Origin of the sequence: Micromonospora sp. NPDC003816 (assembly GCF_042874705.1) — a bacterium.
In the GTDB taxonomy this organism is placed as follows: domain Bacteria; phylum Actinomycetota; class Actinomycetes; order Mycobacteriales; family Micromonosporaceae; genus Micromonospora.
Window position 1 is genome coordinate 1 of sequence record NZ_JBIANP010000003.1, and the last position, 56100, is coordinate 56100.

Annotated in this window: 54 protein-coding genes (1 of these 54 only partly in view); 30 read left to right on the forward strand and 24 right to left on the reverse strand. The window is 72.5% G+C overall.

What is annotated here, in order from left to right; all coding sequences use genetic code 11:
• Window positions 1-547 precede the first annotated feature (547 nt).
• Both ACFYTT_RS10870 and ACFYTT_RS10875 read left to right on the forward strand, forming a co-directional pair.
• Window positions 548-1882, forward strand: coding sequence for an AAA domain-containing protein (locus ACFYTT_RS10870; protein ID WP_131054712.1), 1335 nt, complete (start codon window positions 548-550; stop codon window positions 1880-1882).
• Between the two features lie 175 nt (window positions 1883-2057).
• Window positions 2058-5309: an ATP-binding protein gene (locus ACFYTT_RS10875; RefSeq protein WP_387258693.1), complete on the forward strand. Its 3252-nt coding sequence runs from the start codon at window positions 2058-2060 to the stop codon at window positions 5307-5309.
• A 67-nt stretch (window positions 5310-5376) separates the two neighbouring features.
• On the opposite strand, the gene ACFYTT_RS10880 is transcribed toward ACFYTT_RS10875, so the two are convergent.
• The 5 genes from ACFYTT_RS10880 to ACFYTT_RS10900 form a co-directional block, all read right to left on the reverse strand.
• Window positions 5377-6234 (reverse strand): ABC transporter permease, encoded by an 858-nt coding sequence (locus tag ACFYTT_RS10880; RefSeq protein ID WP_176092824.1) that lies wholly within the window; start codon window positions 6232-6234, stop codon window positions 5377-5379.
• Window positions 6231-7247, reverse strand: coding sequence for an ATP-binding cassette domain-containing protein (locus tag ACFYTT_RS10885; RefSeq protein ID WP_176092825.1), 1017 nt, complete (start codon window positions 7245-7247; stop codon window positions 6231-6233). Before ACFYTT_RS10885 ends, ACFYTT_RS10880 begins: the two co-directional genes overlap by 4 nt.
• A 160-nt stretch (window positions 7248-7407) precedes the next feature.
• Entirely contained in the window at window positions 7408-8259 is an 852-nt protein-coding gene (locus ACFYTT_RS10890) for an aldo/keto reductase (protein ID WP_131054708.1), read from the reverse strand.
• A 52-nt stretch (window positions 8260-8311) separates the two neighbouring features.
• The gene (locus ACFYTT_RS10895; protein ID WP_387258695.1) at window positions 8312-8548 is read right to left on the reverse strand and encodes a Rho termination factor N-terminal domain-containing protein; all 237 of its coding nucleotides are present in this window, start codon (window positions 8546-8548) and stop codon (window positions 8312-8314) included.
• The gene (locus ACFYTT_RS10900; protein ID WP_387258697.1) at window positions 8545-9504 is read right to left on the reverse strand and encodes a ParA family protein; all 960 of its coding nucleotides are present in this window, start codon (window positions 9502-9504) and stop codon (window positions 8545-8547) included. Before ACFYTT_RS10900 ends, ACFYTT_RS10895 begins: the two co-directional genes overlap by 4 nt.
• 72 nt (window positions 9505-9576) lie before the next feature.
• Between ACFYTT_RS10900 and ACFYTT_RS10905 the strand changes: the two genes are divergently transcribed.
• The 8 genes from ACFYTT_RS10905 to ACFYTT_RS10940 all read left to right on the forward strand — a co-directional run bounded on the left by ACFYTT_RS10905 (window position 9577) and on the right by ACFYTT_RS10940 (window position 17412).
• A complete protein-coding gene (locus ACFYTT_RS10905) occupies window positions 9577-10089 on the forward strand; it encodes a helix-turn-helix domain-containing protein (RefSeq protein ID WP_357218566.1) in 513 nt (170 codons plus the stop codon).
• An 86-nt stretch (window positions 10090-10175) separates the two neighbouring features.
• Window positions 10176-11648 (forward strand): serine hydrolase, encoded by a 1473-nt coding sequence (locus ACFYTT_RS10910; RefSeq protein ID WP_176092830.1) that lies wholly within the window; start codon window positions 10176-10178, stop codon window positions 11646-11648.
• A 107-nt stretch (window positions 11649-11755) separates the two neighbouring features.
• Window positions 11756-13384, forward strand: a complete 1629-nt coding sequence (locus tag ACFYTT_RS10915) for an AAA family ATPase (RefSeq protein WP_131054251.1) — start codon at window positions 11756-11758, stop codon at window positions 13382-13384.
• Between the two features lie 28 nt (window positions 13385-13412).
• Window positions 13413-13868 carry a hypothetical protein gene (locus ACFYTT_RS10920; protein ID WP_131054252.1) on the forward strand — a complete coding sequence of 152 codons (456 nt, stop codon included), beginning with the start codon at window positions 13413-13415 and terminating at the stop codon, window positions 13866-13868.
• Complete coding sequence (locus tag ACFYTT_RS10925; RefSeq protein ID WP_357218573.1) at window positions 13865-14080, forward strand: DUF2997 domain-containing protein; 216 nt, start codon at window positions 13865-13867, stop codon at window positions 14078-14080. Before ACFYTT_RS10920 ends, ACFYTT_RS10925 begins: the two co-directional genes overlap by 4 nt.
• Window positions 14064-14978 (forward strand): helix-hairpin-helix domain-containing protein, encoded by a 915-nt coding sequence (locus tag ACFYTT_RS10930; protein ID WP_176092832.1) that lies wholly within the window; start codon window positions 14064-14066, stop codon window positions 14976-14978. The genes ACFYTT_RS10925 and ACFYTT_RS10930 overlap by 17 nt, the downstream gene beginning before the upstream one ends.
• Window positions 14971-15657, forward strand: a complete 687-nt coding sequence (locus ACFYTT_RS10935; RefSeq protein ID WP_176092833.1) for a 4Fe-4S single cluster domain-containing protein — start codon at window positions 14971-14973, stop codon at window positions 15655-15657. The genes ACFYTT_RS10930 and ACFYTT_RS10935 overlap by 8 nt, the downstream gene beginning before the upstream one ends.
• Before the next feature lie 123 nt (window positions 15658-15780).
• Window positions 15781-17412 carry a M28 family metallopeptidase gene (locus ACFYTT_RS10940; protein ID WP_387258702.1) on the forward strand — a complete coding sequence of 544 codons (1632 nt, stop codon included), beginning with the start codon at window positions 15781-15783 and terminating at the stop codon, window positions 17410-17412.
• Window positions 17413-17456: 44 nt separating this feature from the next.
• Here the strand turns inward: ACFYTT_RS10940 and ACFYTT_RS10945 are convergent, their stop codons facing one another.
• The 3 genes from ACFYTT_RS10945 to ACFYTT_RS10955 are packed head-to-tail and all read right to left on the reverse strand — an operon-like array spanning window position 17457 to window position 19872.
• Window positions 17457-18158: a hypothetical protein gene (locus ACFYTT_RS10945; RefSeq protein WP_387258703.1), complete on the reverse strand. Its 702-nt coding sequence runs from the start codon at window positions 18156-18158 to the stop codon at window positions 17457-17459.
• Window positions 18155-18946, reverse strand: a complete 792-nt coding sequence (locus ACFYTT_RS10950; protein WP_131054257.1) for an ABC transporter permease — start codon at window positions 18944-18946, stop codon at window positions 18155-18157. Before ACFYTT_RS10950 ends, ACFYTT_RS10945 begins: the two co-directional genes overlap by 4 nt.
• Window positions 18943-19872 carry an ATP-binding cassette domain-containing protein gene (locus ACFYTT_RS10955; RefSeq protein WP_357218579.1) on the reverse strand — a complete coding sequence of 310 codons (930 nt, stop codon included), beginning with the start codon at window positions 19870-19872 and terminating at the stop codon, window positions 18943-18945. The genes ACFYTT_RS10950 and ACFYTT_RS10955 overlap by 4 nt, the downstream gene beginning before the upstream one ends.
• 133 nt (window positions 19873-20005) lie before the next feature.
• Here ACFYTT_RS10955 and ACFYTT_RS10960 point away from each other — a divergent pair, with 133 nt between their 5' ends.
• The 3 genes from ACFYTT_RS10960 (at window position 20006) to ACFYTT_RS10970 (ending at window position 22604) form a co-directional block, all read left to right on the forward strand.
• The gene (locus ACFYTT_RS10960) at window positions 20006-21244 is read left to right on the forward strand and encodes a sensor histidine kinase (RefSeq protein WP_131057202.1); all 1239 of its coding nucleotides are present in this window, start codon (window positions 20006-20008) and stop codon (window positions 21242-21244) included.
• Window positions 21220-21936, forward strand: coding sequence for a response regulator transcription factor (locus ACFYTT_RS10965; RefSeq protein WP_131057200.1), 717 nt, complete (start codon window positions 21220-21222; stop codon window positions 21934-21936). The genes ACFYTT_RS10960 and ACFYTT_RS10965 overlap by 25 nt, the downstream gene beginning before the upstream one ends.
• 338 nt (window positions 21937-22274) lie before the next feature.
• Complete coding sequence (locus tag ACFYTT_RS10970) at window positions 22275-22604, forward strand: hypothetical protein (RefSeq protein WP_254876737.1); 330 nt, start codon at window positions 22275-22277, stop codon at window positions 22602-22604.
• Window positions 22605-22680: 76 nt separating this feature from the next.
• Here ACFYTT_RS10970 and ACFYTT_RS10975 read toward each other — a convergent pair whose 3' ends face one another.
• A complete protein-coding gene (locus ACFYTT_RS10975; RefSeq protein ID WP_131055283.1) occupies window positions 22681-23469 on the reverse strand; it encodes a M15 family metallopeptidase in 789 nt (262 codons plus the stop codon).
• A gap of 303 nt (window positions 23470-23772) precedes the next feature.
• Here ACFYTT_RS10975 and ACFYTT_RS10980 point away from each other — a divergent pair, with 303 nt between their 5' ends.
• Entirely contained in the window at window positions 23773-24402 is a 630-nt protein-coding gene (locus tag ACFYTT_RS10980) for a DUF6642 family protein (protein WP_131055281.1), read from the forward strand.
• A 19-nt stretch (window positions 24403-24421) separates the two neighbouring features.
• Window positions 24422-24886, forward strand: coding sequence for a PPOX class F420-dependent oxidoreductase (locus tag ACFYTT_RS10985; protein WP_131055279.1), 465 nt, complete (start codon window positions 24422-24424; stop codon window positions 24884-24886).
• Window positions 24887-24938: 52 nt separating this feature from the next.
• Here ACFYTT_RS10985 and ACFYTT_RS10990 read toward each other — a convergent pair whose 3' ends face one another.
• From ACFYTT_RS10990 to ACFYTT_RS11000, 3 genes are all read right to left on the reverse strand, one after another.
• Entirely contained in the window at window positions 24939-26300 is a 1362-nt protein-coding gene (locus tag ACFYTT_RS10990; protein ID WP_131055277.1) for a M28 family peptidase, read from the reverse strand.
• A gap of 180 nt (window positions 26301-26480) precedes the next feature.
• Window positions 26481-27122, reverse strand: a complete 642-nt coding sequence (locus ACFYTT_RS10995; RefSeq protein WP_131055275.1) for an NAD(P)-dependent oxidoreductase — start codon at window positions 27120-27122, stop codon at window positions 26481-26483.
• A gap of 76 nt (window positions 27123-27198) precedes the next feature.
• Window positions 27199-28431, reverse strand: coding sequence for a serine hydrolase domain-containing protein (locus ACFYTT_RS11000; protein WP_387258705.1), 1233 nt, complete (start codon window positions 28429-28431; stop codon window positions 27199-27201).
• Between the two features lie 73 nt (window positions 28432-28504).
• On the opposite strand from ACFYTT_RS11000, the gene ACFYTT_RS11005 reads away from it, so the two are divergent.
• The 5 genes from ACFYTT_RS11005 (at window position 28505) to ACFYTT_RS11025 (ending at window position 31738) form a co-directional block, all read left to right on the forward strand.
• Window positions 28505-29101 carry a pentapeptide repeat-containing protein gene (locus ACFYTT_RS11005; protein WP_387258707.1) on the forward strand — a complete coding sequence of 199 codons (597 nt, stop codon included), beginning with the start codon at window positions 28505-28507 and terminating at the stop codon, window positions 29099-29101.
• 131 nt (window positions 29102-29232) lie between these two features.
• Window positions 29233-30195: a hypothetical protein gene (locus tag ACFYTT_RS11010; protein ID WP_387258709.1), complete on the forward strand. Its 963-nt coding sequence runs from the start codon at window positions 29233-29235 to the stop codon at window positions 30193-30195.
• A gap of 62 nt (window positions 30196-30257) precedes the next feature.
• Window positions 30258-30695 carry a nitroreductase family deazaflavin-dependent oxidoreductase gene (locus ACFYTT_RS11015; protein WP_131057061.1) on the forward strand — a complete coding sequence of 146 codons (438 nt, stop codon included), beginning with the start codon at window positions 30258-30260 and terminating at the stop codon, window positions 30693-30695.
• 104 nt (window positions 30696-30799) lie between these two features.
• On the forward strand, window positions 30800-31129 hold the full coding sequence (locus ACFYTT_RS11020) for a hypothetical protein (RefSeq protein WP_131057063.1): 330 nt from the start codon (window positions 30800-30802) through the stop codon (window positions 31127-31129).
• Window positions 31130-31456: 327 nt separating this feature from the next.
• A complete protein-coding gene (locus ACFYTT_RS11025; protein ID WP_131057065.1) occupies window positions 31457-31738 on the forward strand; it encodes an adhesin in 282 nt (93 codons plus the stop codon).
• Between the two features lie 8 nt (window positions 31739-31746).
• Here ACFYTT_RS11025 and ACFYTT_RS11030 read toward each other — a convergent pair whose 3' ends face one another.
• The 4 genes from ACFYTT_RS11030 to ACFYTT_RS11045 all read right to left on the reverse strand — a co-directional run bounded on the left by ACFYTT_RS11030 (window position 31747) and on the right by ACFYTT_RS11045 (window position 35602).
• Window positions 31747-32820: a beta family protein gene (locus ACFYTT_RS11030; RefSeq protein ID WP_176092841.1), complete on the reverse strand. Its 1074-nt coding sequence runs from the start codon at window positions 32818-32820 to the stop codon at window positions 31747-31749.
• Window positions 32821-32990: 170 nt separating this feature from the next.
• Window positions 32991-33533 (reverse strand): PepSY domain-containing protein, encoded by a 543-nt coding sequence (locus ACFYTT_RS11035; RefSeq protein ID WP_387258712.1) that lies wholly within the window; start codon window positions 33531-33533, stop codon window positions 32991-32993.
• 90 nt (window positions 33534-33623) lie between these two features.
• Window positions 33624-34910, reverse strand: coding sequence for a HAMP domain-containing sensor histidine kinase (locus tag ACFYTT_RS11040; protein ID WP_176092843.1), 1287 nt, complete (start codon window positions 34908-34910; stop codon window positions 33624-33626).
• Entirely contained in the window at window positions 34907-35602 is a 696-nt protein-coding gene (locus tag ACFYTT_RS11045) for a response regulator transcription factor (protein WP_176092844.1), read from the reverse strand. The genes ACFYTT_RS11040 and ACFYTT_RS11045 overlap by 4 nt, the downstream gene beginning before the upstream one ends.
• A gap of 103 nt (window positions 35603-35705) precedes the next feature.
• On the opposite strand from ACFYTT_RS11045, the gene ACFYTT_RS11050 reads away from it, so the two are divergent.
• The 4 genes from ACFYTT_RS11050 (at window position 35706) to ACFYTT_RS11065 (ending at window position 39370) form a co-directional block, all read left to right on the forward strand.
• Window positions 35706-36206 carry a septum formation initiator gene (locus ACFYTT_RS11050; RefSeq protein WP_387258715.1) on the forward strand — a complete coding sequence of 167 codons (501 nt, stop codon included), beginning with the start codon at window positions 35706-35708 and terminating at the stop codon, window positions 36204-36206.
• Between the two features lie 211 nt (window positions 36207-36417).
• On the forward strand, window positions 36418-36825 hold the full coding sequence (locus ACFYTT_RS11055; RefSeq protein ID WP_254876738.1) for a hypothetical protein: 408 nt from the start codon (window positions 36418-36420) through the stop codon (window positions 36823-36825).
• Window positions 36826-37113: 288 nt separating this feature from the next.
• Complete coding sequence (locus ACFYTT_RS11060) at window positions 37114-37506, forward strand: cupin domain-containing protein (RefSeq protein WP_387258717.1); 393 nt, start codon at window positions 37114-37116, stop codon at window positions 37504-37506.
• Window positions 37507-37573: 67 nt separating this feature from the next.
• On the forward strand, window positions 37574-39370 hold the full coding sequence (locus ACFYTT_RS11065; RefSeq protein WP_176092846.1) for a glycoside hydrolase family 15 protein: 1797 nt from the start codon (window positions 37574-37576) through the stop codon (window positions 39368-39370).
• Window positions 39371-39388: 18 nt separating this feature from the next.
• Here the strand turns inward: ACFYTT_RS11065 and ACFYTT_RS11070 are convergent, their stop codons facing one another.
• The gene (locus ACFYTT_RS11070; RefSeq protein ID WP_357212797.1) at window positions 39389-40582 is read right to left on the reverse strand and encodes a threonine synthase; all 1194 of its coding nucleotides are present in this window, start codon (window positions 40580-40582) and stop codon (window positions 39389-39391) included.
• A 10-nt stretch (window positions 40583-40592) separates the two neighbouring features.
• Window positions 40593-41636, reverse strand: a complete 1044-nt coding sequence (locus ACFYTT_RS11075) for a DNA polymerase ligase N-terminal domain-containing protein (protein WP_387258720.1) — start codon at window positions 41634-41636, stop codon at window positions 40593-40595.
• A gap of 78 nt (window positions 41637-41714) precedes the next feature.
• Here ACFYTT_RS11075 and ACFYTT_RS11080 point away from each other — a divergent pair, with 78 nt between their 5' ends.
• Entirely contained in the window at window positions 41715-42500 is a 786-nt protein-coding gene (locus ACFYTT_RS11080) for an aldo/keto reductase (protein WP_131052073.1), read from the forward strand.
• Window positions 42501-42561: 61 nt separating this feature from the next.
• Here the strand turns inward: ACFYTT_RS11080 and ACFYTT_RS11085 are convergent, their stop codons facing one another.
• Both ACFYTT_RS11085 and ACFYTT_RS11090 read right to left on the reverse strand, forming a co-directional pair.
• Complete coding sequence (locus tag ACFYTT_RS11085; protein WP_387258722.1) at window positions 42562-43083, reverse strand: GNAT family N-acetyltransferase; 522 nt, start codon at window positions 43081-43083, stop codon at window positions 42562-42564.
• Between the two features lie 86 nt (window positions 43084-43169).
• Window positions 43170-44291 carry a cellulose binding domain-containing protein gene (locus ACFYTT_RS11090; protein WP_387258724.1) on the reverse strand — a complete coding sequence of 374 codons (1122 nt, stop codon included), beginning with the start codon at window positions 44289-44291 and terminating at the stop codon, window positions 43170-43172.
• 361 nt (window positions 44292-44652) lie between these two features.
• Between ACFYTT_RS11090 and ACFYTT_RS11095 the strand changes: the two genes are divergently transcribed.
• Both ACFYTT_RS11095 and ctaD read left to right on the forward strand, forming a co-directional pair.
• Complete coding sequence (locus ACFYTT_RS11095) at window positions 44653-45759, forward strand: FAD-dependent monooxygenase (protein ID WP_131052076.1); 1107 nt, start codon at window positions 44653-44655, stop codon at window positions 45757-45759.
• Between the two features lie 116 nt (window positions 45760-45875).
• Window positions 45876-47633, forward strand: a complete 1758-nt coding sequence (ctaD, locus tag ACFYTT_RS11100) for a cytochrome c oxidase subunit I (protein ID WP_131052077.1) — start codon at window positions 45876-45878, stop codon at window positions 47631-47633.
• Between the two features lie 272 nt (window positions 47634-47905).
• Here ctaD and ACFYTT_RS11105 read toward each other — a convergent pair whose 3' ends face one another.
• From ACFYTT_RS11105 to ACFYTT_RS11120, 4 genes are all read right to left on the reverse strand, one after another.
• Window positions 47906-49189, reverse strand: a complete 1284-nt coding sequence (locus ACFYTT_RS11105; protein ID WP_131052088.1) for an MFS transporter — start codon at window positions 49187-49189, stop codon at window positions 47906-47908.
• Window positions 49190-49260: 71 nt separating this feature from the next.
• Window positions 49261-49842 (reverse strand): isochorismatase family protein, encoded by a 582-nt coding sequence (locus tag ACFYTT_RS11110; RefSeq protein WP_131052078.1) that lies wholly within the window; start codon window positions 49840-49842, stop codon window positions 49261-49263.
• A 33-nt stretch (window positions 49843-49875) separates the two neighbouring features.
• Complete coding sequence (locus ACFYTT_RS11115; RefSeq protein ID WP_176092850.1) at window positions 49876-51162, reverse strand: nicotinate phosphoribosyltransferase; 1287 nt, start codon at window positions 51160-51162, stop codon at window positions 49876-49878.
• Window positions 51163-51178: 16 nt separating this feature from the next.
• Window positions 51179-53860, reverse strand: a complete 2682-nt coding sequence (locus tag ACFYTT_RS11120; protein ID WP_131052080.1) for a LuxR family transcriptional regulator — start codon at window positions 53858-53860, stop codon at window positions 51179-51181.
• Between the two features lie 287 nt (window positions 53861-54147).
• Between ACFYTT_RS11120 and ACFYTT_RS11125 the strand changes: the two genes are divergently transcribed.
• From ACFYTT_RS11125 to ACFYTT_RS11135, 3 genes are all read left to right on the forward strand, one after another.
• Window positions 54148-55548, forward strand: a complete 1401-nt coding sequence (locus tag ACFYTT_RS11125) for a hypothetical protein (RefSeq protein WP_387258726.1) — start codon at window positions 54148-54150, stop codon at window positions 55546-55548.
• 157 nt (window positions 55549-55705) lie between these two features.
• Window positions 55706-55996, forward strand: coding sequence for an ATP-dependent Clp protease adapter ClpS (gene clpS / locus ACFYTT_RS11130; protein WP_131052082.1), 291 nt, complete (start codon window positions 55706-55708; stop codon window positions 55994-55996).
• Window positions 55997-55998: 2 nt separating this feature from the next.
• A protein-coding gene (locus ACFYTT_RS11135) for a DUF2017 domain-containing protein (protein WP_176095674.1) crosses the window boundary here: on the forward strand, window positions 55999-56100 show its beginning. The gene runs 399 nt beyond the window's last position; 102 of the gene's 501 nt are visible here — the first part of the coding sequence; it begins with the start codon at window positions 55999-56001; the stop codon falls past the right edge of the window.

Sequence of the window (56100 nt, forward strand, 5' to 3'; positions counted from 1 at the left end):
CGTCCGCGCCGCGCTCCGCGTCCGCGCCGCGCTCCGCGTCCGCGCCGCGCTCCGCGTCCGCGCCGCGCTCCGCGTCCGCGCCGCGCTCCGCGTCCGCGCCGCGCTCCGCGTCCGCGCCGCGCTCCGCGTCCGCGCCGCGCTCCGCGTCCGCGCCGCGCTCCGCGTCCGCGCCGCGCTCCGCGTCCCGTGCAAGATCGCGCTCGATCCAGGATCGAGTGGTCTCGTCGCGCTCGCGAAGCCACTCGATCCTGGATCGAGCACGATCTTGGCTGGTCAGCGCGTCGGATGCGGCAGGTCGGGGCGCCCTTACGACGACGCCGACCTGCCCGGCCAGCGGTGGGCGGCGGATCGGCCCGATGAGGGTCGGTGCGCACCGTGGTCGGGTGCGGCGCGCGCGGCGGCGGTCGGGTCTGGCGCGGTGAGAGCGGTGCGTGCGGCGGTGGGGTGCGGCGCGGCGAGTGTGAGTGCGTGCGGCGGTCGGGTGCGGCGTACCGGGTGGTGGTGCGTACGGCGGTAGGGTCGCGGGACGCCGAATGGGGGTGGGGAGATGCTGCCGCAGCTGACGGTGCCGCCGGGTACGGAGGCGGAGCGGGTGATCACGACGGTGCTGTCCGACCTGCGGTCCGGCGAGCACCGGGGCGTGGTGGTCGACTCTCCACCCGGGGCGGGCAAGTCCACGCTGGTGGTGCGGGCCGCCGTCGAGCTGGCCGGCACCGGTGAGCCGTTGATGATCATCGCGCAGACCAACGAGCAGGTCGACGACCTGATCGACCGGCTCGCCCGGAAGGCACCCGAGCTGCGGATCGGTCGGCTCTCCGCCGGGGACTACCGGCCGTCGGAACGGGTGGGCTCGCACGACCAGGTCCGGGTCGCCGCGAAGGTCACCGACCTCGCCGCCTCGGCCGTGGTCATCGGTACGGCCGCCAAGTGGGCCACGGTCGCCGAGGGCTCGTGGCCCTGGGCGATCGTGGACGAGGCGTACCAGATGCGCTCGGACGCGTTGCTGCGCGTGGCCGGCAGGTTCGAACGGGCGCTGTTCGTCGGCGATCCCGGTCAGCTCGACCCGTTCTCCACGGTGGAGACCGGCCGGTGGGCGGGTTTGACCTGGGATCCGATGCAGTCGGCGGTGGCTGTGCTGCTGCGGCACAACCCGCAGTTGCCGGTGCACCGGCTGCCGGTGTCGTGGCGGCTGCCCGCCTCGGCCGCCCCGGTCGTGTCGCGGGCGTTCTACCCCTTCACCGAGTTCCGTGCCGGCACGGTCTCCACCCAGCGGGCGCTGCACTTCACCGAGACGGGGCCGGGGGACGCCCTCGACCGGGCGGTGGAACTGGCCGCCACCGACGGATGGGCGCTCTACGAACTGCCGGCCCGGCACACCCTGCGGACCGACGCCGAAGCCGCCGCCGCGTGCGCCGCGCTCGCCATCCGGGTGCTGCGGCGTGGGGCGGTCGCGATCTGCGAGCAGTCGCCCGGCGGCGCGCCGGTGACGGCGGAGCGGATCGCCGTCGGTGCCGCGCACCGTGACCAGGTCGCGGTGATCCGGTCGCTGCTCGGCGAGGAGGGAGCGGGCATCACGGTGGACACCGCCAACCGGCTCCAGGGGCGTGAGTACGACATGACGATCGTGCTGCACCCGCTCTCCGGCCGCCGTGACGCGACCGCCTTCCACCTGGAGTCGGGGCGGCTCTGCGTGCTGGCGTCGCGGCACCGGCAGGCCTGCGTGGTGGTGGCCCGTGCGGGTATCGGCGAGCTGCTGGACGCCCATCCGTCGACCGAGGCCCCGCAGTTGGACGTGCCGGTGAAGTTCCCCGACGGCTGGGAGGCCAACCAGGCTGTCCTCGCCCACCTGGCGGCGCTCGGCCCGGTCGGCCCGGACAGGTGACCCGGCGCGCCCCGGCCCGGTGGCCGCTCGCGCACGCCGTCACCGACGCCCCGTGCACCGACGGTCTGCGCACCGACGCCTCGTGCACCGAGGGCCGGCGCACCGACGTGGGTCAGCCCAGCGTCGTCGCCGATCGGTGCGGGTCTGTCGGTGGTGTCGGATACCGTCGGGTGCCATGAGGGCGCGGCCCAGCGGCGTGATGATCGGACGGGACCATCCCGCCGGTCTGTTGCGCGCCGAGGTCGACCGGGCCGCTGCCAGTCACGGCGGGCTGGTCCTGGTCACCGGCGAGCCGGGGATCGGCAAGACCACCCTGGTGACGTCCGCCGCCGACGAGGCACGCCGGCAGGGTGCGCTGGTGCTCGGTGCGGCCTGCTGGGATTCCGCCAGCGCGCCCGGTTACTGGCCCTGGGTGCAGGTGCTGCGCGGTCTGCGCCGCTCGCCGGAGGACTGGGCGGTGGCCCGCGAGTCGGCCGAGCCGGCGTTGCGGCTGCTGCTCGGTGAGGTGGATCCGACGTCGAGGTCGCACGGTCCGTCGTTGATGACCCCGGTCACGGCCAGTGGCGACGGGCTGCTGCCGACGACGGTCGGGCCCGGTGACGGTGACACGGCCGAGCGGGAGGCGTTCGCGCTCTACGACTCGGTCACCGCCGCCCTGGTCGCGGTCTCCCAGCGTCGGCCGGTGCTGGTGGTCCTGGACGACCTGCACTGGGCAGACGCGGCGTCGGTGCGGCTGCTGCGGTTCGCCGCCCAGCACACCTGGTTCGAGCGGTTGCTGCTGGTCGGCACGTACCGGGACGCGGAGGTGGAGGCGGAGGACCATCCGCTGCGACCGCTGCTGATGTCGCTGGTGGCCAAGAGCACCCCGATCACTCTCACCGGCCTGTCCCGGGACGAGGTCGGCGCGTTGATGACCCGCACCGCCGGCCGGGAACCGGATCCGCACTGCGTCGACGACGTGCACCGGCGCACCGGCGGCAATCCGTTCTTCGTGGAGCAGACCGCCCGGCTGTGGCACTCCGACGGGCAACTGGCCGGCATCCCGCCCGGCGTACGCGAGGTGGTGCGCCGACGGCTCGACCGGTTGCCCGCCGAGGTGGTCGACGTGCTGACCGTCGCCGCGGTCCTCGGGCGGGAGTTCCACGCGGCTGTCCTGGCGGCGAGTGCCGGTCGGCCACCGGCCCGGCTCGACGCCCTGCTGGACGTGGCGGTGGCCGCACGGCTGGTGCTCTCGGGCGGCGACGGCCGGTACACCTTCGCGCACGACCTGGTCCGCGAGACGTTGTACGACGGTCTCGCCGACGGTGAGCGTCGGCTGCGGCACGCCGCCGTCGTCCGCGCCGTCGACGAGCACGCCGCGCTCGCCGAGTGGCTGATCCCGGCCGACCTGGCCCGGCACGCGTGGCTCGCCGACGCGCACCTGGAGGCGTACCGTCGCGCGGAACTGCTGCTCGCCGCCGCGCGGGACGCCGCCTGCCGGTTGGCGTTGGAGGAGTCGGCCGTGCACCTGCGGCGGGCGGCGACGGTGGCGACGGACCCGTCCCAACGCATCAAGATCATGATCGAGTTGGCCGACCGCCTCTTCCACACCGGGGGCCGGGACGAGGCCGACCAGATCCTTGCCGACACCGCCGCCCTGGCGCTGACCACCGACGAGCCGGCCCTTCTGGCCCGGTTCGCCCTCAACGTGCACCGGCACTGCCAGACCAATCCCCGGATCGCCGTCGACGCCGAGGGCCTGGTCCGTGAGGCGTACCGCAGGCTCGTCGGCGAGCCCGCCGACGTGGCCCCGGTCCGCCGGTTGGAAGCCGACCTGATCACCGCCACCGAAGCCCTCGCCCGGCGGGTGCACGACGACGACGCGCTCGCCTTCAGCCTCTGGGCCCGCCACGACGCCACCTGGGGGCCGGGCACCGCCGCCGACCGGGTCGCGCTGACCGCCGAGATCCGGGAGGTGGCCCGGCGGGGTGGCGACCAGGAGACCGAGTTGTGGGCCACCTCGTTGCGGTGGGTGGCGTTGCTCGAACTCGGCGATCCCCGCTACCAGGACGAGCTGACCGCGTTCGTGACGACCGCCCGACAGACCGGCAGACCGCGCCACCAGATGGCGGCGGCCATCGACGGTGGCATCACCAGCGCCTTCCGGGGCGACTTCGCCGAGGCCGACACCTGCTTCTTCGAGCTGGGTGACCTCGACGAGTGGGAGCACGCCGACCACACCTTCCTCGGCCACCACCTGCGCTGGTCGTACCTCATCCTGCGGGGCGAGTTCGACGCGGCGGACGAAATGGTCGACGGGCTGAACGACGGCGAGCACCCGCACCGGGTGCTGCTGCGGGGCATCACCGCCGCCGAACGCGGCGACCACCGCACCGCCACCCGGATCAGTGCCGAACTCGACGCCGCCGGAGTCACGTACACCGGTCCGGTCGCCCCGCTCTGGCTGCGACTGCGCGCGCAGGCCACGGTCGCCGACCCGGGGCGGTGCGCGGAGGCGCGACAGGCGCTGCTGCCGTACCAGGGGCAGTGGCTGGTCTCGTTGTTCGGATGCGACCTCAGCGGCCCGGTGGACCACTGGCTGGGCGTGATCGACGCCGCCGACCGGCGGTGGGACGACGCGGTCACCCGGTTCACCGCCGCCCGCGACGCCGCCGACCGGATGGGTTCCCGGCCGTGGTCCCTCTTCGTCCGGGTGGCGCTCGTGGACGCCCTCCGCGCCCGGGGCCGTCCGGGGGACGCCGCCACCGCCGACGCGATCCGGGTGACGGCCCGGGACGAGGCTCGTGAACTCGACCTGCCGCAGGTGCTCGCCCGGCTCGCCGAGGACACTCCGGGCGGTCGGTCCACACCGGCTCCGACCGGCCCGGTCCCCACGTCACCGGCGTACGAGTTCCGCCGCGAGGGGGCGGTCTGGCGACTCACCTATCAGGGCGCGACCGTGCACCTGCCGGACGCCAAGGGGCTGCACGACCTGCGGCTGCTGTTGGGACGGCCCGGTGTCGACGTGCCCGCCGTCGAGCTGCTCGACCCGGCCGCCGGCCCGGAGCTGGTGGCGGCCCGGCGGATGGGCGGCGACGATCTGCTCGACGAGGAGGCGAGGAACCGCTACCGGCAGCACCTGATCCGCCTCGACGACGAGATCGACCGGGCGGCCGGCCGTGGCGACACGCCGAAGGTGGCCGCGCTGGAAGCCGAGCGTGGTGCGTTGATCGCGCAGTTGCGGTCGGCCGCCGGGCTGGCCGGGCGGACCCGCCGACTGGGTGACGAGGCGGAGCGGGCCCGCAAGACGGTCACGGCCAGGATCAGGGACACGCTGCGCCGTCTCGACGAACGGCATCCGCCGCTGGCGGAGCACCTGCGCGGGACCGTCTCCACCGGTGCCGCCTGCCGCTATCTGCCCGCCGCGCCGGTGTCCTGGCGGTTGTGACCGGCCGGCTCCGGGCAGCACCCTCCTGGTCGGGGGCGCTGCCCGGAGCCGGTCCGGTGGTCGAGGGTCAGCGGCGGTTGTAGCGGTACATGGTGAGGCTGCCGAAGACCACCACGAACAGCACGCTCCAGCCGAGGGTCCACAGCATGGCCGACGTGTCCGACGTACCGGCCATCGCGGCGCGTACCGAGGACACCAGGTGGGTGATCGGGTTGGCCTTGACGAACGCCTGGAGCCAGCCGGGCATGGTGGAGGGGTCGACGAAGACGTTGCTCAGGAAGGTCAGCGGGAACAGCACCATCATGCTGACGCCCATCACCGACTTCTCGCTTCGCATGATCAGCCCGAACAGCGTCCAGACCCAGGAGAACGCGAACGAGAAGACCACCAGCAGGCCGATCCCGGCCAGCACCCCGAGCAGACCGCCGTCGGGACGGAAGCCGAGCACCAGCCCCAGGGTGAGGATCACCGTGGCGGCGAGGACGTAGCGCAGCACGTCCCCGAAGATCATGCCGACCAGGGCGGCGGGCCGCCACACCGGCAGCGTCCGGAACCGGTCGAAGATGCCCTTCTCGATGTCGGTGTTCAGCCCGACGGCGGTGTACATGGTGATCATCACGACGCTGGTCACCATGATGCCCGGCAGGAAGAACTGCAGGTAGTCACGCGGATCGCCGGCGAGCGCACCGCCGAACAGGTACGTGAACATCAGCACCATGATGATCGGGAACATGGTGACGTCGAAGAGCTGCTCCGGTACGTGCTTGATCTTCAGTATGGCGCGCCAGCTGAAGGTCAGTGACGCCGCGAGCGGGCTCGGGCGCGGCGGGCGCGCCGCCGGTGCGAGCACCGTCGCCAACGCCTCCGAGGAGGGTACGAAGACCGACGGTGCCGGGCCGGTCGAGGTGGCGGTGTCGCTGCTCATCGGGCTGCCTCCAGCTCGTCGTCGCGCTCGCCGGCGGTCGGTTCGGCGGGACGGTCGGTCAGGGCCAGGAAGACCTCGTCCAGGCTCGGCTGGCCGAGTGAGAAGTCGTCCACCACGATGCCGGCGCGGGTCAGCTCGCCCAGCCCCCGGGCGGCCTGTGCGCTGGCGTCGAGATCGCTGCCGGCCTCACCGACCCGCGCGGTGATCGCCACCGGGTCGGCGTCCAGTTGCACCGCCACGCCGAGCACGCTCTCCAGCAACCGTTGCGCCTCGGGGCGCTGGTCCGCGTCCCGCAACCGCAGGTGCACGGTGCCGGATCCGACCGAGGACTTGAGTTCGCCCGGGGTGCCCTCCGCGATCACCCGGCCGTGATCGATCACCGCGATCCGTCCGGCCAACTGGTCGGCCTCGTCCAGGTACTGCGTGGTCAGCAGCACCGTCGTGCCGTGTGCCACCACCGCGCGGACGATCTCCCACACCTGGTTGCGGCTGCGTGGGTCGAGCCCGGTCGTGGGCTCGTCGAGGAAGAGCAGATCCGGGGTGCTGAGGATGCTCGCCGCGATGTCGATGCGTCGGCGCATGCCGCCGGAGTACTTCTTGACCTGTCGTCCGGCCGCCTCGGTCAACCCGAACGCGGCCAGCAACTGCGCGGCCCGTTCCCGCGCGGCCGGCTTGCGCAGGCCGAGCAGCCGGCCCAGCAGGACCAGGTTCTCGGTGCCGGTCAGGTCCTCGTCCACCGAGGCGTACTGGCCGGTCAGGCTGACCCGGGCGCGGACCTCTTCGGCCTCGGTGACCACGTCGTGCCCGAAGACACGGGCCCGACCACCGTCCGGACGCAGCAACGTCGCCAGGATCCGTACCGCGGTGGTCTTCCCGGCGCCGTTCGGCCCGAGTACCCCGTACACGGCACCTGCGGGCACCTGGAGGTCGAGTCCGGCGAGCGCCCGCGTCTCACCGAACGACCGGGTCAGGCCCTCGGCCTCGATGGCGAGGCCGGTGGTGCGTCTGTTCATGATCTCGGTGTTTCCTTCCGTTCGTCCCGTCGCCGTCCGCCTGCTACAACGACGTCGTCGTGATGGAGGCGCGAGACGACGGACAGCCGCCGCTAGATCGGATCTAGCGGCGGCCGTGGTGCGCCGGTTCGCCGGGGGTGGGGGCCCACCGCCCGGGGGATCAGGCCGGAATGTAGTCGAAGGTGTCCGGGTGGGCACCCTGCCGACCGGCCTCGCCCCGGCCCAGCAGCGTGATCCGTTCCATGGTGGCGTCGTCGAGCGTGAAGTCGAAGATGCCGATGTTCTCCTCGATCCGCTTCGGGGTGGTCGACTTGGGGAAGATCACGTCGCCCCGCTGTACGTGCCAGCGCAGCACCACCTGGGCCGGTGTCCGGCCGACCTGCTCGGCGATGTCGGCGATGGTCGGGTCACCGAGCACCGCGCCCTGGGCGATCGGCGACCACGCCTGGGTGACGATGCCGTTCCTGGCGCCGTACTCGCGTACCTCGTCGTTCGGGAAGTACGGGTGCGCCTCGATCTGGTTGACCGCCGGCACCACCTCGGTCTCGGCGGCCAGCCGCTCCAGGTGCGGCACCTGGAAGTTGGAGACGCCGATCGACTTCGCCCGGCCGTCGGCGCGGAACTCCTCCAGCACCTTCCAGGTGGAGACGAAGTCGCCGTCGTAGCGGGTCGGCAGCGGCCAGTGGATGAGGAAGAGGTCGACGTAGTCGGTCCGCAGCGCGTCGAGCGTCGCCTGGAACGCGGTGCGGGCGTCGTCGGGGCGGTGGCAGGCGTTGCTCAGCTTGCTCGTGATGAAGACGTCCTCCCGGGCCACCCCGGCCGTGCGTACGCCCTGGCCGACCTCGGCCTCGTTGCCGTACATCTCGGCGGTGTCGACGTGCCGGTAGCCGACGTCCAGCGCGGTGCGTACCGCCTCGGTGGTGTCCTTCGGGGCGATCTGGAACACCCCGAAGCCCAGTTGCGGGATCGGGTTGCCGTCGTTGAGGGGAATGTCCGGAATCGTGCTCGTCATGGGGGTCGACATACCCGCTGACCGGCCCCTTCTCACGCACTCGTGGCGGCCGTCAGAGGCGGCGCAGGGCGGTGGAGTCCAGGCGGTAGCCGATGGTGGCGTCCACGATCCGCTCGACCAGTTCCGCCTTGCGCAGCCCACCGAGACCGCGTAGCCCGACCTGCGCGGCCAGCTCCCGCAGCTCACGTGTCGACCGCTCCGACAGGTACGCCGTACCGTCGGCGCGGCTGGTCATGGCCGCCAGCCGGGCGGCCACCGGCGCCGGGTCGGCGGCCTCCGTCGCCCTCACGCCGGTTGCAGGTGGTCGAGGAACTCGGTGGCGAGCTGGCGCAGCTCCGCGCGGACGGCGGGCACGGTGACCCGGTCGCGCAGCACCACCGGCACCCCGCGCGGGGTGTTCGTGGCGTAGAGGGTGACGTTCTCCCGCAGCGCCGTCGGGAAGACCGGCAGCCCCAGGTTGCGGACCTGGTCCATGTAGCCCTGGTGGGTGGCGATCGGCCGCTGCGCGAGCAACTGGATCATCGTGAAGACCACGCCGGCCACGCCGGGGGCGACCTTCTGGTGTCGGCGTACGGTGGCGAACCGTCGGGCGTCGGCGTTGTACTGCTCGACCAGCTCCCGCACGTTGCCGTGCAGGTAGTCGATGCCGAGGGTGGACAGGTAGTCGGCCTTGGCCGGGATCACCAGATGGTCGCTGGCGATGATGGCGGACTGGGTGACCACGTTGAAGTTCGGCGGACAGTCGATCAACACCATGTCGTACGGCTCCAGCCCGTCGGCGAGCAGCCCCTCGGCGAGCGAGCCGCGGACCCGGAACAGCTCGGCGTCGTACTCCTCGCCACCGGCGACGCTGCGGGCCAGTGCCAGGTCGATGTCGACGAGTTGCAGATGCGAGGCGATCAGGTCGAGTCGGCCCGCTCCGGAGAGCCGGGTGTTCGCCGGACCGGGGGAGACCACCAGGTCACCGAGAGTGATGGCGGTGTCGCCCTCGCGCAGGCCGTCGTACCACCGCTTGATGGTCCGGGAGTCGCGTAACCGCTCCCGCCAGTCGTCCGGATCGTAGAAGCCGAAGGTCAGGCTGGCCTGCGGGTCGAGGTCGATGAGCAGCACCTTCATGCCTCGGTTGGCCAGTTCGGCCCCGAGGTTGGCGGTCACGGTGGTCTTGCCGACCCCACCCTTGTAGTTGATAACGGACACCACGTACATCGACGTACCTCCCCAGACCTGGGAACGGTAGTCGGCCACCCTGGGTGAATTCGATCATCCGCGCGACTTTTCCGTGTAGCACGTAACTACGTATGTTCGTATTATTGAGTCATGGCGGATGTGGAGGAGCGGCTGGCGGCGCTGGAAGCGCAGGTCGCGGCACTTGTCGAGCGGCTCGGTGTGACGACCGGGCCGGTCACCCCGGAGGCCCCGGCGGAGGGCGTCTTCTGGGCCCTCGACGGGCTCAAGCAGCGCCTGCCCGCCGAGAGCGCGGGCGCCGTGCTCTACACCGGCACCGTCCGGGTCGCCGGGAGGTCCTACGACTGGCAGTACGGCCGAGAGGTGGACGACCTGCTGGCCGGCGACTGGGCCGAGCTGCCCGGCATCCTCTCCGCCCTGGGCCACCCGGTGCGGCTGCGCCTGCTGCGGGAGATCCTCACCGGCCGGCAGGGCACCGCCGAGCTGGCCGACATCGAGGAGCTCGGCACCACCGGCCAGCTGCACCACCACCTGCGCCAGCTCACCGCGGCGGGCTGGTTGCACAGCACCGGGCGCGGCCGGTACGCCGTCCCCGCCGAACGGGTGGTGCCGCTGCTGGCCATCCTCACCGCCGCCCGCCGTTGACCACCCCGACCGACCCCGACCCCGACCGTTGACCACCCCGACCGGTGGGTAGATCACCGGCCACCCCGCACGGAAGGACCACCCCTATGCGTAAGCCGACCGCCGTCGCGCTGGTCGTCGGGATCGTCGCGGGCCTCGCCGGCCTCGCCGCCCATCCCCGGGAACCCCGGCTGACCGCCTCGACCACCGGTGACGCCGACGTCGCCGCATCGGCCCGCGCCGCCGTGGCCGACCCGGACGGATATCGCGGCCTCGCCGTCGCGCTGATCGACGACGGCCGGGTCCGCACCGCCGGCCTCGGCGACCGTGACCGGCACGGCGCGCCGGTCGAATCCGGCACCCCGTTCGAGATCGGCTCGGTGACGAAGGTGCTCACCGGCATGCTGCTGGCCCGGCAGGCCGAGACCGGGGCGGTGCGGCCCGAGGACACCCTCGGCACCGTCTGGCCGGCGGTCGAGGGCCCGGTGCGCGAGGTCACCCTCACCGAGCTGGCCAGCCACCGGTCCGGCCTGCCCCGGATCGACCTCGGGTCGGTGGGCGCCTGGGTCCGGGTGCTCCAGGCCAACGTCGCCGCCGGCAACCCGTACGCCGGACTGGACGTCGACCGGGTGCGGGACACCGCCGACGCGCACGCGCCCGGCGACGACCGGGGTCGGGTCGGCTACTCGAACCTCGGTTCGGCGGTGCTCGGGCAGGCCCTCGCCGCCGACGCCGGACTCGCCTTCCCCGAGCTGCTCGACCGGGAGCTGCTGACTCCGCTCGGCATGACCGCGACCGTCCACGCCACCGATTCCGGTGCCCTGCCGGACGAGCGCGCGCAGGGCGCCCGTGGCAACGGACGCGTCGCGGACCCGTGGACCGGCAGCGGGTACGCCCCCGCCGGCATCGGCTACTGGTCCACCGTCGAGGACCTGGCCCGACTGGTCACCGCCACCACCGCCGGCACCGCACCCGGCGCCGACGCCCGTGACCCGCGCTTCGACGACGACGACCGCACCCGCATCGGGTACGGCTGGTTCACCACCCGCTACGACGACCAGGAGATCACCTGGCACAACGGCGGCACCGGCGGCTTCCGCTCGTACGTCGGCTTCGACCGGGCCACCGGGCGCGGGGTGGTGGTGCTCGGCAACACCGACAAGGCAGTGGAGCCGATCGGGCTGCGGCTGCTCGGCGTACCGCCGGACCAGGCCGGCGAGCCCGCACCGGCACTGCCGGTCTGGGCCGGTGCGGGCATCGCCCTGGTGTTCACCGTCATCGGCGGGCTGTCGCTGCTCGGCGTCGCGTACCGCCCGACGCTGGACCGGTTGACCGTGCTCTCCTCCGGGGCCTGGGCGGTGGCCTACCCCGCGCTGGGGCGTCAGCTCGGCGACTGGTCGGCGGTGCCCGGCTGGCTCTGGGCGGTCGGTCCGGCGCTGAGTGCCGCCGGGCTGGCGCTGGTCGCGCACCGCTGGCGTGATCTGCCGACGAACCGGGCCGCCGTGCCGTGGCGGCGGGTCGTGGTGACGGTCGCCTCGCTGGTCGGGGCGGTGGTGGCAGTGGTCGTCGTGCTCGGCTGAGCATGGCCGGCGGTCGATGCGCAGCTCGGCGGTGTTCGGTCGCGCCGCTTCGAGCTTGATCAAAGCTGTTAAAGTCCGCCCAGTCCAGGCCGGCTGGGGAGGCGAGGATGGCACTGTCGTTCCGGGATGCGTTGTCGCAGATGCTCAAGGCGCGGTTCCCGATCCTGTACATCGAGTCCGCCGAGGAACAGCGCGCGGTCGCCGAGGTCGCGGCTGTGGCCCACGACGCCGTGCTGGTGCGTACCCCGCGTGCGGTGTGGACCTGGTCGCTGACCACCGGTCTGGTGCAGCCGGACGGCGTCTGGCGGACCGGCACCACCGAGCCGGCCGACGCCCTGGACGCCGTACTGCGGATCGACCAGCCGAGTGTGGTGATTTTCAAGGATCTGCACACCTCGCACGGCGACGGCGAGCGGCCCGGTAACGCCGGGGTGGTCCGCCGGCTGCGGGACGTGGCGGCGGCGTTCAAGTCCGGCGCGATGCCGCGCACCCTGATCCTGGTCTCGCCGGTGCTGCGCATCCCGGTCGAGTTGGAGAAGGACGTCACGATCGTCGACTTCCCGCTGCCCAGCGAGACGGAGATCCGGCAGGTGCTGGAGGCGATCATCCACGCCAACTCCGCCGACGGCCGGATCCAGATAGCCCTCGACGAGTTGGGGCGCGAGCGGTTCGCCAAGGCCGCCCTCGGGCTGACCCTGCACGAGGCGGAGAACGCCTTCGCCCGGGCGATGGTCAACGACGGCGTGCTGGACGGTCGCGACCTCGACGTGGTGCACGAGGAGAAGCGACAGACCGTCCGCAAGTCCGGGCTGCTGGAGTTCGTCGAGGCGGACGTGAACCTCGCCGACGTCGGCGGTCTGGAGAACCTCAAGCGGTGGCTGGCCAAGCGGGACGGCTCCTGGCTGGCCGAGGCGGCGGCGTACGGCCTGCCCGCACCCCGGGGCGTCCTGATCACCGGCGTGCCCGGGTGCGGTAAGTCGTTGACCGCGAAGGCGATCGCGGCGGCCTGGGAGCTGCCGTTGCTGCGGCTGGACGTGGGCCGGGTCTTCGCCGGGCTGGTGGGCAGCAGCGAGCAGAACATGCGCACCGCCATCCGCACCGCCGAGGCGACCGCACCCTGCGTGCTCTGGGTGGACGAGATCGAGAAGGGCTTCGCCGGGGGTGGCGGCGACTCCGGCACCTCCACCCGGGTCTTCGGGTCCTTCCTCACCTGGATGCAGGAGAAGAACCGACCCGTCTTCGTCATCGCCACCGCCAACGACATCGAGAAACTGCCGCCGGAGCTGCTCCGCAAGGGACGCTTCGACGAGATCTTCTTCGTCGACCTGCCGACCCGGGCCGAACGGGCCGCCATCTGGCGGGTCCACCTCGCCCGGCGGCTGCGTAACCCGGCCGTGGCCGGTGGGCTCGCGCTCGACGAGACGCTGCTCGCCGAGCTTGCCGATCTCAGCGAGGGCTACTCCGGCGCCGAGATCGAGCAGGCGGTCATCGCCGGGCTCTTCGACGCGTTCGGCGAACGCCGTCCGCTGCGCCGCGACGACCTGGCCCAGGCGGTGGTCGGCATGGTTCCGCTCAGCGTCACCCAGGCCGAACGGATCGACGCCATCCGCGCCTGGGCCGACGCCCGCGCGGTGGCGGCCACCGCCGCCGAGGACTGGGACAGCGGCGCGTCCGTCGACCGGAGTGCCCGGCACGCCACGCCGACCCAACGTGGTGGACGGGCGGTCGAGTTCTGATGACCGAGTTGACCGGAAGGAGCCCGCGGTGAGTATCTCGCTCGTGCTGCTACCCCTCGCCGTCGCCGCGGTGGCCGCCGCCCACGGCGTCACCTCCCGTTCCGAACAGGAGGGCCGGATCGTCTGCGAGGTGCAGACCCGGATGCGGGACGAGAACCTGCTCGCCGCCGCGTTGCACGACACCGCCGCCGTGGTCGCCGTCGCGCCGGATTCGATCACCGCGGACTGGGCCGGTGTCCGGGCGAGCTTCCAGCGCGACGAGGCCGGCATCTGGTCGGCGCACTTCACCGGCGACATCGACGAGCCGAGGGCCGTGGAGGTGGTCCGCGCGGTCGACGTCGCGTACGGCCGGCAGGTCCAGCGGGCGGTGTTGGACCGGCTGCGGCAGCAGGCACCGGCCGCCGGGCTGCGGCTGGAGTCAGAGCAGGTCACCGACGACGACGCGGTCCGCCTGGTCTTCGCCGTGCAGGGAGCCCGCTCGTGACCGCCGAGCAGCCACGACTCGTGGTCACCGTGAGCAGCGAGGGCGTGGTCAGCGCCGAGACCCGGGGCATCCTGGGCGACCGGTGCCTGGACTACGTCGCGGTGCTGGAGGACCTGTTGGTCGCCCGGACGGTCAGCAGCGCCTACACCGCCGACCATGCCCGAACCCGGGACGTCGTACGACAGGAGGACCGAGATGTCGACCGCGCCTGACCCGGCCTGGACGCAGCAGGGCGTACCGGCGGCGCGAGCGGCGAACCCGGCCGCGAGTTGGAAGTGGCGCGTGCTGCACAGTTGGTGGCTGCTGCTGCCGATCGTCGGCATGAGCTGCCTCGGCGGCTTCGGGTTCCTCTTTGTCGGGCTGAAGGCGCGGCGGGCGGCGTGGTGGGTCTCCGGCATTGCCTACCTGGTGCTCGGCTGGACCGCCTTCATCCTGGTCGGCGAACTGGGCGAGACGGTCACCGACTGGGCCGTCGGGGGCGTCCTGGCGATCTGGATGACCAGCATCGTGCACGCGCTTGTGATCAATCCGTCCTGGCTGCGCTGGCGGGCGGGCTACCGCCCCTGGTACGCCGAGCCCGGTGGCCCGTACCCGCCCGTCGCGCTGGCCCCACCGCCCGGTGCGCCCGGCACGTCGTACCCGCCCCAGACCGGCTGGACCCCACCGCCCAGCCAGGCGTTTCCGCCCACCACGGCGTACCCGCCGGTCACCGGCGCCCAGCCGCCGGCCTACCCGCCGGCCCCGCTGTCGTCGGACTTCCCGCCGCCCCTGCCGGACTATCCGTCGGCGTTGTCCGAGCACCCGCCGCCGTTGCCGAGCCAGCAGTCGGGGGCGACGACCGTCGACCACGGTGGCGCGCCTGGCTCGCTCGACGTCAACTCCGCCCGGTGGGAGGAGTTCGCGGTGCTGCCCGGCTTCGACCCGGGCCGGGCGCGGCAGGTCGTCGACGCGCGGGACCGCCGGGGCGGGTTCGGCGGGCTCGCCGAGTTCACCGCCGCCGCGAATCTGGCCCCGCACGAGTACGCCCGGCTGCGTGACCGCCTCACCTGCACGCCGCCGGGCGGCCACCGGCCGGGATATCCGCCGTCCGGTCGCGTCCTGGATGTCTGAGGGCGGTCCGGCCCCGCGACGCGCGGCGACGACCGTCGCGCTGGCCCGCTTCCTGGCCGCCACCCGGGCCGAAGGTCCGGGGCTGCGCACCGCCGTCTGGGTCCAGGGCTGCGCGGTGCGCTGCGTCGGCTGCTTCAACCCGCACCTGTGGAGCTTCCGGGGCGGCGACGAGGTAGACCCGGCCGACCTGGTGCGGCGCGTGCTCGACGCACCGACCGAGGGGCTGACCCTGCTCGGCGGGGAGCCCTTCGACCAGGCGGCCGCGCTCGCCGAGGTGGCCGCCGGGGTACGCGACGCGGGTCGCTCGGTGATGACCTTCAGCGGCTACACGTACGCGCGACTGCGCGCGGCGGCCGGTGCCGGTCGGGACGACGTCGCCGCCCTGCTGGCCGCGACCGACCTGCTGGTCGCCGGGCCCTTCGAGGCCGACCGGATCGACCGGCGGCGACCCTGGGTGGGCTCCACCAACCAGGAGTTCGTGCTGCTCAGCAACACTTTTCCGAATCTGCTCGACGAGGTGTCGGGCAGCCCGGACCGGGTGGAGATCACTGTGGACACCAGCGGGCGGATCGCGGTGAACGGGTGGGCCGAGGCGGACGCCCTCGACGAGCTGCTGGCCTCGGTGAGCCGTCCGCAGCCGACGCGACACGGCGTGATCGGCTGGCCCGAACGGACCTGACGGCGGCCTGAGGTGGCCGAACAGTCCCGTTGCCGTGGTCATCGATGTGTATCAGGATGGCCGCAGCATCCGGCACACGGGGGTCGGGAGTCGGATATCCGAAGAGGAAGGACGTGGCACATCGTGGTGCCTTTCTCCGGCAGGAGGGTGATCGCCGCCATCGCGGCGGGCACCCTGGTGGGCACGGTGGCGCTGGTAGGACCGGCGACGGCGAGCCCGAACAACAACACGGTCAAGAAGCTCACCAAGGCGGTGACGGTCAAGGGCGTCATCACACACCTCGACCGGTTCCAGGCCATCGCCGACGCCAACGACGGCACCCGTGCCTCCGGTACGCCGGGCTACGACGCGAGCGCCGACTACGTGGCGAAGCTGCTCAAGAAGGCCGGCTACCAGGTCACCCGCCAGCAGTTCGACTTCGCTTTCTATGAGGAGTTCGGCTCCTCGTTCGCCCAGGTGGCGCCGAACGCGACCGACTACGCCGAGGGCGTCGACTACGAGCTGATGGACTACTCCGGCGACGGGGTGGGCCAGGGCCAGGTCGTCGCGGTGGACCTCAGCCTGACGCCGCCGCGCGCCTCCACGTCCGGCTGCGAGGCCAGCGACTTCGCCGCCGTCGACGTGGTCGGCAAGATCGCTCTGATGCAGCGCGGCACCTGCGGGTTCGGCGACAAGGTGGCCAACGCCGAGGCCGCCGGCGCGGTCGGCGCGATCGTGATGAACCAGGGCAACGGTACGCCGGAGGCCAACCCGGACCGCTACGACCTGTTCGCCGGCACCCTCGGTGCACCGGTCGGCATCCCGGCCGTCAGCGTCTCGTACGACGCCGGGGCGCAGTTCGCGGCGACGGCGGGTCTGGTCCTGCGGATCGAGGCCGACACCACCTCGGAGGTCCGCAGCACCGAGAACGTCTTCGCGCAGACCCGGCACGGCCGCACCGACAACGTCGTCATGGCCGGCGCGCACCTCGACTCGGACCCGGCCGGGCCGGGCTACAACGACAACGGCACCGGCAGCGCCGCGCTGCTGGAGGTGGCCCTCCAGATGGCGAAGGTCAAGCCGGCCAACGCGGTCCGGTTCGCCTGGTGGGGCGCGGAGGAGGCGGGCCTGGTCGGCTCGCAGTACTACGTGGACAGCCTGACCGAGCAGCAGGTCGGCGACATCGCCCTCTACCTCAACTTCGACATGATCGGGTCGCCGAACTACGTGTTCGGGGTCTACGACGGTGACGACTCGGCGCAGCAGGGTGCCGGACCGGGGCCGGAGGGGTCGGCACAGATCGAGCAGGTGTTCGAGAGGTTCTTCGCCTCCCGCAAGCTGCCGACCGTGCCGTCGGACTTCACCGGTCGCTCGGACTACGGCGCGTTCATCGCCGTCGACATCCCGGCCGGTGGCCTGTTCACCGGCGCGGAGGGCATCAAGACGGCCGAGGAGGCCGCCCTCTTCGGCGGGCTGGCGGGGGAGGCGTACGACCCCTGCTACCACCAGGCGTGCGACAGCCTGACGCCGGTCGCCGACGGTGCCGACCCGGCGTTGTACCGCGCCCTGAACAAGAAGTACAAGCTCCGGGGCAACGTCAACGTGCACGCGCTGGACGTCAACTCCGACGCGATCGCCGCCTCGGTGATCACGTTCGCGTACGACACCTCGGCCGTGAACGGTGTGCCGGGCAAGACGCCCGGCAAGGGGAAGGGCAAGGGCAAGGGGCACGGCCCCAAGCACGGACACCACCACCATGGGCACTCCTGGCGGTGACGCCGACCGGGCCGGGCTCCTCCGTGGGGCCCGGCCCGCACCGCTCACTGCCCGGGCATGGCCGAGCGGGTCAGCCGCCAGTGCTGCCGTCCGCCCTCGTCCCGGACGACCACGCCGTAGCGGGCCAGTTCGGTCCGCAGCTCGCCGGCCTCTTTGCCCCGGTCGTCGTCCATCGCCTTCTGCCGGGCTTTCAGCAGCGCGTCCGCGCCCGGCGGCAGGCCGGGCAACTCGGGCACCCAGAGCCGGTACGCGGCCCGGTGCGGGTCATCGTCCGCCCAGGGCCAGCCGTGCTCCCGGAACGCCCCGGCCAGGTCGGCGCCCGAAAGGTCGGAGCGCTGCCGGAGGAGTTCCTCGTCGTCCGCGCCGAGCAGCACCAGCTCCTTGCCGTCGCGGTAAGCCACCTGGGCGTCCCGCCGTGCGAACTCCCGCTCCTTGCCGCCGCGCCGTACGCGTACCCGGTCCACCGCCACCTCGACGACGACCTGATCGGCGGCCCCGAGAGCACCGAACACCAGCCCGGCCAGGACGCCGACCGCCACCCCGGCCGCCAGAGCCTGCTGGTCGGGCATGCGGTCGACCATGCGGAACAGCCCCTGCGCGGGGGCCCAGGACAGGCCGGCCACCCAGCCCGCCCCGGCCGCCAGCACCGCCCCCACGGCACCGCCCGCCAGCGGGAACCCGACCCAGAGCACCAGCGTCTCCAGCCGACCCCCGCTGACCACGGTCGGCCTGCCGTACGCCGTCACGCCACCTCCCGACGCGTCGTCCGCACCAACCCGACGACCATGGGTAGGACCAGCCACACCAGCAGGGAGACCGCGAGCCGGGCCCACTGCCCGGCGGTCACCTCCGGGGTGAACAGCGGCCCCATGGTGCGCCCGGTGTCCAACCACTCGGCGCTGCGGTTCAGCGGCCGGATCAGCCCGCCGAGGATCATCCAGACGTTCGGCAGCACCAGGTAGGAGACGATGGCCAGCGGCGTGTGCAGGAACAACAGGCCGAAGGCGGCGCCCATCAGCACACAGGACACCTGGAACACGACGGCGTGCAGGACCAACGCACCCTCGATTCGCCAGGTCCCGGCGCCGCCGGTGGCGTCGGCGATCAGGTTCGCCACGGCCGCCACGGCGAGACTGACCACCACCGACGCCAGGGCGGCCAGCACCACCGCGACGAGTTTGGCGATGATCACCCGGCCTCGGCGGGGTACCAGGGCGAAGGTGGTCAACGCGGTCCGCTGCGACCACTCGCTGGTGATCGAGAGGATGCCCAGCACCGGCAGCAGCAACCCGATCGGCAGCAGCGACGGGATGAAGAAGTCGACGAAGGTCTGCTCGGCGTCCTCCGCGTACACCAGTTGGATGGTGGCGATCAGGGCGGCGATCAGCGCGATGGTGATCAACAGCCAGCGTCCGGCCCGGGTGTCGACGAGCTTGCGCAGCTCCACCCGGGTCAGCCGGGTCAGTGACGGTGCCCGCTCGGCCGCCCGGCTGGCCGGCCGGGTGTCCTCGGGGGCGACGGTGGTGGTGGTCATCGGACGGGCTCCCTGGTCGGCTCGGTGGCGCTGGTCCCGGCGGTCTGTGATCCGCCGGTCGCGGTGAGGGTGAGAAAGAGCTGCTCCAGGCCGCCGCTCCCGGCCGGGCGCAGCTCGGTCAGGGCGACGCCGGCTGCCAGCGCGGCCTCGCCGACCGCGTCGGTGTCGGCGCGGACCACCAGCCCGTCGGTGCCCTCGCTGATCGGCAGGCCGGCGCGTTCCAGCGCGGTCCGCAGTGCGCCCCGGTCGCGGGCGCGCACCAGCGTGCCGCCGTCGGCCAGCAACTCCTCCTTGTCGCCCTGCGCCACGACCCGGCCGCCCCCGATCACCACCAGCCGGTCCGCCACCGCCTCGACCTCACGCAGCAGGTGGGAGGAGAGCAGCACGGTGCCGCCCCGGTCGGCGAAGTCGCGCAGCAGGCCGCGCATCCAGAAGATCCCCTCCGGGTCGAGGCCGTTGGCCGGCTCGTCCAGGACCAGCACCCGGGGGTCGCCCAGCAGCGCGTGCGCGAGGCCGAGCCGCTGACGCATCCCCAGCGAGTACGCGCCCACCCGCCGCCGGGCCGCGACCGCGTTCAGGCCCACCCGGTCGAGCACCTCTCCCACCGCGCGCCGGTCCACGCCCATCGTGGCCGCCGCCACCGCCAGTGCCTCCCGGCCGCTGCGTCCGGCGTGCTGGGCGGAGGCGTCCAGCAGGACACCGACGACGCGACCCGGGTTGGGCAGTCGGCGGTAGGGGTGCCCGGCGACGGTGGCGGTGCCGGAGGTCGGTGTGCTCAGCCCGCAGAGCATCCGCATCGTGGTCGACTTGCCGGCCCCGTTGGGCCCGAGGAAGCCGGTGACCGTGCCCGGTTCGCAGCGGAACGACACGTCATCGACGGCGGTGTGCCGTCCGTACCGTTTGGTGAGCTGGTCTACGACAATCATGCCGATCAGGCTGCCGGGGCCACCCGGCTGTCCGCAGCGGCCGCCGGTCGACACCGGCTAGACCAAGGTCGACCCCGAAGGACCGACTTTGGTCGCTGGCCGGAGCCCTCGACGACTGCCTACCATGACGTCTGTGACCAGCCCTGTCGTCCCCGAGCACCCGTGGCTGCTGCCCGGGGCGCTCGGTGCGGCCGACCGTAGCCCCCGTCGCACCATGCGGGACTGGCTGATCGACAGCACCTGCTTCCTGCTCTCGCTCGGCTGGGTGGTGCTGACCACGTTCGACGCCCTCGCACCGGCCCCGATCGTCGCCGAGCGGCTGCCGTACGGCTGGATGATCGTCGCGGACGCGGTCGTCGGGCTGGCCTGCACGGTGGCGCTCTGGTGGCGTCGTCGCTGGCCGCTCGGGCTTCTGCTGGTGACGTTGCCGCTGACCATGCTCTCGGTCACCTCGATCGCGGCGCTGCTGATCATCTACTTCACCGTGGTGGTGCATCTGCGGACCGCCGTGGCGTTGGCGGTCACCGCGGCCGCGCTGGTCTGCAACATGTTCTTCGCCCTGTTCCGCCCCGACCCGCAGAGCAGCTATTGGGCCGCGACCATCTGGGGCGTGGTGATCACCCTGCTGGTGATGGCCTGGGCGATGTTCGTACGGGCGCGTCGGCAACTGGTGCTGTCGCTGCGGGAGCGCGCCGAGCGGGCGGAGGCCGAGCAGCAGCTCCGGGTGGCCCAGGCCCAGCAGGTGGAGCGCACCCGGATCGCCCGCGAGATGCACGACGTGCTGGCCCACCGGATCTCCCTGCTCAGCCTGCACGCCGGTGCGCTGGAGTTCCGGCCCGACGCCAGCCCGGAGGAGGTCTCGCGGGCCGCCGGGGTGATCCGGGGCAGCGCGCACGCCGCCTTGCAGGACCTGCGTGAGGTGATCGGCGTCCTGCGGGCCGACACGTCGCTCACCGCCGAGCCGGAACGCCCGCAACCCACCCTCGACGACCTGCCCGCGCTGGTCGCCGAGTCCCGGGCCGCCGGTACCCGGGTGGACCTGCGGGACCGGGTCAGCGACCCGGAGCGGCTGCCCGCCGGTCTGGGGCGCAGCGTCTACCGGATCGTGCAGGAGGGGCTGACCAACGCCCGCAAGCACGCCGGGGGTGCGGCCGTGACGGTCGGGCTCAGCGGGGCGCCCGGCGACGGGCTGGCCGTGGAGATCCGCAACCGGTGGCCGGTGGGCGACGCCGTGCCGTCGATCCCGGGTACCGGAACCGGGCTGATCGGGGTCGCCGAGCGGGTCACCCTGGCGGGTGGGCGGTTGGAGCACGGCCGTGACGACAGCGGCGACTTCCGGCTCGCCGCCTGGCTGCCCTGGCCGGCGTCGTGACCGGACCCGAGCAGGCGCCGCCGGTGGCGGACCCGCAGCCGATCCGGGTCCTGATCGTGGACGACGACGCGCTGGTGCGCGCCGGGCTGTCGATGATCCTCGGCGGTACGCCGGACCTGGAGGTGGTCGGGGAGGCGGCCGACGGCGGCGAGGTGGTCCAGGCGGTCGCCACCTGCCGGCCGGACGTGGTGCTGATGGACATCCGGATGCCGAGGGTGGACGGGCTGGCGGCCACCGAGGCGCTGCGGGCGCTGCCCCGACCGCCGGAGGTACTCGTGCTGACCACCTTCGACGCCGACGAGCACGTCCTGCGGGCGCTGCGGGCCGGTGCCGGCGGCTTCCTGCTCAAGGACACCCCGCCGGCCCAGATCGTGCAGGCGGTACGCCGGGTGGCGGCCGGGGAGGCCACCCTGTCACCGACGGTCACCCGGACCCTCATCACGCACGTCACGGTGGGCACCGCGAGCGATCCCCGACAGGAGCGGGCCACCCGGCTGCTCGGCGGTCTCACCGACCGGGAACGCGCGGTGGCGATGGCCATCGGTCAGGGGCGGACGAACGCCGAGATCGCCAGCGAGCTGTTCATGAGCGTCGCCACCGTCAAGGCGTACGTCTCGCGGCTGTTGACCCGGCTCGGTCTGAACAACCGGGTGCAGGTCGCGCTCCTCGTGCACGACGCCGGGCTGGTCTGACCGGGGCCGGCGGCGACGGTCGGCACTCTCGGTTAACGGTGCGCCGAGCTGGTTTGAACTTTCCCGCTCGCCAGGCCGTATCAATGGGCGAGGTGCGGTGCTCAGGCGCATCGCCACCGAACTGCGGGAGGCCTGCCGTGCGAGTTGATGGTCAGTCGACGGATCCCATCGATCAGATTCTGGGCGAGTTGCCGGTCCCGACGCCGTTGACCCCCGAGGATGTCCGCGTAGCGGTCCGGGCGGTAGTAGTGCACGCGGCGGAGGAATGGCCCACCGGGCCACTCTGCCGCAACGACGGCGCGAGGTTCCCCTGCCGGCTGCATCGCTGGGGTCGGAAGGTGCTGCTCGACCACGGGCTCAACGAACGACAGCTCGATGCCCTCATCCGGCACGGGAATCCGTTCGTCCACGTACCGTTCCCGTTCCTGGTGAACGGGCCGCAACAGGGCCGCACTCCGGTCGCCCGCCCGGCCGGTGCCGAGCGGTCCGCCGGTCACCCGATGCGTGCGGGCGCGGCCGGATATCCGCCGAGGACGAACCCGGCCGGTTACCCGGCCCGGGGTCCGGTGCCGAGGGTGGCAGCGCCGGCCGCCCGGGCCGGTGTCCGAACCCCCGGCCGGCCGGTGGCACCCCCCGCCACCGCGCCGCGCTGGCCGCGGGCGAGCTGAGCGGGCTCGTCCGCCGACACGACGCCGGCCCGGGCGTACGGGCATCCCCCCGCCCAGCCCGGGCCGGCGTCGCGACTCAGCGGTAGCCGGGTGCGATCCCGCAGTCGGGTGCCGCCCAGTACGTGTTGTTCGTGCTGTTGTCGCGGTTGTTCTCGCGGCGTGAGTCCACGTGCACGTGCGAGTTGTGGCCACTCACCCCGGGGCCGATGATGCCGCTGAAGCCGTGGTTGCGCGCGGCGCGAGCGATCTGGCACAGCGAGCGGTTGTCGGAGACGAGGTCGGCCGCGTTGCCGTAGAGGTGCTGGCTGTTCGAGGCACCACCCACCTGGCTGTTGCAGGTGCGGCTGCGGAATCCGCTGGTCACCTCCAGCGGCTGGTCGCCGAGGCTCTTGCGCAGCGCCTCCAGCTTCCACATCGTACGCAGGGCGTTCTGCCGGGTCTGCGCGGTGGTCAGCGGACCACCGGTCCAGCCGCCCCGGCCACAGCCGTCGTCCATCTCGTTCCAGGTGAAGTGGCGCGGGGTGCAGTCGTTGTCCTGGATCTGGTACAGCTTCGCGAAGGTCTGCTGACCGGCGACCCCGTCGGACCGCAGTCCGTACGCGGACTGGAAACGGCGTACGGCGGCAGCGGTCTTCGGGCCGTACTGGCCGTCGAGCTCCACCACGTTGTTGTTGCCCGCCCAACCGGCGATCCGCAGTTGCAGCTCGCGGACGTCGCTGCCCGAGCTGCCCCGGGACAGCGTGCGGTTCCAGGTGTAGCAGCCGTCGGCATGGGCCGGCGGCGCGGCGACCGCAGAGGCGATCGCGGCACCTGGCACGGCCAGGGCGAGGGCGAGGACAGCCCGCTTCATCAGATGTGCGCGCACAGAGAGTCCTCCTGCTAGGAGAGCGAATGGGGTGGCATTCCGGGACGTGGACCGCCGTCCCGTGAATCCACACTCGCACCTCGACGGCCGGTTGGTGACGGTTAACGCGAATTCCTCTCGGGATGACCTGTGATTGTCGGTTGGCCCGGAATTAATCTGATTCCACGGAATCGGGCATTCACCCTGGCCATGCCGCAAAGGCGCGTGGCGGTACGGAAAGTCGCAGGTGACCGCAGGACGGGTGATGTCGCCGGGCCGAGGTGGCCCGGTAACCTCAGCGCGGGCGACGACGGGGAGGCGGGCGTGGCACGCGGAGGCATCTTCTGCGTCGAGGGCCAGTGGCACCGGGACCTCAACGAGCGGGGATCGGTGCTGCCCACCCTCGAACTGCTCGAACGGCTGGGCAAGGTCCGCTTCATCCACAAGGACGCGGCCACCCGGGACGAGCTGTTCTACTTCGTCGACCGCTGGCTGCTCAAGCAGTACGCCGACCACCGGCTCGGCTTCTTCGCCATGCACGGCGAGCCGAATCGGCTGTGCCTGACCGACTGGCAGTCGGTCGAGCTGACCGAGGTGGCGGAGTTGATGGCCGGGCGCTGCGAGGGGCGTCGGCTCTACTTCGGCAGTTGTTCGGTCCTGCGCGCCCCCGAGTCGGTGCTGCGGGAGTTCCTCGAGGTGACCGGCGCGGCGTTGATCTGCGGCTTCACCCGCGAGGTGGACTGGGTCGAGTCGGCGGCGTTCGAGACCGTGCTGCTCGACGTACTCGCCAACGGTCGGCGGCACAACGCCGCCGAGCTGCGGATGGGCTCGGCGCACTGGGCGCCGCTCGCCTCCTACCTCGGCTTTCGGGTGATCTACGCCAACGGCCGCGCCTGGCGACCCTCGGCGCGTCCCCGGGTGCCCCGCCAGTCGTCCGTGGGCCGGATCGGCTGACGACTGGTACAAACGAACGATGCCACGCACGATCGCTCGTAACACCCGCGTCGACCGCGACGACCTGCTCGCCTTCGTCCGCCCCCGGCACCGGGTGGTGCTGATGACCACCCGTCCGGACGGTCGGCCGCAGTCCTCGCCGGTCAGCGCCGGGGTGGACGCCGACGGCCGACTGGTGATCTCCACCTATCCGGAACGCGCGAAAGTCTCCAACATCCGCCGCGACCCCCGGGTGTCGGCGTGTGTGCTCTCCGACGACTGGAACGGACCCTGGGTGCAGCTCGACGGCACCGCCGAGGTCCTCGACCTGCCCGACGCCCTGGAGCCGCTGGTGGAGTACTTCCGCAGCATCTCCGGGGAACACCCGGACTGGGACGACTACCGGGCGGCGATGGTGCGGCAGGGCAAGTCGCTGATCCGGGTGACCATCACCTCGTGGGGCCCGGTCGCCACCGGCGGTTTCCCGGCCCGACTGGCCGACTGACGACGGGCGGGGCACGGCTCCCGCCGTGCCCCGCCCGCCCCGGTGGTGGGTGTCAGTGTCCGGCCGTCGCGTACGTCGCGCAGCCGATCAGCTCCATTGACACCTGCAACCGCTCCAGGCTGATGTTCTTGGCGATGGTGTCCTCCGGGCTGTGGTACGGCGGCTCCAGCAGCGCCGGAGACTCCTCACCCCGCCAGGAGAAGTTGGCGCTGGCGATGCCGACCTCCTGGAACGACTGGTGGTCACTGGCGCCGCGCTGGGTCACCGGGGAGATCTGCGGCTGGTAGCCGAGCCGCAGCGCCGCAGCGGAGACCTCGTCGGTGGCCCGGTTGGCCTCGCCGGTGAAGGAGAGCAGCCAGTACCGCGTCGCCGGGTCCCAGCTCGTGGCGACCATGTCGTTCTGGTAGACGGCGAGGATCCGGTCCCGCTCCACCTGCGGCAGCTCCCGCACGTAGTAGCGCGAGCCGATCAGGCCCTGCTCCTCCGAGCCCCAGAGGCCGAACCGGACCGTGGCGTTGATCGGGATCGCCTTCAGCACCCGGGCCAGTTCCAGGCAGAGCACGGTGCCGGAGCCGTCGTCGTTGGCGCCCGGCGCGCCGATCACCGAGTCGTAGTGCGCGCTGACCATGACCACCGGGCCGTTCGCGCCGGACCGCCCACGCCGCTCGGCCAGCACGTTGTACGAGGTCAGGCCGCGGTGCGCGGTGGTGGCGACGGTGAGGGTGAGCGGTCCGGCGGCGAGCAGCGCCCGCAGCCGGTGCTTCTGCGCCTGGGCGACGCCGACCACCGGGATGCCCAGCGGCGTGGCGGCGGAGCCGGGCAGGGTGGGCGAGAACGCCGACGCGCGGCGCGGCTCGACCAGATCGGCCGGGAGGAAGACCACACCGGCCGCACCGGCGGCCACCGCCCGCGCCGCCACCGCCTCCCGCTGGGCGGCGACGTAGTCCACCAGCACGATCTTGCCGGCGACGTCGGCGGTGAAGTCCGCCGCCGCACCGGCCCGCACGTCGACGACCGCGGCGGTGACCGAGGTGTCCAGGGCGGCGTGGGCGCTGGCCCCGACCTGCCAGTTCAGGTCGGTCGGCAGGCCGGCGGGGGAGCTGAGCTGGGCGAGGAACTTGTCGGCCACCGGAAACGGTTGCAGCGTGGTGTCGTACCGCAGCTTGTCGAACTGGCCCGCGAGGTAGTTCGCGGCCCGGCGCTCGGACTCGGTGCCGCCGATGCGCGGGCCGATGTCCTCGGAGAGCACCTTCAGGTGTTCCAGCGCCCGGCGGGGGGAGAGCTGGGCGATGACCTTGCGGTCCTGGGGGGTGAGCTTGGGCGGGCGGTGTGCGCCCGGCCGCTTGTCGTCGGCGGCCCAGGCCGGTGCCGGGAGTGCCACGGTGGCCGCCCCGCCGAGTGCGACGGTGAGCATGCGTCGACGGTTGAACACAGTGGAGCTGGACGATTCGTGCGAGGGTGTCACGGCGTCGTCGAGGGATGACAAGAGCAAGCCTCCTGATTCGAGGTACGGACCCGGGAGTCAGGGGTGAACATCCCGGGTCACTGCGGCTCGAATCTAACCCGCTAGCTGCTCGTTCTCAAGATCGAGGAATTAGTATGCGGCAGTGAACCGCATATTCCGGAAACGCGGGCTCTCGATTTCGTCGACCACCGCGACCGCCAGATCCTCGTAGCTGAGCGCGCTGCGGCCATCGTCGTCGGTCACTGGCTGCTCGGTGCCGGTGCGGTACCGTCCGGTGCGCTCGCCGGGATGGAACTCCAGCGGCGGCGGGGACAGGTAGGTCCAGGTGACACCGTCGGCAGCGGACCGGTAGACGTCCAGCGCGTCGGCCTGGCCGAGCGCGGCCTCCCGGTAGTCGGCGGGGAAGTCCGGCTCGTCGAGCAACCGGCCCCCGGTCGGCGTGAGCAGGGTGGACCCGCCGCCGACGTGGATCACGCGGGGCGCGGCCGGCATCCCGCCCAGCACGTGGAGCAGCGTCCGGGCCGCGTCCGGCCACAGCGTACGGTCGCCACCGCCGATCGCCACCACCAGCGCGTCGGCGTCCGGCGCCAACTCCCGTACGCTGCGCTCGCTGGTGGCGTCCCCGGTGACCACGCGTACGGCCGGTGGCAGGTACGAGACGGCCTCCGGTCGGCGTACCGCGGCCACCACCCGGTGTCCCCGGTCGACCGCCTCCACCACGATGCGGGAACCCGCGGTGCCGCCCGCCCCGAACACGACGATGTTGCTCACCACCCCAGGCTATGGACCGGGCCCGGGGAGCGTCGGTGGAACGGCGATCCTTCAGTCCACCAGTGCGGATGGTCCTTCAGTCCACCAGGGCGGAGTAGACGAGCTGCCTCAGCTGCGCGCGCAGCGGCCAGGTGCTCGACGGCATGAGCTGGGTGAACAGCAGGGCGGTGAGCTGCTCCGCCGGGTCGACCAGGAACGCGGTGCTGGCCACCCCGCCCCAGTAGTACTCGCCCACGCTGCTCGGCAGCCGGCTCGGCACCGGGTCGTCGACCACCGCGAAGCCGAGGCCGAACCCGATGCCGTCCAGCGTCGTCTCGGCGAACCCGCCGGTGGACAGCGTGCCCAGGTCACCGCCGCCGGGCAGGTGGTTGCGGGTCATCAGGCGCACCGTACGCGGGCCGAGCAGGCGTACCCCGTCGAGCTCGCCGCCGCGCAGCAGCATCTGGGTGAACCGGTGGTAGTCGGCGGCCGACGAGATCAGGCCACCGCCGCCGGAGAGGAGACTCGGCTTCGCGTACGCTAGGTCGCCGAGCCGGTCGTGCCGGACCGCCCGACCGGTGGCCGGGTCCGGCACGTAGAGCGCGGCCAGCCGCTCGGCGTCGGCCCCCGCCACGTGCCAGCGGGTGTCGGTCATGCCCAGCGGATCCAGCATCCGTTCGCGCAGGAAGGTGTCCAGGCTCTGCCCGGAAACCACCTCGATCAGCCGGCCCAGCACGTCGGTGGCGACCGAGTAGCCCCACGCGGTGCCGGGCTGGAACAGCAGTGGCAGCTCACCGAAGACCCGGGAGGCCTCGGCCAGGTCCACGCCCGACGGCGGGTACAGGTCGTACCCGGCGGCCCGGTACAGGCCGTCGACCACCGAGGTCTGCATGAAGCCGTACGTCAGCCCGGAGGTGTGACTGAGCAGGTGCCAGACCCGGATCGGCTCGATCGCCGGCACCGTGTACGGCTTCAGCGTCGAGCCCTTCGAGTAGACCCGCATGTCGGCGAACTCGGGCAGCCAGCGGCCGATCTCGTCGGTCAGCTCGAAACGGCCCTCCTCCCAGAGCATCATCGCCGCCACCGAGGTGATCGGCTTGCTCATGGAGTAGATCCGCCAGAGCGTGTCCGCCTCGACCGGCGTGCCCGCCTCGCGGTCGCGCAGCCCGTACGCCGCGCTGTGCGCGATCTCGCCGCGCCGGGTGACCAGCACCTGGAAACCGGCGAGCCGACCGTCGTCGACGTACCGACCGAAGTGCGCGTCGATCCGAGCCAGCCGGGCCGGGTCGAAACCGACCTCGGCCGGCGCGATGCTGCGTGCCATGCTCATCCGACCGAACCTACCGGCCGGTACGCGGGCCGGGAACGAAAGGTCGTCGGTGTCACTGGCTAGGCTCCGCCTCATGCCGGAGCCGATCGAGGGCGTCACCTTCCACGACGAGGACTGGTACGCCGAGGAGCTGACCGACCGGCGTTTCGTCGGGTGCACCTTCCACCGCGTCGACCTGACCGAGGCCACCAGCCGGGGTGCCGTCTTCGACGGCTGCACCTTCGGCGACGTGCTGTTCAACGTCTCCCGGCACGTCGACTCGGCCTTCACCCGGTGCGTCTTCACCCGCTGCAACCTGTTCGAGGCGGAGTTCACCGGCTGCAAGTTCGTGGGCAGCAGCTTCGACCGGTGCGATCTGCGTCCGCTGACCGTCGACGGCGGCGACTGGTCGTTCGTCACGCTCGCTGGCGCCGACCTGCGGGGCGTGCGCCTCACCGGCGTACGCATGCGGGAGGCCGACCTCTCCGGTGCCGACCTGACCGGCGCGACCGTGAGTGGCGGCGACCTCTCCGACGTGCAGTGGCGCGGAGCCCGGCTGTCCGGTGCGGACCTGCGCGGCAGTGACCTCTCCGGTCTGGATCCGACCGCCGTGCACCGCTCCGGCGCGATCGTCGACGCGGTGCAGGCCGTCATGATGGCCCGCGCCCTCGGCTTCCAGGTCCTCGGCTGAGCCGTCCGTGGCGACGAACCGGCCACGACGCCGCACTAGCGCGCCGGGTGTCGGTGATGCGAATGTGAGACGGCCCCGCGTCCGGGTCGAGCGTGCCGGCGTGATTCCGGTCCGGCAGAAGTGGAGAGTCGGTGGCGGAGGAGAAGCCCGCGCAGCCGGTCGGGCCGGCGTCGCACCGCACCCGGGCGGGCCGCCGCCGCGCGGAATCGGCCCGACCCTCGCCACCGACAGCGCCACCGTCGGCCGAAGGGGAGACCCGGGCAGCCGCCCGACGGCTCGCCCGCGCCCGGCGACGTCGGCGCACCACGGTGGAGGCGGTCGCCGCCCTCGCCGGTCTGCTGGCCCTCGTCGGCTACGTCAACTGGTGGTCGGAGCCGGTGCCGGACGACCAGCCGGACCCGGACGGCCTGCCGGCGGTGGTCGGGCGTCCGGCGCTGCCCAGCGCCACCGCCGACGCCGACGCCATGCCGGGCCTGCGACCGCGCGAGCGCAGTCCGAGCCCCTCGCCGAGTGCCGTCGTGGTGCCCACGCCCGCCCCGCCGGCCGCGCCGCCGACGCTGACGCTCGGCCGGGCCGACATCCCGGCGACGGTGGACCTGACCGAGGCGGGCCGCCGCGACTGGCTGCACTGGGGCCTCGGCGGCACCACCAGCCCGATACGCAAGCGCGACGGCTCCGCCTCCCTGCGTGACCTGGGCGGACAGGGCGACCGGGACAGCTGGGACGGCAACCAGGAACTGTTCCGGTGGCGCGACGGCGCGCCGGTGAACTCGGCCGGCGACGTCGCGGACGGGGTCTACACCTGCGGTGCGGGCAACGGTTTCCGGCTCGCCGTCGTCGCCGACGGTCAGCCGCGTACCGCCACCGTCTATCTCGGCGTCTGGATGGCCCGCGGTCGGCTCGACGTACGCGTGGGCGACGACGGGCCACGCCGGACGCTGCGTCTGGAGGAGCGGCACACCAGCCTCTCTTCGGGCGTGACGGTCCGGTTCGAGGCGCCGCAGGGCACCCGTGTCCTGCTCACCTGGACGGTGGAGGAGACGTTCACCCCGCACTGCGGCAACGTCGGCCTCCAGGCCGTCGCACTGCGCTGACCTGCCCCCGGCACGGTTCTCCAGTAGCGTGGTCGGTGACCGATCATGATCGAGGAGGACCGATGACGTCGGGCGAGAAGGTAGTGGACAGCCCCACCGACTGGGTGGCCGAGCACATCGACAGGTACGTCGAGACCGACGGTGCCGAGGGACACGAGTGGCAGCCGGGCGTGTTCACGTTGCTGCTGACCACCCGGGGCCGGCGCAGCGGCGCCCTCCGCCGGACCGCGTTGATCTACCGGCGGCACGGCGACGCGTACGTGGTGGTCGCCTCCCAGGGCGGCGCTCCCCGACACCCCGCCTGGTATCTGAACCTGCTCGCGGACCCGGAGGCCCAGGTCCAGGTCGCGGCCGAGCGCTTCACCGCACGGGCCCGCACCGCCACGGCCGAGGAGAAGGCCCGGCTCTGGCCGGACATGGTCGCCGTCTGGCCGGCGTACGACGACTACCAGACCAAGACCGACCGGGACATCCCCGTGGTGTTGCTGGAACGCCTCTGACGGCAGCCGTACCCGCCGTCGGGCAGTTTGTCCGTCGGGTCGCCTCCACCGGACCGTACCGTCCTGCTGTCCGGGTTCGACTGTCCTGTGTGGAGGCCAGGCTGATGAGCAGCAGCAGTACCCTCCGTCCGTCCCCGCCCACCGGCGAGCCGGTCGGAACGGCGTTGCGGGAGATCCCGCTGCCGCCGTACGTGACCGCCGAGGACGCCCAGTTCGCCGTCCGTGCCGTCGTGGTGCACGCGCCCCGAAGATGGTCCGGCGGCACAGTCTGTCGCAACGACGCCAGCCCGCACCCGTGCCGGCTGCACCGCTGGGGCACCCGCGTGCTGGCGCTGCGCGGCCTGCGTGACTCCGAGATCGCCGCCCTCATCGAACGCGGCGATCCCGCCGCTCCCGTCCCCCCGCCCAAGATGCAAGGAAGGGCCCCCTCCTAACGCCTGCGGTATAGCAGGGGTCCCCTCCTAACATCAGGGAAACCTCGTCGGGTACCCGTTCGCAGAGCTTTCACACCCGGTTAATCAATCGACGGTGGTCTACTTGACGGATGCCTCCAGAGCGGGCACCGTGGGCAGTGGAGGGGCCTTGAGCTGCCCCGATGCGGCGGTGGGCGACCGCTGCCCGGCGAGCCGCGCCGGGTGTGGTCGGCCTGGAAAGGCCGCCACATCCGTACCCGGTGTGCGGGCCGAGTGCCGGTCCGCTCACGGACTGGCCGGCAGTGTGCCTCCGGCACCGGGAGTCGAGAACCCACGAGGAGTCCCGCCATGCTCACGATGACCGACAACGCCGTCCTGGTGATCCGTGATCTCGCCAACCAGCAGGACGTGGCCGAGGGCGGTGGGGTACGCATCGCCGCGGACACCACCGCCGGATCGCTCACCGTCGAGCTGGTCGCCGCGCCGGTCGCGGGTGATCAGGTGGTCGACAACCAGGGCGCCCGCATCTTCCTCGACTCCGACGCCGCCGACCTGCTCGGCGACGCCGCGGTCGACGCGACCGTCGACGACGAGGGCGTGGTGCAGTTCGGGTTCACCGAGCAGCAGTAGCCGCAGGCTCAGCCCGCGCGGCGGTGCTCCCCGCCACGGGGCCGTGGGGGCGGGACGGGCCCCGGGGGCCGGGCTCCACCACCGCTGGTACGCCCCAGTGTGGCCAGCACGTGTGCCAGGTGGTGCGAGGTGCTCCAGGCCACCCAGTTGGTCGCCGACCCGGCTCCGGCGACCCGACGCGCCCGGCGCACGATCTCGTGGTCGCCCCAGGAGAAGCCGGCGCCCGTCGACGGCCAGTGCGGCGCGGACACCAGTTCACGGCAGAGGTCGGCGACCCGCTCGTCGCCGCGCCGACCCCGCCGCGACCACCGGTAGAGCCACCACGCGTCAACGTCGGTGTAGCGGACCGTCGGCAGCCGGTCCGCCGGTTCCGCGCCGGGCGCGGCGGAGGCGACGCCGTAGTCACCGAACCCCACCCCGAGGTCGGCCAGCCGCCGCCAGAGCAGCCAGTCCCAACGGTCCAGCCGGACCGGTTCGTCGGTGGGCAGTCGGGCCAGTGCCGGGGGCATCCCGCCCGCCACCACGGTGACCGTGCGCCACGCGTGCCGTCGGGCCCAGTCCCGCGCCCGGCGTACCCGGGGCTCCGTCGTGCGGATGTCCGCCGGGCAGCACACGTCACCGCAGTCGAGCACCAGGTCGCACTGCTCGGGGGCCAGTCGCGCGTACCGCCAGATCCGTTCCACGGCGGTCGTGGCGGCGTCGGGTCCGGCCCGGTCCAGGCGGATCCGCAGGCGCACCACGGCCCGGCCGCAGTACGCCCGGGCGGTGACCCCGTGCGCCGCGAGCCGCTGGTCACCGTCGGTCAGACCGATCACCGGCACCAGCGGTACGCCCCATCGCAGCGGCTCGGCACCGGCCGGATCGGGCAGCGCGCCCACGTCGACGGCCGGGATCAGCCCCGGCGGCAACCGGTTCACGGCTTCCACGATGGATCTGTCGAGTTCGGACACGTGCAGGATCGGGGCGATCAGCGGGGCGAGGGCGTCGTCGAGGTGGCCGAGCGCGTCCAGTTCGCCCCGCCGTGCGGGGAGGACGGGACGGTAGACCGGTTCCGTCGCCCAGCCCCGGTGGGCGGGCACCATAATTAAATGTAGCCAGGTGATTACCCAGCTCACAGGGCATGCAGCCGGAAATTCGGCGGAACTCTGTCAGCTCCGCGACTGTCATCGCGGGGCACCGACAGCGCGACACCCCGGGCGGCGGGTGCCGCTCCGGGGTGTCCATCGGCCGTCACCGGCCCGCTGCCGACCGGTCAGTCGTCGTCGCGGTCGTCATCGTCATCGTCGTCGTCGCGGTCGTCGTCGCCGTCGTACCGCTCCTTCTCGGCCTTGAGCACCTCGCCGGTCTCCCGGTCGACGTCGATCTCGTGCTCGACGTCGCCGTTGACGATCTCGACCTCCCAGACCGGGCGCTTGTTCTCCCGGTCCCGGTCGATCTCGGTGATCCGACCGCCGCCGGCGTGCGCCAGGGCGATCTCACCGGCCCGCTCGCGGCTCACCTTGTCGGCGGGGTCCGGCGTGCCGGTGCCGGCCGGCGGGGTGGCCGTGGTCGGGTCGGCGGGCGGGGCCACGGTGCCGGGGTCGGTCGGCGGGGCGACCGTGCCCGGGTCAGCCGGGGGCGTGACCGCGTCGGGAGCGGCCGGGGTGGTCTCCTCCGGCGCGGCGGTCGCCGCGGTCAGCGTGGTCTGCCGCGCGCGGTCGGTGTCGGCCGCCGTGACGCCCAGGAAGATCCCGGCCGCCGCGAGGACCGCCGCGGCGCCGCCGACCGACGCCAGGATCAGGGGGTTGCGCTTCATTGGTGCCACCTCTCCTCGGTTGATGCACACAGCATCTGTCGCGGCGGGATAGCGGCGCGCTGTCCGAACACTAAGGCCGGGTTAAAAGCGCTAGGGACCGGTCGCGGCGATCTTCGGCGTGCCCAGGACGAGCACCACCTCGGCGCCGCCACCGGGACGTTCGCCCAGTTCCAGCCGGCCGCCGCTGGCCTGGGCGGCCCGGCGGGCGATGTCCAGCCCCAGGCCGGTCGACCCGGCCTGGCTGGCTCCGCGCCGAACCGACTCGGCGGCGATGCCGGGGCCCTCGTCGGCCACCGCCAGCACCACCCGGTCGCCGTCGGGAGCGAGTCGCACGGCGAAGGCGGTGCCGTCGGGGGTGTGCGCGAAGACGTTGCCGAGCAGCGCGTCCACCGCCGCCGCCAGCTCGTCGACGGGGACGCCGACCGGCAGCGGGCCGGGTGCCAGGTCGAGGTCGACCGCTCGGCCGGTCTCCTCGGCCAGCACCGACCAGAAGGCCACCCGCTCGGTCACCGTCGCCACGGCGTCGGTGACCACCGCACCGTCGGCGGGCGTACGCCAGCGGGCCTGCCGGATCAGACCGGTGACCGCCCGTTCCAGCCCGTCCACCGCACCGGCGATCCGGGCGGCGTCCTGCGGATCGGTCAGCGACTCGGCCTCCAGCCGCAGCGCGGTCAGCGGGGTCCGCAACCGGTGGGACAGGTCGGCCACCTGCTCGCGTTCCTGCACCAGCAGTTCCTGGATCCGTCCGGCCAGGTGGTTGAGGGCACCACCCACCTCGCGCAGCTCCGCCGGCCCGGACGGCTCGACCCGCGCGTCCAGTTCGGCGTTGGCCAGCCGGTGCGACACCGCCGACAGCTCACCGATCGGGCGGACCAGGGTGCGGGCCAGCCGGTCGGCCACCGCGAGACCGATCAGCACCAGCAGCAGTCCGAGCAGGGAGAGCACCAGCCAGGCCCGGTCCACCCCGTGGGTCAGCTCGGCCTCGGAGACGAAGGTGCGGATGACCGCGGTGCCGTCCGTACGGCCCTGTACCGCGATCACCACCTCGCGGCCCTCCGGCGTCTCGGCCGTCAGGCTCTGCCCCCGGGCGGCCAGCTCGACGGCGGGCGTCCGCGGTGCCGGCGCGCCGAGCTGTTCGCCGTCGGGGAGGAAGACACTGACCGGGCGGCCGGACTGGACGAGTTGGTCGACGGTCAGCCGGACGGTCTCGGAGTCGGCGGTGCCGACCACCGGGGCGAGACCCTGCACGTCGGCGGTGGCCCGTGCGGTCGCCCGGTCCTCGGCGGAGGTCCGCAGCAGCAGCGCCAGCGGCACCAGGAAGGCGATCACGATGAGCACGCTGACGGCGGTGACCAGCAGTGCCAGGCGCGCCCTCATCGTGGTGCCTCGGGCGAGACCAGCCGGACCCCCACCCCGCGTACGGTGTGCAGGTAACGCGGCTGCTGGGCGCTCTCGCCGAGTTTGCGACGCAGCCAGGACAGGTGCACGTCCACGGTCTTGTCCGCCCCGCCGTACGGGATCTGCCACACCTCGGTGAGCAGCTCCCGTTTCGTCACCACCTCACCGACCCGGCCGGCCAGGTGCCGCAGCAGGTCGAACTCGCGCGGCGTCAACTCGACCGGCGTGCCGTCCAGGCTGACCTGCCGTGCCCGGGGGTCGATCCGCAGCCCACCGACGACCATGGTCGGGTCCTCCTCGGCCGGTCCGCCCGGCCCGCGTCGCAGCACCGCGCGGACCCGCGCGTCGAGTTGGGCGGCGGTGAACGGCTTGACCACGTAGTCGTCGGCCCCGGCGTCGAGGACCCGGACGACCTCCGTCTCGTCGTCGCGGGCGGTCGCGACGATGACCGGCACCGCGCTGACCGCGCGCAGCATCCGGAGCAGCTCGCGGCCGTCCAGGTCGGGCAGCCCGAGGTCGAGCACGACCAGGTCGGGGCGGTCGTCGAGCGCGTCGCGGAGCCCGGCCATCGCGGTGGACGCCGCCGCCACCGCGTGTCCCCGTTCGCGCAGCGCCCGCACCAGCGGGTTGCGGATGGTCAGGTCGTCCTCGATGAGCAGCAGGCGGGCCACAGCAGGCAGGGTATATCCGCTCGGGCGCGACGGCGGCGTCCGTTAACCCTCCCTTAGCCTTCCCCGAAGGTGGCCCCAACCCGCGATCAGGGATAGTCGGGTGATGGGACGTCGCACGCTCCTCGCCGTCGCCGGGTGGCTGGCCACCGCGGTGGTCGCCACGCTGATCGGAGTCGCCGCCATCCGGCTGGTGGGGGAGAGCCTCACCGGCACGCCGGGCGGCGTCCGCAGCCAGGAGGAGATCGCCCGCGAACTGGCCGCGCCGCCCCGGACGACCGGACCGACGACCGGTACGCCGGGCCCGACCGGCTCGCCGGACCCGGCGGCCACCGCTCCGGTGAGCCCGACCGCCTCCACGAGTCCCACCCCGGAGACGTCCCACCGGCGCAGCTTCTCCAACCAGGGCGGCAGCGTGGTGGCCAAGTGCGTGCCGGGCGGGGTGTGGCTGGCGTCCTGGTCGCCGAAGCAGGGTTACTCGGTCGAGGACGTGGACCGGGGCCCGGACGACGACGCCGAGGTGAAGTTCGTCGGCCCGAGCGGCGAGCACGAGCTGTCGGTGCGGTGCGCCGGTGGCGTGCCGGTGCTGGACCCGGACGACGACTGACGACACACACCCGACTGCGGAAGTTCCGTCGCAGGTCAGAGGCTTGATCGAGATGCCGATTGTCCTTGATCGGACAGCCTGTCGTGTGGCTGTCGACGGGGAACGCGACATACGTTCGATGCACAAAGGGTGCTGATCGGTGCTGATCCTTCTTAGTCGCCCCAATCAACTCAACACGTCTCGGCCGCCCGGCCGGCTGGAGAGGAGAACGATGTCCAGCGCGAGAGCCAGGAGCAGGCGGGCGACCCAGCCGGTGCCAGGCCAGGAGACCATGGCCCGTGCCGACGCCGCGCACACCACCTGCGGCGGCGCCGGCATGCCGTCCACGGCGAGGGTGCTGTTCGCCGTGGTCAGCGCGAACGGTGTCCTGGTCCGGGGGATGGGCGCCGCGACCGCCGACCGGTTGAGCACCGGGATGTACCAGGTGGTCTTCGACCAGGACGTGACCGCCGCCGGATGCGTCGGCACGGTGGGGCTGTCGGGCAGCTCGGGGCTGGCGCCGTCCGGCCAGATCGCCGTGGCCGGGCGTACCGGCATCCCGAACGCGGTCTTCGTCACCACCTTCGACAGTGCCGGGGCCTCTGCCGACCGGCCCTTCCACCTGGCCGTCCTGGCGTAGCCGTGGAGTGCACCGTCCCGGCGTGGCCGCACGGACGGGGCACCGACCGAGGTCCGGGCACGAGCGCACGGCGCCGTTCGATCCGAGGACCCGAACGTCGCCGCGCTCAGCCGTCTCCCGCCACCGCAGCCGTACGGCGGTACGTCGACGGGGACCTGGCATGGCCGACCAGTGCCGGCCGGTCGTGTCGATCCCCGTTCGGCGTGCCTCCAAACCCTCGGATCGTGCGCAATTCCACTATCTGCAAGTCCCGGCGTGGAGCGGGTCGCAACGGGGTATGTCTCCGTCATGGAGCACTTCACTATCGCCACGGTCGCCGAGAAGAGCCCGGACTTCCGGCGCGTGCTGTGGACCGGGAAGCACACCCAACTGGTGATCATGACGATTCCGGCGGGCGGTGAGATCGGCGAAGAGGTCCACGAGTACATCGACCAGATCCTCACCTTCGTCAGCGGCACCGGCGAGGCCCGGGTGGCCGGCGAGAAGCGCGAGGTCGTGCAGGGAGACCTCGTGGTGGTGCCGGCCGGGACGAAGCACAACTTCGTCAACACCGGGCCGAACCCGCTGGTGCTCTACACCGTCTACGGGCCGCCGGAGCACGCCGACCAGGCGGTGCACAAGACGAAGGAGGAGGCCGACGCGGCCGAGGCCGCCGGCGAGGACGAGCCGCCGACCTCCTGACCCGTCCCGCCGGCCCGGGCCTCCTCCGCCGGCGTGATGTGGACGAGGATCCGGGTACGCGCACCGGATGGTGCAGCCGCCGATCTCCGACTACGCGTTCCTCTCCGACTGTCGATCGGGGGCGTTGGTCGGGCGGGACGGCTCCGTCGACTGGTGGTGCCCGAACAGGTTCGACTCGCCCGCCGTGTTCGCCCGGCTGCTCGACGCCGACGGCGGCCACTGGCGGCTCGCGCCGGTCGCCGCCGGGAGCGCCGGACACCGGGTGCAGCGGGCGTACCGACCGGACACCCTGGTGCTGCGGACCGTGCACCGGACCCCGGAGGGCAGCGTCGCGGTGACCGACGCGCTCGCCGCCGAGGCCGGTGCCCGGGGCCACGAACTCGGCCTGCGGTCGCCGGCCGTGCTGCTCCGCGTCGTGGAAGGACTCTCCGGCCGGGTACGAATGGCGCTCGACTTCCGGCCCCGGCCGGAGAACAGCCTGCTCACCCCTTACTTCTGCGAACTCGACGACGGTGGGGTGCGGGCCGTCGCCGGGCCGGTCGAGTTGACGCTGCGCTGCGCCGGGATGCGGCTGACCGCCGAGCACGACCGGGTGCGGCACGTCTTCGAGGTCGACGAGGGGCAGGTGCTCGGCTTCGAGGTCGCGTACGCCCCCGCCTACGGCGAACGGCCCCCCGCGCTGGACCCGGTCCGGCGGCTGGCGGACACCGTGCAGGCCTGGCGCTCCTTCCGCGACACGCACCACTACGACGGCCGGTACCCGGACCTGGTCCGACAGAGTGCGACCGTGCTCATCGGCCTCACGTACGCCCGCAGTGGCGCGGTCGTCGCGGCACCGACCACGTCGTTGCCGGAACGCGTCGGCGGTGACCGCAACTACGACTACCGCTTCTCCTGGCTGCGCGACTTCGCGATGACGATGCGCGCGCTGTGGGTGGCGGCCTGCCCCACCGAGGCGTCGCGGCTGTTCGACTGGTCGGCCCGCTCGATCGGCCGGATCGGTGCCGATCCGGTGCCGGTGATGTTCGGCCCGGAAGGGGAACGGGACGTCTCCGAGCACGACTGCCCCGGCCTGACCGGCTACGCGGGCAGCTCCCCGGTACGCGTCGGCAACGACGCCTGGCGGCAGCGCCAACTGGACGTACCGGGCGAGATGGTGTCGGCGGTGTGGCGTCTGCGCGACTACCTCGGCGAGCCGTTCGGCACCGAGGTGCGGGAGATGGTGCTCGGCCTCACCGAACAGGTGGCCGCCACCTGGCACCTGCCGGACCGGGGCATGTGGGAGACCCGCGACACCGACCGGCACTACGTGGCGTCGAAGGCGCTCTGCTGGGTGGCGATGGACAAGGCCGTACGGCTGGCACCCCACCTCGGCGAGCGGGCCGACCCACGACGCTGGGCGGGCGTCCGGGACGAGATCCGCGCCACCGTGCTCCGCGACGGCTTCAGCCGGGAGCGGGGTGTCTTCACCGGCGCGTTCGGTTCGCCCGAGCTGGACGCCGCGGTGCTGTACCTGCCGGTGGTGGGCTTCCTGCCGGCGACCGACCCACGGATGCGCGCGACCATCGACGCCGTCGAACGGGAACTCGGCGGCGAGGGCGGCCTGATCCGCCGCTGGGACACCGACCCGGCCGGCTTCCTGCTCTGCTCGTTCTGGCTGGTGGAGTGCCTGGTGCTGGCCGGCGAACAGGAGCGGGCGGCCCGGCTGTTCACGCAGGTGGCCGGGCACGCCAACGACGTCGGCCTGTTCAGCGAGCAGATCGACCTGACCACCGGGGCGCAGCTCGGCAACACCCCGCAGGCGCTGTCGCACATCGGGCTGGTCAACGCCGCCTGGCGGTTGACCGACCCGGCCGCCGAGTGACCGGCCGGGCGTCGCGCGTCAGGCGGGCAGCAGCGGTACGCCGCTCACGTCCACCGTCTCCGGATACTTCAGCCCGGTCCCGGTGTTGAGCACCACCACCCGCTCGCCCGCGCGGATCCAGCCACCGGCGCGCAACCTGCGGGCGGCGGTCAGACAGGCCGCCCCCTCCGGGCAGAGCAGCAGCCCCTCACGAGCCGCGAAGTCCCGCAGGTCGGCGAGGATCTCGGCGTCGTCCACCGCGATCGCGGTTCCGGCGGTGGCGCGTACCGCGGCCAGGATCAACTCGTCGCCGAGCGGCGCCGGCACGGTGATGCCGAACGCCACCGTGTGCGCGTCCGCCCACGGCTGCGCCCGGTCCTCGCCGGCCGCGAACGCGCGCACGATCGGCGCGCAGCCGGTCGACTGCACCGCCACCAGCCGGGGCAGTCTGTCCTCGACCCAGCCCAGCTCGCGCAGCTCACCGAGCGCCTTGTGGATGCCGATCAGCCCCACCCCGCCGCCGGTCGGATAGATGATCACGTCGGGCACCTGCCAGCCCAACTGCTCGACGATCTCGTACCCCATCGTCTTCTTGCCTTCGAGGCGGTACGGCTCGCGCAGCGTACCGGCGTCGAAGATCGAACCGGCCGAGGCCGCGACGAGCGCGGCGACCTGCCGCCCGGCGTCGCCGATCAGCCCGTCCACCAGGCGCAGGTCCGCCCCGGCGGCCACGCACTCGCGGCGGCAGATGGTCGGCGCGGACAGCGGCATGGCGATGGTCGCGCCCATCCCGGCGCGGGCCGCGTAGGTGGCCCACGCGGCGCCCGCGTTGCCGTTGGTCGGCATGGCGATCCGCCGCACCCCCAGCTCCCGGGCCCGGGACACCCCCACCGCCGCGCCGCGCGCCTTGAACGAGCCGGTCGGGGTCAACCCCTCGTCCTTGACCAGCAGCTCGTCGACACCGATCTCCGCGCCGTACGCCGGAGCACGCAGCATCGGCGTCCAACCCTCACCGAGCGTGGTGACGTACGCCGGGTCCGCCACCGGCAGCAGCTCCCGATAGCGCCACAGGTCGGCCGGGCGCAGCCCGAACCGTTCCGGCTCCACCGTCCGCCGCACCGCCGCCAGGTCGTAGCGGGCCAGCAGCGGCGAGCCGCACGAGCAGAGGTTCTGCGGTACGCCGGAGTCGTGCTCGGTGCCGCAGCGCGGGCACTCCAGGTGGGTCAGGTGCACGATGGCCCCCTCAGCTCGCGTCGACGCTGCGCCATGCCGGGCTGCGCCGTCCGGGCTCGTAACCGGAGTCCAGCCGCTTCGCCACGACCCCGGGCAACCCCTGCTCACGGGCGGTACGCAGGGCCTCGGCGCCGGTGCCGGGGAACCACGGCGGAGTCTGCCAGTGCGGCCCGGCCAGCGCCAGACCGTCGAGCAACTCCCGGCGCTGTGGATAGGGCAGGTTGACGCTGCTCACGCCCTCCAGCCAGAGCAGGTCGACCAGCAGATACTGGGCGTCGGAGGTGCTCCGGCCACCCCGGGCGGGTCGAACCCGGCCGGTCCTGTCGATGCGGACCAGGACGCCGTCGAGCACCGCCTCGGTCGGTGCCAGCGCCTCGGCCATCGGGCGCAGCCAGGGGTACCCGCCGGTGATCTCCGCCCCGTCCTCGGCGAGCAGCCGCAACCGCCCGCCCGACACGTACGCCGTCGCGCGTACCCCGTCCCAGCGCAGCTCGTACCCCCAGTCGGCCTGGTCGGCGGGGAGCCGGCGGGCGGGTGTGGGGCGCATCGGCGCGACCTGCTCGGGCATGCTGGTCCAGCCGGGCGGCGGCGGATCGGTGCGTCGCACCATCCAGTCCCGGCCGTCGCGGCCACCGGCGGCGAACAGCACGTACCGCCCGGTGGTGCGCCGGCCGCGCAGCTCCACCACCACCTCGCGCTCCTGCCACTTCTCGCAGTGGTAGGTGCCCCGATCGTGAATGATCATGCGTCCGCCGCCGTACTCGCCGGCCGGGATCTCACCGGAGAAGTCCAGGTACTCCATCGGGTGGTCCTCGGTGTGCACGGCCAGGTGGTTGCGGCCCGGCTCGCGGGGCAGCCCGCGTGGCACCGCCCACGAGGCCAGCACCCCGTCGTGCTCCAGCCGCAGATCCCAGTGCAGGCTGCGGGCGTGGTGCTGCTGGATGACGAAGCGGCCCCGGTCCGCGCCGGCCCGGCGACTCCGGGACGCCGGCACCGGTTCCGGGGTACGCGCCGCGTCGCGCTTGCGCCGGTACTCCTCCAGCCGGTCAGCCACGATGACATTCTCCGGCAAACCGGGGCGGCGTGCCCGGGTCCGGGAATGGCGGCGACGATCAGGGGTAGAACAGTCGGTATGGACCACGTCGACCAGCCCACCGCCGTCCTCCCCGGTGACGTCCGAATCCCCCTGCTCGGTTTCGGCACCTGGCAGGCCACCGGTGAGACCGGCTACAAGGCGGTGCTCGCCGCGCTGGACGCGGGCTACCGGCACATCGACACCGCCACCATGTACGGCAACGAGGAGGAGGTCGGCCGGGCGGTCCGCGAGAGCGGGCTGCGCCGCGAGGACGTCTTCATCACCACCAAACTGCCGGCCGACCAGGTCGGTCGGGAACGCGAGACGATCGAGGCGAGCCTGCGCGCCCTCGGCCTCGACTACGTCGACCTGTGGCTGCTGCACTGGCCGCCCAGCGACCCCGGCGCCCTGATCCCGACCTGGCGCGAGATGCTCGCCGCCCGGGACGCGAACCTGGCCCGCGCGGTCGGCGTGAGCAACTTCAGCACCCCGCAGATCGACGAGCTGATCCAGGCCACCGAGGAGAACCCGGCGGTCAACCAGATCAAGTGGAGCCCCCGGCTGTACGACCGGCAGCGGCACGCCGAACACCGTGACCGGGGCGTGGTGCTGGAGGGCTACAGCCCGTTCAAGGCCAGCGACCTGTCGGACCCGGTGCTGACCCGGATCGCCGGCGCACACAACGTCTCGCCGGCCCAGGTGGTGCTGCGCTGGCACCTCGACCACGAGATCGTGGCGATCCCCAAGTCGGTGACCCCGGACCGGATCCGGGCCAACGCCGACGTCTTCGGCTTCTCCCTCACCGCCGAGGAGATCCGCGACATCGACGCACTGGGCTTGTGACTTTGTGAAAGGAGGGGTCCCCTGCTAACGCCTCGTGCATAGCAGGGGACCCCTTTTAACGTCAGGAGCGGGTGCAGGGCGTCACCGAGCCGCCGCGTTCCCAGCGGTGCAGCACGAGCCGGCGTCGTCCCTCGTCGACGACGACCGGCTCGTCACCGGTCGGCCGGTAGCCGACCGCCCGAGCGGTGGCCATGCTGCCCGTATTGTCCGCCTCGATCTCCAGGTACGTCGTGGGCAGGCCCGGGATCGAGTCGGCGTACGCGGTCAGCAGTCGCAGCGCCCGGGCGGCCAGCCGCTCGCCCCGATAGGGCGGCCCGACCGCGTACCCGATGCCGCCGGTGACCAGGTTGAGCATCACCTCGCCCCGGGCCAGGTCGTCGGCGTCGGTGACGGCCAGGTACAGCCTGTCGCGGGAGGCCCGCGCCTTCGCCAGGTACGCCTCGGCCGCGGCCCGGTCGAAGGGCGTGGCCACCGGTAGCCGATGGGCCATCTCCGGATGATCGAAGATCACGACGAGCTGAGGCAGGTCGTGTACCGCCCACGGGCGCAGCACGAGCCCGTCACCCTCAAGGCGAATCTGCACGGCCTCTGTCCTCTCGCCGGCTGGATGTTAGGAAGGGTCCCCTCCTATGCACGAGGCGTTAGGAGGGGACCCTTCCTTACATCAGGTTAGGAACGGGAGCAGGTGGCGCCGTTGAGGGTGAAGGTGGTGGGGGAGGAGTACGACCCGCTCAGCGAGCCCTGGTAGCCGAAGCTGGCCGTGGCGCCGGGGGCGAGGGTGCCGTTCCAGGTGATGTTCCGCGCGGTCACCGAGGATCCGCTCTGGCTCACCGTGGCGTTCCAGGAGCTGGTGATCTGCTGTCCGGAGGGCAGTGAGTACGCCAGCGTCCAGCCGTTGAGGGTGCTCGACCCGGTGTTGGTGATCTGCACGTCGGCGGTGAAGCCGTTGTTCCACGAGTTGGCGGTGTACTTGACCGCGCACGCGCCGCTGCCCGAGGGCGGCGGGGTGGTGGTGGGCGGCGGGTTGGTGCCGCCGCCGTTGACCGAGGCCGAGAAGTTGGTGACGGCCAGGCCGGCGCCGCCCTGCCAGGGCTCGAAGCCGGCCTGGATGCTGGTCAGGTACCAGGAGTTGGTGATCGCGCCCCGGTTGCGGGTGTCGTTGATGAAGGCCAGCAGGTTGAGGTTCGCGCTGCTGATGGCCGACGGCGACAGGTACGAGATGACGTTGTTGGAGCCGTTGCTGCCGCGCCAGACCTCCCAGTTCCGGCCGTCGATGTTCGCGTTGCCGACGGGGGAACCGATGGGCTGGATGGAGCCCTGGCGGTTGAGCCAGATCATGATCTCCATCTGGTTCACGCCGTCGCGCTTGGGCGACGGGTCGAGCCAGATGTCGTACGAGGCGTTGTAGGTGGCCCCGCTGACGTACCGGTAGTTGATGCTGCTGCTCGCGCTGCTGATCTGGCTGACCTGGATCGGCAGGTTGGTGCCGGGGGAGCAGTTGGTGTAGTGGCAACCGACGAAGACCGACGGGTACGCGGTGGGAGCGCCGTTGGTCGGGCTGCTGCCGTTCTGGGTTCTGATCTCGAAGCCGCTGCTGGTCACGTTGATGCACTGCTCGGCGGTGGTGCCCCAACGGTTGTTCTGCACCACGTAGCGGTTCTGGATCACCGTGCTGCCGTACTGCTCGCAGATCAGGGTGTCGGCGGAGGCGGTGCCGCCGAGGGCCACGGCGACGGTGGAGCCGGCGGCGAGCAGGCCGACGGCCGTGATGGCCCGCAGGATACGTCTCATGATGCTCCTTGCGCTGCGGCGTCAGGGACGCCGGGACGGTGTGCGAGTGGAGCGGAGGGAGGTGCTCGCCGCCGGGGGGTGGGTGGCTCCGGGAGCGCTCCCATGTGCTCATCGTCACATTTACATACTTGAAACAACGGGCGCAACCGACCGGGGTTATTGAGGGGAATTATGAGGTGTGTCACGTACGCGCCGACCGGTCGGCGCAAGGCCCCCGGCCGGGCGCTGGGCGGCGCCGACGGGAGGGATCGCCGCGCCGAGGGATGTCCGTCGTGGGCTGGTTGCCTCTGGCGTGCACCGATTGCGCCGAGTAGTGTCTTGCCTCCAACGCGTGCCGACCACTCCGGAGGCGTACAACCCCATGCGTAGCTCCCCCCTGCGCATTCTCGTCGTCGGCGCGGGCATCGCCGGTCTTGCCGTGGCCCGGGCGCTGCGCCTGGCGGGTTTCCGGCCGGACGTGACCGACAAGGCGCCCCCGGGCGAACTCGCCGACGCCGGCCTCTACCTGCCGGGCAACGCCGCCCGCGCGCTGCGCCGACTCGACCTGGACGACCCGGTACGCCCCTACGGGCAGGTCATCCACCGCCAGCGCTTCCTGGACGCGGACGGCGTACCGCTGTGCGAGGTCGACCTCGACACACTCTGGGCCGGCGTCGGCGAATGCCGCGCCTTGCCCCGCGCCGACCTGCACCGGGTCCTGCTCAGCGGGGCCGGCGGCGCGGTCCGGCACGGCGCCGAGGTCCGCACCATCGACCTGCTGGCCAACACCGTCGGCGTCACCTTCGTCGACGGCACCCAGACCGAGTACGACCTGGTCATCGGTGCCGACGGTCCGCGCTCCTCGATCCGGGCGCTGGCCGCACTCGGTGGACCGCCCCGCCCCGCCGGTCAGGTGGTCTACCGCAGTGTCGTCCGCGACGGGCCGACCGTCCGGGACTGGACCGCGCTGCTCGGTCAACGCAGCGGGATCCTGGTGGTGCCGATCGGTGCCGGTCGGCTGCACTGCTACGCGGACGAGGCCGGCACCGCGTCGCCGGCCGACCCGAGGGCCCGGCTGCGGGAGCTGTTCGGCGAGTACGGCGGCCCGGTGCCCGAAGTGCTCGACGCGCTCGGGACGGTGCACGCCAGCGTCACCGACGAGGTCGAACTCGGTCGCTGGCACCGGGGCCGGGTGCTGCTGGTCGGTGACGCCGCCCACGCCACCGCGCCGACGCTCTCCCAGGGTGCCGCGATGGCTCTGGAGGACGCGGTGGTGCTCGCCGAGTCGCTGGCCGCCGCCGGCAGCGTCGAGGCGGCGCTGACCGCGTACGAGAGCCGCCGCCGACCGCGTACCCGATGGGTGCGGGACCGGACCCGGGACCGCAACCGCACCCGCGACGTGCCGCCGGCGCTCCGCGACCCGTTGTTGCGCGGACGCGGCGACCGCATCTTCGGCGAGCATTACCGGTTGCTCCTCGGCCCGCTGTGATCCACGCCCGGTGACCCCACGCGGCGCTCTCACCTGCCGGGGACTATCCTCCTTGCGGATGACGGCCCGCAGAGACACGCGTGCCGAGCGGGACAACCCAGAACCGGAGGCCACTCGTGACCACCGTCGCACCCAAGCCGGTCGTGACCCGGCCCTGGCCGGTCCGGGAGCCGGTCAAGGGGTCGGCCATCGCGCGGCTGTTGCGGTCCACGGACGCGAAGCAAATCGGGATCATGTACATGGTCACCGCGTTCGTGTTCTTCATGATCGGTGGCCTGATGGCCCTGATCATGCGGGCCGAGCTGGCCCGGCCCGGGCTGCAGTTCCTCTCGCCCGAGCAGTACAACCAGCTGTTCACGATGCACGGCACGATCATGTTGCTGTTCTTCGCGACGCCGATCGTGTTCGCCTTCGGTAACTACATCGTGCCGATCCAGATCGGCGCGCCGGACGTCTCCTTCCCGCGACTGAACAGCTTCGCCTACTGGCTGTACCTGTTCGGTGGCACCATGGCCACCGCCGGCTTCCTGACCCCGGGCGGCGCGGCGGACTTCGGCTGGACGGCGTACACCCCGCTGAGCACCGTGGAGCACTCTCCCGGCGTCGGCGCGAACATGTGGGTGGTCGGTCTGGCCATCTCCGGTCTGGGCACGATCCTCGGCGCGGTCAACCTGATCACCACGATCCTGACCCTGCGCGCGCCCGGCATGACCATGTTCCGGATGCCGATCTTCACCTGGAACATGCTGGTCACCAGCCTCCTGGTGATCCTGGTCTTCCCGCTGCTGGCCGCCGCGCTGTTCGCGCTCGCCGCCGACCGGCTCCTCGGTGCCCACGTCTACAGCCCGGACACCGGCGGCCCGATGCTGTGGCAGCACCTGTTCTGGTTCTTCGGGCACCCCGAGGTCTACATCATCGCGCTGCCGTTCTTCGGCATCATCAGCGAGATCATCCCGGTCTTCTCCCGCAAGCCGATCTTCGGCTACAAGGGTCTGGTCGCCGCCACCATCGCCATCGCCGGCCTGTCGATGAGCGTGTGGGCACACCACATGTTCGCCACCGGCCAGGTGCTGCTGCCGTTCTTCAGCTTCCTGAGCTACCTGATCGCCGTGCCGACCGGTATGAAGTTCTTCAACTGGATCGGCACCATGTGGCGCGGCCAGATCAGCTTCGAGACGCCGATGCTCTGGTCCGTCGGCTTCCTGGTCACCTTCCTCTTCGGTGGCCTGACCGGCGTGCTGCTGGCCGCCCCGCCGCTCGACTTCCACATGCACGACTCGTACTTCGTGGTGGCGCACTTCCACTACGTGCTCTTCGGCACGATCGTGTTCGCGGTGTTCGCCGGCATCTACTTCTGGTTCCCGAAGATGTTCGGCCGGATGCTGGACGAGCGGCTCGGCAAGATTCACTTCTGGCTGACCATGATCGGTTTCCATACCACGTTCCTGGTGCAGCACTGGCTCGGCAACGAGGGCATGCCCCGGCGGTACGCCGACTACCAGGCCATCGACGGCTTCACCACGCTGAACATGATCTCCACGATCGGCGCGTTCATCACCGGTATCTCCACGCTGCCGTTCATCTACAACTGCTGGAAGGCGTACAAGGCCGGTCCGGTGGTCGAGGTCGACGACCCGTGGGGCCACGGCAACTCGCTGGAGTGGGCGACCACCTCCCCGCCGCCGCTGCGCAACTTCGACCGGATGCCCCGCATCCGCTCCGAGCGCCCCGCCTTCGACGCCAAGTTCCCCGAGCTTGCCGCCGGGCAGAGCCTGGCCGGCCCGCCCGAGGGTGGCTCCAAGCCGCTCACCAGCGAGTCCGACGGCGGTGCCAGCTACCAGGAGGACACCTCCAGCGACATCGATCGCCGCTGACACCACCACACGCACCCACGACGGGCGCCACCCCCACCCGGGGAGGCGCCCGTCGCCCTTTCCACCCAGGGGCCGTACGTCGGGTCGACCACCGGAAACCTGATCGGCGCTGCCGTGCCCCGCTGCGGTGCGGCAGCAACTTCATGGTTGTTGCTGTCTCAGAGCGAGACGAGGCAGCAACGTCCCTGAAGTTGCTGCCTCGGCCACGGCCGTCAACAGAGGGCCAGGGCGACGGCCAGGGAGGCGGGTGCGGGTTTGACGCGGCGGCCGTGTCAGGAGGTGGTCGTGGAGAGGGCCGGTGTGGGTTCGTGCTCCGGGCCCGATCGGACCAAAGGGATGGGCGTGGCGTCGGCGGGGACGGTGGGTGGCGGGGTGTCGAGGGTGGTGCGGTCGGCGCGGCGGTGGCGTAGCTCGATCGGGAGGACCGCGAGGGCCACCAGGGCGCCGATCGCGCCGGTGACGGCGAAGCCCCACAGCGGGGTGGAGGCGTCGATGACCGCTCCGGACAGGGGGGCGCCGACGGCGATGCCGACGGTGACGGCCGAGCCGTGCAGGCCCATGGCCTCGCCGCGTACGCCGGCGGGGGCGAGACGGCTCACCGCGTCGGAGGTGGCGGCGATGGTGGGCGCGCAGAGGGCTCCGGCCGGGATCAGGGCCAGGCAGAGCAGCCACCAGTGTGAGCCACCCAACCCGACGGGGATGGTGCACAGGCTCAACGCGCCCATCAGCGCCACGGTGGAGAAGGAGCGGCGGGCGGCGCCGTACGCGAAACCGCCGGCCAGCGACGCCACCGCCCAGACGGCGAGGACCACGCCGGTGAACCCGGCGTCGCCGTTCTCGCGCAGGACCGCGATGACCGCCACGTCGGTGCCACCGAGTACGAGGGTCGCTGCGGTGCTGACGGCGAAGACGGCGATCAGCCGGGAGGTGAGCCACTGGCGTCGGGCGATCCTCGGCTGCGGGCCGGCGGCTGCCTCACCGGCGCTGCGGACCGGCGGGTTGAGCATCCACAGCGCGATACCGGCGGTGACGATTCCGGCGCCGACCAGGTAGAGCGTGAGGCGCGCGGAGACGGTGGTCACGCCGACCGTGGCGAGCGCCGGGCCGATCATGAAGGACAGCTCGACGGACATCGAGTCGAGTGCGTACGCGGGGCGGCGTTTCTCCGGTGGCACGAGCGCGGCGACGGACTGCCGGATCACCGAGAAGATGGGCAGCGCGAGCAGGCCGGCCAGGAAGGCGGCCGGCAGCAGCAGCGGGTACGAGAGCTGTGGCGCGGTGGACCAGAAGACGGCTTCGGCGACGGTGGTGAGGACCAGGACGGGACGCAGCCCATGGCGGTCCACCAGCCGGCCGAGCAGCGGGGCGCCGACGGCGGCACCGACGGTGATCGCGGCACCGGCCAGTCCGGCGGCGCCGTAGCCGCGCCCGAGGTCCTGCACGACATAGAAGGTCAACGTGACCCCGGTCGCCGTCAGTGGGATGCGCGCTAGTACCGCCACCAGCAGCAATGACCGGAGACCGGGTAGGGCGAGCGCCTCCCGGTAAGGCTTCATGTTCACGTCGGTCCGTACCTCCGCCGGACATCTTCGACGGAGGGTGGTGCCGACGCCAGCCAATTAGCCGATCATGCGTCCCTGATCACAGGGGCGCCGTGCACGGTGATCCCGGCACCCTCGAAGGCGCGCAGCGCGACGTCGGTGGTGTCGGGCGCGACGGCGGCGGTCAGGTCCAGCAGCACGGTGGTGGCGAAGCCCTCGCGGGCGGCGTCCAGGGCGGTCGCACGGACGCAGTGGTCGGTGGCGATGCCGACCACGTCGACCCGGTCCACCCCGTGTCGGCGCAGCCAGTCGGCCAGTCCCGCGCCGTCGGGGGTCTGCCCTTCGAAGCCGGAGTACGCGGCGGCGTACTCGCCCTTGTGGAAGACGGCCTCGATCCGGTCGGTGGCCAGCTCCGGGTGGAACTCGGAGCCCGTCGTGCCGACCACGCAGTGCCGGGGCCAGGTGCTGACGTAGTCCGGTGCGTCGGCGAAGTGGTTGCCCGGGTCCACGTGGTAGTCCTTCGTCGCCACCACGTGGTCCCAGCGCTCCGGCTCACCGGCCAGCAGCCGGGAGATCCCGGCGGCGACGCCGGCTCCGCCCGCGACGGCCAGCGAGCCGCCCTCGCAGAAGTCCTTCTGCACGTCGACGATGATCAGCGCGTTGCTCACCGACGCGCTCCTTTCACTCGGCGGGTAGGGCGGTCATCCGGCGGGTACGACGGTGACCGGGATGGCCGGGTCGCCCGTGGAGAGCTTGAGGCCCTCCCACGGGATGGAGATCAGGCACTGGCGCAGGTGTTCGCGCGACTCGTCCAGCGTCGGCAGTTCCACCGGCTCGCCGTCGGCGACGTACGACCGTTGCAGCAGTCGGTCGTGGGAACGGCGGTCCGGCACGCCCTGCGAGACGATGATCTCTTCGGTGGCGGTGCCGGTGGGCTTGTGTCGGCGGACCGCGACCTTGCGTCCGCCGATGGTGGCCTTGTGCTCGGAGCGCTTGACGACCGGCCGTCCCTCGACCTCGACCAGCTTGTAGACCAGGCCGGCGGTGGGCGCGCCGGAGCCGGTGACCACGGCGGTGCCGGCGCCGTACATGTCCACCGGCTCGGCGGCGAGTGAGGCGATGGCGTACTCGTCGAGGTCGCCGGAGACGATGATCTTCGTCTCGGTGGCGCCGAGCGAGTCCAGCAGTTCCCGGGACTGCTGGGCGATCACCGTCAGGTCGCCGGAGTCGATCCGGACCGCCCGCAGCTCCGGCCCGGCCACCTCGATCGCGTTACGGATGCCCTGGCTGATGTCGTACGTGTCGACCAGGAGCGTGGTCTCCTTGCCCAACGTGGCGACCTGCGAGGCGAAGGCGGCCCGCTCGTCGTCGTGCAGCAGGGTGAACGCGTGCGCGGCGGTGCCGGCGGTGGGGATGCCGTACCGCTGACCGGCGGCGAGGTTGGAGGTGTACCGGAACCCGGCGAGGTATGCGGCACGGGCCGCCGCGACGGCGGCCTCCTCGTGTGCCCGCCGGGAACCCATCTCGATCAGGGCCCGGCCCCGGGCGGCGGTCACCATCCGGGCTGCGGCGGCGGCCACCGCGCAGTCGTGGTTGAGCACCGACAGCACCAGCGTCTCCAGCACCACGCACTCGGCGAAACCACCGGTGACGGTGAGGATGGGGGAGCCGGGGAAGAAGAGGTCGCCCTCGGGGTAGCCGTCGATGTCGCCGGTGAACCGGTAGTCGGCGAGCCACGCGGCACCCTGCTCGTCGACCACACCGGTGCGGCGCAGGAAGTCCAGGTCGGCCGGGTCGAAGCGGAACTCGCGGAGCATCTCCACCAGCCGGGTGGTGCCGGCGACCACGCCGTAGCGGCGGCCGATCGGCAGCCGCCGGCTGAACACCTCGAAGACGCAGCGGCGATCCGCCGTGCCGTCGCGAAGGGCGGCGCTGACCATGGTCAGCTCGTAGTGGTCCGTCAGCAGGGCGGGACGAAGGCTGTGCACAGCCCCAGCCTAGGGTTCAGGCGGTCGCCGTGCCGTCGTGGCCCGGGATCGTCCGCAGCGCCGCCCGCAGTTCGACGCGTCCGGTAACCCCGAGCTTGGTGTAGATCCGCTGGAGGTGGTTCTCCACCGTCCGCGCGGAGAGAAAGAGCTGCTCAGCGATGGCGCGGCTGGTCTCGCCGAAGGCCGCCAGCCGGGCCACCTGCCACTCCCGGTCGCTGAGCGTCGGGGTGGCCGCGCGCAGCGCCGGAGTGTGCACCATGTCACAGCAGCCGAGCATCACCGCGAGCCGCTCACCGGCGCTGGCGAGCTGCGGCGAGCGACGCTGGCGCAGCAGGTGCACCGCCTCGGCGGCGGCCTCCGCGGCCGGCAGCGCCAGCCCCAGGTCCAGGAAACCGTCGGCGGCGGCGAGCAGCTGCTCGGGCGAACTCTCCGCCGCCGCGCGGGCGTGCCGGGCCAGGAGCGGCGGCAGGGTGCCGTCGACCTGTTCCGAGAGTTCGGCCAGCCGCTGGGCGACCGTGCGGCGGCTGCCGTCGGAGCAGGTCGGGCCGGTCGGCGCGGTGGCCTCGCCGAGGCGTACCAGATCGTGCAGCACCAGGGTCTCGTGCCCGGCGAAGCCGTCCACCCGCAGCCGGTCGACCAGCCCGTGCAGGTGGGCCGCCGCGCCGGTCAGGTCACCACCGGCCGCGAGCGTGGCCGCCCGGGCCTGCTCCAGCCACGGGTACAGCACGGCCATGCTCGGCGCGTGGATGCGGTCCGCCTCGGCCATCGCCTCGGCGGCCTGCCGGGCGTCGCCGCGCAACGCGGCGGCCTGTGCGCGTTCGGCCTGGGCGAGACCGGCGTACACCCGACTGGTCGCCAGCACCGCGCAGGCACCGAGCGCGGCCTGCAACGCCGCGTCGCTGCGTCCGCGCAGCCGGGCCGCGTACGCGCGCAGGATCGCCAGGTAGCCGCTGCCCAGCCGGAAGTCACCCGCGTCGGCCAGGTCGGCGAACTCGTCGGCGACCAGCGCGTCGATGCCGGACAGGTCACCGGAGAGCGCCAACCGGGTGCCCCGGGCCAACTCCACGGCGAGTTGGAGGTATGGCATGTCCGCCCGCCAACTGGCCACCTTCGCCTGGACGAGGTCGACGGCGGTGGCGCTGCGGCACAGTTGCCCCTGCACCGCCTGGAGGTGGGCGATGGCGCACCGGGCCAGCTCCCGCGCGGCGATGCTGGCGGCCGGACGGTCCAGCACGTTCTGGGCGAGCCGGAGCGCGGTCGGCGCGTCCAGCCGGTGCAGCCGCATGATCGATTCGAAGGCGCGTACCCGGGCCTGTGCGGCGTGGTCCTTGAGGTCGCCGCCCCGCTTGGCGATCTCCTCCACCGTCGAGTGCTGACTGAGTCCCCAGTAGCTGACCATGCCGCGGACCGTGAGCCACCGGCTGAGTCGTTCCTCGTCACCGGTGTCGGTGGCGACGGCGTCGAGCACGCCGAGCGCCTCGGCCGGGCGGTCGGCGAACATCAGGATGGTGGCCAGCAGCTCGGCCGCGTCGAACCCGCCGTCGGCGTCGAGCGCGGCCCGCGCCAGCCGGGTCGCCAGCGGTACGTCGTAGCGCGCGAACGCCTGAGCGGCCGCGTCGACCAGCATCGCCGGATCCTGCGCGGTGCCGGAGTCCAGGCGCCACACGGCGACCCGCAACAGGTCCTCCCGGCGTCGCTTGCCGACCCCTTCCAGCAGTTCGGCGAGGTGTGCCTGCAACCGGCGGGTCCGGCTGACCGGGCACTGCCGGCGTACCACCTCGCCGTAGAGCGGGTGGGCCAGGCGGACGTCGACCCGCCGGTCGGAGGGGGCCACCGTGATCAGACCGCGCTCCTCGGCGGTCTCCACATCGGCCTGTTCCGCCGCGCGGTACAGCAGCCGCAGGCCCAGCGGCTCGCCAAACGCGACCAGCTCGACGACCGTGCGGACGCCCGGGGTGAGCTGGTTGATCCGGATGTCGATCAGGTCGGTCAGGTTGGGTGCCAACTCCAGTCGGCCGGTCCAGGTCCAGACGCCGTACTTCTTGCTGGACTCGCCGCTGTTGGTGACGGCGTGCACCAGTTCGCGCAGCAGCAGCGGGTTGCCGGAGCTGAGTCGGCCGAGCCGCTCGGACGAGGCGTGGTCGACCTGGCAGCCGAGGATCTCCCGGAGCAACCGGGCGGTCTCGGCCGGTGGCAGTGGGCTCACCTCGGCGTGGTCGACCAGTCCGTCCGTCCACAGTGCGCGGATCGGCAGCGGGATCTGTTCGCCGTCGCGCAGGGTGCCCACCACGGAGGCGTTCTCGGACCGGGCGACCAGGTGCACGAGTGCGGCCGACGGCGGGTCGAGCAGGTGGGCGTCGTCGACGGCGAGCACGATCCGTCGGCCGGCGGCCTGCTGCTGCAACACGTCCACGGCCCAGCGCAGGATGCCGGCCGGGGAGAGCCCCTGTGGTTGTTCGACGGGAAGCACCTGGACCAGGCCGCCGAACTGCACCGCCTGGGTGGTGGCGCTGGCCGCGATCCACCAGACCGCGTACTCCTCGACGGGCAGCGCGTTGACGCCTTCCCGGAGCAGACGGCTCTTGCCGATACCCGGGCTTCCGGCGAAGAATATGCCTCGCCGGCCCTGGGCGCCGGTCACCGCCGCCTGCAGACGGTCGAGTTCCGCCGTGCGGCCCACGAACTTCCACCGACTCATTCGCGCAGCATATCGATGGAACTGTGCCCCGGCCGGTAGCCCGAGCGGGTGAAGTTGAGTAGTCGCGGAGTTACCCAAGAGTACTTTCGTTTGTCCCGTTCCCGCCGCCCGCGCCCGTACTCTTCCGAAATCCGGGTGCGTCGCCGGATGCTCACCGCGGCCGGCCCTGCCGACCGCCCAGCCTCGGAGGCCGCCGCCTGATGAAGCCGGGCCCTCTCCACGACATCGGTACGTCCGACGATGCGACCGGGCCGCCGGGTCACCGCCCGTTCCCCGATCGGCTCGGCGTGACCGTCGATCCGCGTGAGCCCCTCGGGGTGGTCGCCGTGGGTCCGGCCGGCGCCGGGCGGGCGAACGTGCTGGCCGCCCTGCTGGACCTCGACGCCGGGATGTTCACCGTGCCGGCCGGAAGCTGGCTGGTGGTGCGGCACGCGGCCGAGGCGAGCCGGTCCGCCTACGTGCCCGGCTACCGGGCGCCGTTCTCCTACCGTGTGGACCTGCCGGAGGTGGGACCGGCGCTGGCCCGGCCGCCCCGCCGGGTCGAGCTGAACCTGTCCGCGCCACTGCTCAAGCGGTACGTCCTCGTCGACACGCCGGACATCTCCTCGCTCGGACGGACCGGCACCGGGGTCGTGCTCGACGCCGCGGGCCGGGCCGGCGCACTGCTGTTCGTGATCGCGGCGGACCAGTCCTTCAGCGCTGCCGAACTGCACCTGCTCGCCGAGGTCGTGGGTAGCCGGGTCGAGGTCTTCTTCGCGGTGACGCCGGGCGCGGGCGGCTGGGCGTCGCCGGAGTCGGCCGACGGCACGGCGGTGGATCCGATCGCGGTCACCGTCGAGGCGCACCGGGCCGCGTTGCTCGCCGCCGTACCCGGGCTGGCCAGGGCCCGCTGGTTCCCGATCGTCGCGGGCGACGCACTGGACCTGCGGCGGGCGCTCGTCGGGTGGGCCTCCGACGAGGGACTGGAACGCTCCAGCCTCGATCCGCCGGACGTGCCCGGGCTGTACGGCCGGGTGCCGGTGCTGCCGGAGCCGGGCGAGTGGTCCGAGCTGCTCGACCGCCAGGTGCGGTCCGCCGGTCGGCGCATCCGCCAGCATCTGGCGCTGGAACTGGCCAAACTGCACCTGAGGGTGGTGCAGGAGATCGTCTTCGGCACCGGCTGCGCCGGTCTGCCACAGTTGCTCGACCGGGAGATGGAGGCGCTCTCCCTGCTGGCCACCTCGCAGTGCGACCACGCGGTGCGGGAACTGGTCGAGGACGTCGGCGGCCGGCTCTTCGGCGCTCCACTGCCGGAAGGGGTCCGTCGTCGCATCGCCAAGGCGGTCCGGTGGGGAATGTCCGACCACGTCACCGGTCCGGAACTGGAGCGGGTGCTCTTGATCACCAGCACCGCCGGCGTGGCGTCGCTGATCGGCCCCGCCGCGATCGACGCGCTGGCGGCGTACCCCACCGTGCCGCGGACCGAGGTCCTGCCGCCGGTCGCGGTGTCGCTTGCGGGTGGCTGCTGGCAACACTGGCGTACGCCCGCCAACGCCGACCAGAGCGCCGCGCGGGCCTGGTCCCAGCGGGCGTTGCGGGAGGTGGAGCTGGAGTTGTCCCGCGAGATCGCTCGTCGGTTCGAGGCGGTCCGTCTCTCGCTCGGCACGGTGCTGTCCGATGCAGCCGAACACGGCATCCTGCTCGCCTGACCGCCACGCGGCGTACCCCGGCGGCCCGGCCACCGGGGTGCCCGCGTGTGCGTTCAGGACGACCAGCCGTGGTCATCGGGCGGCGGTCGGTGGCGATCCCCGCCGGTCCGGCGTTCCGGTTCCTCGGTTCCGCCGAACCGGTGGCACGATGGGGGGCATGGCGGCTCCGCAGGTTGCACCGGCGCAGACCCCGGACACCGATGAGGTGCCGGCCTCCGATCGGCCGTGGGTGACGATCGTGTGGGACGACCCGGTCAACCTCATGACATATGTGACCTGGGTCTTCCAGAAGCTCTTCGGCTACAGCCGGGAGAAGGCCGAGCAGTTGATGCTGGACGTGCATCACAAGGGCAAGGCGGTGGTCTCCAGCGGGGCCCGCGAGCGCATGGAGCACGACGCCTCGCAGCTGCACGCGTACGGACTGTGGGCGACGGTGGACCGCTCGTGAGCATGTTCCGCCGCCGGGGTGACCGGTACGTCGCCTCGTTCGCCGTCGACGAGGTGCGTGTCCTGCGCAAGGTCGCCTCCGAGGTGGTCGGGCTGCTGACCGAC

Bases quoted from the DNA above. Each gene is read 5' to 3' on its own strand.
- ACFYTT_RS10870 (WP_131054712.1), top strand. From the start codon at position 548: ATGCTGCCGCAGCTGACGGTGCCGCCGGGTACGGAGGCGGAGCGGGTG.
- ACFYTT_RS10875 (WP_387258693.1), top strand. From the start codon at position 2,058: ATGAGGGCGCGGCCCAGCGGCGTGATGATCGGACGGGACCATCCCGCC.
- ACFYTT_RS10880 (WP_176092824.1), bottom strand. From the start codon at position 6,234: ATGAGCAGCGACACCGCCACCTCGACCGGCCCGGCACCGTCGGTCTTC.
- ACFYTT_RS10885 (WP_176092825.1), bottom strand. From the start codon at position 7,247: ATGAACAGACGCACCACCGGCCTCGCCATCGAGGCCGAGGGCCTGACC.
- ACFYTT_RS10890 (WP_131054708.1), bottom strand. From the start codon at position 8,259: ATGACGAGCACGATTCCGGACATTCCCCTCAACGACGGCAACCCGATC.
- ACFYTT_RS10905 (WP_357218566.1), top strand. From the start codon at position 9,577: ATGGCGGATGTGGAGGAGCGGCTGGCGGCGCTGGAAGCGCAGGTCGCG.
- ACFYTT_RS10910 (WP_176092830.1), top strand. From the start codon at position 10,176: ATGCGTAAGCCGACCGCCGTCGCGCTGGTCGTCGGGATCGTCGCGGGC.
- ACFYTT_RS10915 (WP_131054251.1), top strand. From the start codon at position 11,756: ATGGCACTGTCGTTCCGGGATGCGTTGTCGCAGATGCTCAAGGCGCGG.
- ACFYTT_RS10930 (WP_176092832.1), top strand. From the start codon at position 14,064: ATGTCGACCGCGCCTGACCCGGCCTGGACGCAGCAGGGCGTACCGGCG.
- ACFYTT_RS10935 (WP_176092833.1), top strand. From the start codon at position 14,971: ATGTCTGAGGGCGGTCCGGCCCCGCGACGCGCGGCGACGACCGTCGCG.
- ACFYTT_RS10950 (WP_131054257.1), bottom strand. From the start codon at position 18,946: ATGACCACCACCACCGTCGCCCCCGAGGACACCCGGCCGGCCAGCCGG.
- ACFYTT_RS10955 (WP_357218579.1), bottom strand. From the start codon at position 19,872: ATGATTGTCGTAGACCAGCTCACCAAACGGTACGGACGGCACACCGCC.
- ACFYTT_RS10985 (WP_131055279.1), top strand. From the start codon at position 24,422: ATGCCACGCACGATCGCTCGTAACACCCGCGTCGACCGCGACGACCTG.
- ACFYTT_RS10990 (WP_131055277.1), bottom strand. From the start codon at position 26,300: ATGCTCACCGTCGCACTCGGCGGGGCGGCCACCGTGGCACTCCCGGCA.
- ACFYTT_RS11000 (WP_387258705.1), bottom strand. From the start codon at position 28,431: ATGAGCATGGCACGCAGCATCGCGCCGGCCGAGGTCGGTTTCGACCCG.
- ACFYTT_RS11005 (WP_387258707.1), top strand. From the start codon at position 28,505: ATGCCGGAGCCGATCGAGGGCGTCACCTTCCACGACGAGGACTGGTAC.
- ACFYTT_RS11015 (WP_131057061.1), top strand. From the start codon at position 30,258: ATGACGTCGGGCGAGAAGGTAGTGGACAGCCCCACCGACTGGGTGGCC.
- ACFYTT_RS11020 (WP_131057063.1), top strand. From the start codon at position 30,800: ATGAGCAGCAGCAGTACCCTCCGTCCGTCCCCGCCCACCGGCGAGCCG.
- ACFYTT_RS11025 (WP_131057065.1), top strand. From the start codon at position 31,457: ATGCTCACGATGACCGACAACGCCGTCCTGGTGATCCGTGATCTCGCC.
- ACFYTT_RS11030 (WP_176092841.1), bottom strand. From the start codon at position 32,820: ATGGTGCCCGCCCACCGGGGCTGGGCGACGGAACCGGTCTACCGTCCC.
- ACFYTT_RS11035 (WP_387258712.1), bottom strand. From the start codon at position 33,533: ATGAAGCGCAACCCCCTGATCCTGGCGTCGGTCGGCGGCGCCGCGGCG.
- ACFYTT_RS11040 (WP_176092843.1), bottom strand. From the start codon at position 34,910: ATGAGGGCGCGCCTGGCACTGCTGGTCACCGCCGTCAGCGTGCTCATC.
- ACFYTT_RS11050 (WP_387258715.1), top strand. From the start codon at position 35,706: ATGGGACGTCGCACGCTCCTCGCCGTCGCCGGGTGGCTGGCCACCGCG.
- ACFYTT_RS11055 (WP_254876738.1), top strand. From the start codon at position 36,418: ATGTCCAGCGCGAGAGCCAGGAGCAGGCGGGCGACCCAGCCGGTGCCA.
- ACFYTT_RS11060 (WP_387258717.1), top strand. From the start codon at position 37,114: ATGGAGCACTTCACTATCGCCACGGTCGCCGAGAAGAGCCCGGACTTC.
- ACFYTT_RS11065 (WP_176092846.1), top strand. From the start codon at position 37,574: ATGGTGCAGCCGCCGATCTCCGACTACGCGTTCCTCTCCGACTGTCGA.
- ACFYTT_RS11080 (WP_131052073.1), top strand. From the start codon at position 41,715: ATGGACCACGTCGACCAGCCCACCGCCGTCCTCCCCGGTGACGTCCGA.
- ACFYTT_RS11090 (WP_387258724.1), bottom strand. From the start codon at position 44,291: ATGAGACGTATCCTGCGGGCCATCACGGCCGTCGGCCTGCTCGCCGCC.
- ACFYTT_RS11095 (WP_131052076.1), top strand. From the start codon at position 44,653: ATGCGTAGCTCCCCCCTGCGCATTCTCGTCGTCGGCGCGGGCATCGCC.
- ACFYTT_RS11105 (WP_131052088.1), bottom strand. From the start codon at position 49,189: ATGAAGCCTTACCGGGAGGCGCTCGCCCTACCCGGTCTCCGGTCATTG.
- ACFYTT_RS11120 (WP_131052080.1), bottom strand. From the start codon at position 53,860: ATGAGTCGGTGGAAGTTCGTGGGCCGCACGGCGGAACTCGACCGTCTG.
- clpS (WP_131052082.1), top strand. From the start codon at position 55,706: ATGGCGGCTCCGCAGGTTGCACCGGCGCAGACCCCGGACACCGATGAG.